The 56,547-nt window shown below is 60.5% G+C and carries 49 protein-coding genes and 1 riboswitch (1 of these 50 only partly in view); of the genes, 26 read left to right on the top strand and 23 right to left on the bottom strand.

Annotation, left to right across the window (positions count from 1 at the left end):
* Window positions 1-542: the 5' portion of an adenine phosphoribosyltransferase gene (locus F7P80_RS09105; protein ID WP_054065437.1), read on the bottom strand. It extends 16 nt beyond the left edge of the window; 542 of the gene's 558 nt are visible here — the first part of the coding sequence; it begins with the start codon at window positions 540-542; its stop codon lies beyond the left edge, outside the window.
* A gap of 321 nt (window positions 543-863) precedes the next feature.
* Here F7P80_RS09105 and F7P80_RS09100 point away from each other — a divergent pair, with 321 nt between their 5' ends.
* The 3 genes from F7P80_RS09100 to lptC are packed head-to-tail and all read left to right on the top strand — an operon-like array spanning window position 864 to window position 3,024.
* A complete protein-coding gene (locus F7P80_RS09100) occupies window positions 864-1,865 on the top strand; it encodes a KpsF/GutQ family sugar-phosphate isomerase (RefSeq protein ID WP_151044215.1) in 1,002 nt (333 codons plus the stop codon).
* Window positions 1,865-2,425 carry a KdsC family phosphatase gene (locus F7P80_RS09095; protein WP_151044212.1) on the top strand — a complete coding sequence of 187 codons (561 nt, stop codon included), beginning with the start codon at window positions 1,865-1,867 and terminating at the stop codon, window positions 2,423-2,425. Before F7P80_RS09100 ends, F7P80_RS09095 begins: the two co-directional genes overlap by 1 nt.
* Complete coding sequence (lptC, locus tag F7P80_RS09090) at window positions 2,422-3,024, top strand: LPS export ABC transporter periplasmic protein LptC (RefSeq protein WP_151044209.1); 603 nt, start codon at window positions 2,422-2,424, stop codon at window positions 3,022-3,024. Before F7P80_RS09095 ends, lptC begins: the two co-directional genes overlap by 4 nt.
* 77 nt (window positions 3,025-3,101) lie before the next feature.
* Here the strand turns inward: lptC and F7P80_RS09085 are convergent, their stop codons facing one another.
* Window positions 3,102-3,509, bottom strand: a complete 408-nt coding sequence (locus F7P80_RS09085; protein WP_151044205.1) for an RNA recognition motif domain-containing protein — start codon at window positions 3,507-3,509, stop codon at window positions 3,102-3,104.
* 210 nt (window positions 3,510-3,719) lie between these two features.
* Window positions 3,720-4,058, bottom strand: a complete 339-nt coding sequence (locus tag F7P80_RS09080) for an RNA-binding regulator (protein ID WP_054065394.1) — start codon at window positions 4,056-4,058, stop codon at window positions 3,720-3,722.
* 272 nt (window positions 4,059-4,330) lie between these two features.
* Window positions 4,331-4,505: riboswitch (yybP-ykoY riboswitch) on the top strand.
* Between the two features lie 21 nt (window positions 4,506-4,526).
* Between F7P80_RS09080 and F7P80_RS09075 the strand changes: the two genes are divergently transcribed.
* The 5 genes from F7P80_RS09075 (at window position 4,527) to otnI (ending at window position 9,130) form a co-directional block, all read left to right on the top strand.
* Complete coding sequence (locus F7P80_RS09075) at window positions 4,527-5,105, top strand: TMEM165/GDT1 family protein (RefSeq protein ID WP_151044202.1); 579 nt, start codon at window positions 4,527-4,529, stop codon at window positions 5,103-5,105.
* Between the two features lie 112 nt (window positions 5,106-5,217).
* Window positions 5,218-6,348, top strand: coding sequence for a homoserine O-succinyltransferase MetX (gene metX / locus F7P80_RS09070; protein WP_151044199.1), 1,131 nt, complete (start codon window positions 5,218-5,220; stop codon window positions 6,346-6,348).
* A complete protein-coding gene (gene metW, locus F7P80_RS09065) occupies window positions 6,345-6,929 on the top strand; it encodes a methionine biosynthesis protein MetW (RefSeq protein WP_151044196.1) in 585 nt (194 codons plus the stop codon). Before metX ends, metW begins: the two co-directional genes overlap by 4 nt.
* 193 nt (window positions 6,930-7,122) lie before the next feature.
* A complete protein-coding gene (locus F7P80_RS09060; RefSeq protein WP_151044193.1) occupies window positions 7,123-8,283 on the top strand; it encodes a glycerophosphodiester phosphodiesterase in 1,161 nt (386 codons plus the stop codon).
* A gap of 19 nt (window positions 8,284-8,302) precedes the next feature.
* Window positions 8,303-9,130, top strand: a complete 828-nt coding sequence (gene otnI / locus F7P80_RS09055) for a 2-oxo-tetronate isomerase (protein WP_151044190.1) — start codon at window positions 8,303-8,305, stop codon at window positions 9,128-9,130.
* Window positions 9,131-9,257: 127 nt separating this feature from the next.
* On the opposite strand, the gene corA is transcribed toward otnI, so the two are convergent.
* From corA to tsaB, 4 genes are all read right to left on the bottom strand, one after another.
* Window positions 9,258-10,244, bottom strand: coding sequence for a magnesium/cobalt transporter CorA (corA, locus tag F7P80_RS09050; protein ID WP_054065398.1), 987 nt, complete (start codon window positions 10,242-10,244; stop codon window positions 9,258-9,260).
* 206 nt (window positions 10,245-10,450) lie between these two features.
* The gene (locus F7P80_RS09045; RefSeq protein WP_151044187.1) at window positions 10,451-11,299 is read right to left on the bottom strand and encodes a uracil-DNA glycosylase family protein; all 849 of its coding nucleotides are present in this window, start codon (window positions 11,297-11,299) and stop codon (window positions 10,451-10,453) included.
* Window positions 11,290-11,769 (bottom strand): ribosomal protein S18-alanine N-acetyltransferase, encoded by a 480-nt coding sequence (gene rimI / locus F7P80_RS09040; RefSeq protein ID WP_054065440.1) that lies wholly within the window; start codon window positions 11,767-11,769, stop codon window positions 11,290-11,292. Before rimI ends, F7P80_RS09045 begins: the two co-directional genes overlap by 10 nt.
* Window positions 11,769-12,452, bottom strand: a complete 684-nt coding sequence (tsaB, locus tag F7P80_RS09035; protein WP_054065400.1) for a tRNA (adenosine(37)-N6)-threonylcarbamoyltransferase complex dimerization subunit type 1 TsaB — start codon at window positions 12,450-12,452, stop codon at window positions 11,769-11,771. The genes rimI and tsaB overlap by 1 nt, the downstream gene beginning before the upstream one ends.
* Before the next feature lie 165 nt (window positions 12,453-12,617).
* On the opposite strand from tsaB, the gene dacB reads away from it, so the two are divergent.
* A complete protein-coding gene (gene dacB, locus F7P80_RS09030; RefSeq protein ID WP_249041433.1) occupies window positions 12,618-13,997 on the top strand; it encodes a D-alanyl-D-alanine carboxypeptidase/D-alanyl-D-alanine endopeptidase in 1,380 nt (459 codons plus the stop codon).
* 44 nt (window positions 13,998-14,041) lie between these two features.
* Here the strand turns inward: dacB and F7P80_RS09025 are convergent, their stop codons facing one another.
* The 3 genes from F7P80_RS09025 to purE form a co-directional block, all read right to left on the bottom strand.
* Complete coding sequence (locus F7P80_RS09025; protein WP_151044181.1) at window positions 14,042-15,040, bottom strand: L-threonylcarbamoyladenylate synthase; 999 nt, start codon at window positions 15,038-15,040, stop codon at window positions 14,042-14,044.
* Window positions 15,041-15,332: 292 nt separating this feature from the next.
* Window positions 15,333-16,502, bottom strand: coding sequence for a 5-(carboxyamino)imidazole ribonucleotide synthase (locus tag F7P80_RS09020; protein ID WP_054065403.1), 1,170 nt, complete (start codon window positions 16,500-16,502; stop codon window positions 15,333-15,335).
* Window positions 16,499-16,993 carry a 5-(carboxyamino)imidazole ribonucleotide mutase gene (gene purE, locus F7P80_RS09015; RefSeq protein ID WP_054065404.1) on the bottom strand — a complete coding sequence of 165 codons (495 nt, stop codon included), beginning with the start codon at window positions 16,991-16,993 and terminating at the stop codon, window positions 16,499-16,501. Before purE ends, F7P80_RS09020 begins: the two co-directional genes overlap by 4 nt.
* A 247-nt stretch (window positions 16,994-17,240) precedes the next feature.
* On the opposite strand from purE, the gene trxA reads away from it, so the two are divergent.
* Both trxA and F7P80_RS09005 read left to right on the top strand, forming a co-directional pair.
* On the top strand, window positions 17,241-18,197 hold the full coding sequence (gene trxA, locus F7P80_RS09010; protein ID WP_054065405.1) for a thioredoxin: 957 nt from the start codon (window positions 17,241-17,243) through the stop codon (window positions 18,195-18,197).
* Window positions 18,198-18,420: 223 nt separating this feature from the next.
* Entirely contained in the window at window positions 18,421-19,794 is a 1,374-nt protein-coding gene (locus tag F7P80_RS09005) for a GGDEF domain-containing protein (RefSeq protein WP_170265357.1), read from the top strand.
* An 85-nt stretch (window positions 19,795-19,879) separates the two neighbouring features.
* Here F7P80_RS09005 and dapB read toward each other — a convergent pair whose 3' ends face one another.
* Window positions 19,880-20,701, bottom strand: a complete 822-nt coding sequence (gene dapB, locus F7P80_RS09000; protein ID WP_151044175.1) for a 4-hydroxy-tetrahydrodipicolinate reductase — start codon at window positions 20,699-20,701, stop codon at window positions 19,880-19,882.
* A gap of 82 nt (window positions 20,702-20,783) precedes the next feature.
* The gene (locus F7P80_RS08995) at window positions 20,784-21,329 is read right to left on the bottom strand and encodes an outer membrane protein assembly factor BamE (protein WP_054065408.1); all 546 of its coding nucleotides are present in this window, start codon (window positions 21,327-21,329) and stop codon (window positions 20,784-20,786) included.
* A 148-nt stretch (window positions 21,330-21,477) separates the two neighbouring features.
* Between F7P80_RS08995 and fur the strand changes: the two genes are divergently transcribed.
* The gene (gene fur / locus F7P80_RS08990) at window positions 21,478-21,906 is read left to right on the top strand and encodes a ferric iron uptake transcriptional regulator (protein WP_054065409.1); all 429 of its coding nucleotides are present in this window, start codon (window positions 21,478-21,480) and stop codon (window positions 21,904-21,906) included.
* A gap of 85 nt (window positions 21,907-21,991) precedes the next feature.
* Here fur and hprK read toward each other — a convergent pair whose 3' ends face one another.
* From hprK to hpf, 3 genes are all read right to left on the bottom strand, one after another.
* A complete protein-coding gene (gene hprK / locus F7P80_RS08985; protein ID WP_054065410.1) occupies window positions 21,992-22,960 on the bottom strand; it encodes an HPr(Ser) kinase/phosphatase in 969 nt (322 codons plus the stop codon).
* A 52-nt stretch (window positions 22,961-23,012) separates the two neighbouring features.
* Entirely contained in the window at window positions 23,013-23,483 is a 471-nt protein-coding gene (gene ptsN / locus F7P80_RS08980; RefSeq protein ID WP_054065411.1) for a PTS IIA-like nitrogen regulatory protein PtsN, read from the bottom strand.
* Between the two features lie 129 nt (window positions 23,484-23,612).
* On the bottom strand, window positions 23,613-23,960 hold the full coding sequence (gene hpf, locus F7P80_RS08975) for a ribosome hibernation-promoting factor, HPF/YfiA family (protein ID WP_054065412.1): 348 nt from the start codon (window positions 23,958-23,960) through the stop codon (window positions 23,613-23,615).
* Window positions 23,961-24,341: 381 nt separating this feature from the next.
* Here hpf and F7P80_RS08970 point away from each other — a divergent pair, with 381 nt between their 5' ends.
* Entirely contained in the window at window positions 24,342-25,262 is a 921-nt protein-coding gene (locus F7P80_RS08970) for a phosphoribosylaminoimidazolesuccinocarboxamide synthase (protein ID WP_054065413.1), read from the top strand.
* Between the two features lie 152 nt (window positions 25,263-25,414).
* Here F7P80_RS08970 and holA read toward each other — a convergent pair whose 3' ends face one another.
* From holA to leuS, 3 genes are read right to left on the bottom strand one after another with little or no spacing between them, the layout of a single operon-like run.
* Window positions 25,415-26,479, bottom strand: a complete 1,065-nt coding sequence (gene holA, locus F7P80_RS08965; RefSeq protein ID WP_151044172.1) for a DNA polymerase III subunit delta — start codon at window positions 26,477-26,479, stop codon at window positions 25,415-25,417.
* Window positions 26,480-26,485: 6 nt separating this feature from the next.
* Window positions 26,486-26,998, bottom strand: a complete 513-nt coding sequence (locus tag F7P80_RS08960) for an LPS-assembly lipoprotein LptE (RefSeq protein WP_151044169.1) — start codon at window positions 26,996-26,998, stop codon at window positions 26,486-26,488.
* A gap of 23 nt (window positions 26,999-27,021) precedes the next feature.
* Window positions 27,022-29,727, bottom strand: a complete 2,706-nt coding sequence (gene leuS / locus F7P80_RS08955) for a leucine--tRNA ligase (protein ID WP_151044166.1) — start codon at window positions 29,725-29,727, stop codon at window positions 27,022-27,024.
* A 205-nt stretch (window positions 29,728-29,932) separates the two neighbouring features.
* On the opposite strand from leuS, the gene F7P80_RS08950 reads away from it, so the two are divergent.
* Both F7P80_RS08950 and mnmA read left to right on the top strand, forming a co-directional pair.
* Entirely contained in the window at window positions 29,933-31,174 is a 1,242-nt protein-coding gene (locus F7P80_RS08950) for a mechanosensitive ion channel family protein (RefSeq protein ID WP_210607667.1), read from the top strand.
* A 57-nt stretch (window positions 31,175-31,231) separates the two neighbouring features.
* A complete protein-coding gene (gene mnmA / locus F7P80_RS08945; RefSeq protein ID WP_151044163.1) occupies window positions 31,232-32,353 on the top strand; it encodes a tRNA 2-thiouridine(34) synthase MnmA in 1,122 nt (373 codons plus the stop codon).
* A 35-nt stretch (window positions 32,354-32,388) separates the two neighbouring features.
* On the opposite strand, the gene F7P80_RS08940 is transcribed toward mnmA, so the two are convergent.
* From F7P80_RS08940 to F7P80_RS08925, 4 genes are all read right to left on the bottom strand, one after another.
* Window positions 32,389-33,033, bottom strand: a complete 645-nt coding sequence (locus F7P80_RS08940; RefSeq protein WP_054065419.1) for a response regulator transcription factor — start codon at window positions 33,031-33,033, stop codon at window positions 32,389-32,391.
* Window positions 33,034-33,051: 18 nt separating this feature from the next.
* Window positions 33,052-34,989, bottom strand: coding sequence for a sensor histidine kinase (locus F7P80_RS08935; protein ID WP_151044526.1), 1,938 nt, complete (start codon window positions 34,987-34,989; stop codon window positions 33,052-33,054).
* Between the two features lie 89 nt (window positions 34,990-35,078).
* Window positions 35,079-35,897: a carbon-nitrogen hydrolase family protein gene (locus F7P80_RS08930; protein WP_151044160.1), complete on the bottom strand. Its 819-nt coding sequence runs from the start codon at window positions 35,895-35,897 to the stop codon at window positions 35,079-35,081.
* 3 nt (window positions 35,898-35,900) lie between these two features.
* A complete protein-coding gene (locus tag F7P80_RS08925) occupies window positions 35,901-39,881 on the bottom strand; it encodes a YhdP family protein (RefSeq protein ID WP_151044157.1) in 3,981 nt (1,326 codons plus the stop codon).
* 108 nt (window positions 39,882-39,989) lie between these two features.
* Between F7P80_RS08925 and glnE the strand changes: the two genes are divergently transcribed.
* From glnE to F7P80_RS08900, 5 genes are all read left to right on the top strand, one after another.
* The gene (glnE, locus tag F7P80_RS08920; protein ID WP_151044152.1) at window positions 39,990-42,743 is read left to right on the top strand and encodes a bifunctional [glutamate--ammonia ligase]-adenylyl-L-tyrosine phosphorylase/[glutamate--ammonia-ligase] adenylyltransferase; all 2,754 of its coding nucleotides are present in this window, start codon (window positions 39,990-39,992) and stop codon (window positions 42,741-42,743) included.
* A gap of 73 nt (window positions 42,744-42,816) precedes the next feature.
* Window positions 42,817-44,016, top strand: a complete 1,200-nt coding sequence (locus F7P80_RS08915) for an HD-GYP domain-containing protein (protein ID WP_151044148.1) — start codon at window positions 42,817-42,819, stop codon at window positions 44,014-44,016.
* Between the two features lie 301 nt (window positions 44,017-44,317).
* Entirely contained in the window at window positions 44,318-45,697 is a 1,380-nt protein-coding gene (gene purB, locus F7P80_RS08910; RefSeq protein ID WP_054065425.1) for an adenylosuccinate lyase, read from the top strand.
* Window positions 45,698-45,810: 113 nt separating this feature from the next.
* Entirely contained in the window at window positions 45,811-46,371 is a 561-nt protein-coding gene (locus F7P80_RS08905; RefSeq protein ID WP_054065426.1) for a YaeQ family protein, read from the top strand.
* A 74-nt stretch (window positions 46,372-46,445) separates the two neighbouring features.
* Window positions 46,446-47,639 (top strand): phosphoglycerate kinase, encoded by a 1,194-nt coding sequence (locus F7P80_RS08900; RefSeq protein ID WP_151044146.1) that lies wholly within the window; start codon window positions 46,446-46,448, stop codon window positions 47,637-47,639.
* A gap of 110 nt (window positions 47,640-47,749) precedes the next feature.
* On the opposite strand, the gene F7P80_RS08895 is transcribed toward F7P80_RS08900, so the two are convergent.
* The gene (locus F7P80_RS08895; RefSeq protein ID WP_151044143.1) at window positions 47,750-48,043 is read right to left on the bottom strand and encodes a hypothetical protein; all 294 of its coding nucleotides are present in this window, start codon (window positions 48,041-48,043) and stop codon (window positions 47,750-47,752) included.
* Window positions 48,044-48,140: 97 nt separating this feature from the next.
* Here F7P80_RS08895 and F7P80_RS08890 point away from each other — a divergent pair, with 97 nt between their 5' ends.
* The 6 genes from F7P80_RS08890 to gshB all read left to right on the top strand — a co-directional run bounded on the left by F7P80_RS08890 (window position 48,141) and on the right by gshB (window position 56,223).
* On the top strand, window positions 48,141-49,421 hold the full coding sequence (locus tag F7P80_RS08890; RefSeq protein WP_151044140.1) for a glutamate-5-semialdehyde dehydrogenase: 1,281 nt from the start codon (window positions 48,141-48,143) through the stop codon (window positions 49,419-49,421).
* Window positions 49,422-49,492: 71 nt separating this feature from the next.
* Window positions 49,493-50,950 carry a Trk system potassium transporter TrkA gene (gene trkA, locus F7P80_RS08885; protein ID WP_151044135.1) on the top strand — a complete coding sequence of 486 codons (1,458 nt, stop codon included), beginning with the start codon at window positions 49,493-49,495 and terminating at the stop codon, window positions 50,948-50,950.
* Window positions 50,951-50,969: 19 nt separating this feature from the next.
* Complete coding sequence (locus tag F7P80_RS08880) at window positions 50,970-52,436, top strand: TrkH family potassium uptake protein (protein WP_054065430.1); 1,467 nt, start codon at window positions 50,970-50,972, stop codon at window positions 52,434-52,436.
* Window positions 52,437-52,531: 95 nt separating this feature from the next.
* Window positions 52,532-53,833, top strand: a complete 1,302-nt coding sequence (gshA, locus tag F7P80_RS08875) for a glutamate--cysteine ligase (protein WP_151044132.1) — start codon at window positions 52,532-52,534, stop codon at window positions 53,831-53,833.
* A gap of 209 nt (window positions 53,834-54,042) precedes the next feature.
* A complete protein-coding gene (locus tag F7P80_RS08870) occupies window positions 54,043-55,230 on the top strand; it encodes a benzoate/H(+) symporter BenE family transporter (RefSeq protein WP_151044128.1) in 1,188 nt (395 codons plus the stop codon).
* Between the two features lie 42 nt (window positions 55,231-55,272).
* Entirely contained in the window at window positions 55,273-56,223 is a 951-nt protein-coding gene (gene gshB / locus F7P80_RS08865; RefSeq protein ID WP_151044125.1) for a glutathione synthase, read from the top strand.
* Window positions 56,224-56,547: the final 324 nt, after the last annotated feature.

The raw sequence follows: 56,547 nt of genomic DNA, 5'->3' as shown, positions 1-56,547 counted from the left end.
TCCACCAGTGTGAACAGCGGCAGCTTGCCGGTGTCACGCAGCAGCTTGGAGCCGCCCAGCTCTGGCAGGTCCACAATGGCAGCACCCTCCATGACGGTGGCGCCCAGCTTTTCGATCAGCTTCTTGCCAGCCATCATGGTGCCGCCGGTAGCGATCAGGTCGTCAATCAGCAGCACCTTGTCGCCGGGCTTGACGGCATCCGTGTGCAGCTCGACGGTGGCACTGCCGTATTCGAGTTCGTAGGTCTCTTCTACGGTGGTAAAGGGCAGCTTGCCTTTTTTGCGGATGGGCACAAAACCCACATTCAGCTCATAGGCGATGACGGAGCCCAGGATAAAGCCGCGCGCATCGAGGCCGGCCACCACGTCTGGGCGCATCTCGGGTGACATGTAGCGGTGCACAAAGGCATCGATCAGGATGCGGAATACCTGCGGATTCTGCAGCAGGGGGGTGATGTCGCGGAACTGCACGCCAGGGGCTGGCCAGTCGGGCACGGTGCGGATGTGCTGGCGAAGGTAGTCGTTGACGCTGGTGGTGTACATGGTGGGCTCAGAGCGCAGTCGCTCCGGAAAGGGGCAGAAAGTCATCGCACGTGTGTGCAATGACCGACAGATTAAAACAGGCCCAGGCCCTGCCGCACAGGGGGCAGGATCAAAGGCGGTGAACGGGCAAAAGTGTACTAAGTGCCTGCACCTTGCGCATACGGGGGGGCGCTTCACTGCGATGTAATCTGCTGTTATCTCCACACATGCTGCACTGCAGCAGCGCTTGCGCTAGGAAAAGTGCACCGCTTACCCTTGAGTGGTGCTGCAGGAGTCAGGTACGCAGGGCAGACAAAGCCCAGTGGTCGATAAAATTGCCGGATGAACACCCTTACGCATACTGCACCCGTTCTGGGCGCTTCGCAGGCGCTGGCCATCGCGCGCGAAACACTGTCTATTGAGATTCAGGCCCTGCAAGCGCTGGCACAGCGACTGGACGACAGCTTTGTACAGGTGGCGCAGGCCATTCTGAGCACCCCCGGCCGTGTGGTGGTCACAGGCATGGGCAAGAGCGGTCACGTTGGCCGCAAGATCGCCGCAACGCTGGCTTCCACCGGCACGCCTGCCTTTTTCATGCACCCTGCAGAAGCCAGCCACGGTGATCTGGGTATGGTGACGCGTCAGGATCTGGTGCTGGCGATCTCCAACAGCGGTGAGAGCAATGAGCTGACCGCCTTGCTGCCAGCGCTCAAGCGCCAGGGTGTGCGCATTGTGGGCATGACGGGTGGTGCGCACTCCAGCCTCGCCAAGCATTCGAACTGGGTGCTGGATACCAGCGTGGTGCGTGAGGCCTGTCCATTGAATCTGGCACCTACAGCCAGCACCACGGTGCAGCTGGCGCTGGGCGATGCCCTGGCCATGGCGCTGCTGGATGCACGTGGTTTCAAGGCCGAAGACTTTGCGCTGTCTCATCCCGGTGGTGCGCTGGGCCGCAAGCTGCTGACCCATGTGCGTGATGTGATGCGCAGCGGCGATGATGTGCCCAGTGTGCTGGCAGACGATGGCTTTGACCGTCTGATGCGTGAAATCAGTGCCAAGAGCCTGGGGGCCAGCGCGGTGGTCGATGCCGATAGCCGTGTGCTGGGCATTTTTACCGATGGCGATCTGCGTCGCCGCATTGAAGACGGTGCGGATCTGCGCAATGCCAAGGCAGGAGACCTCATGCACAAGCAGCCTCGCACCATTGCACCGGAGGCTCTGGCCGTAGATGCCGCGCACATGATGGAGCAGCACGGCATTACCTCGGTGCTGGTGGTCGATGCAGACCGCCGTCTGCTGGGCATGGTACATATCCGTGACCTGATGCTGGCCAAGGTGATCTGATGCCCAAGCGCCTCGCCACACCTGCCTTGCAGTTTGCGCCCGAGCTTTTGCTGCAGGCCCAGCCCGTGCGCATTGCCTTTTTTGATGTCGATGGTGTGCTGACCGATGGTGGTCTGCATTTCTCGGAGCAGGGCGAAACCACCAAGCGCTTCAACACCCTCGATGGCCACGGCATCAAGCTGCTGCAAAAAGCGGGCATCGCGCCTGCCGTGATTACGGGGCGTGATTCTGCTCCGCTGCGCCTGCGCCTGAAGCAGCTGGGTGTGCAGCATGCGGTCTATGGCACGGAAGATAAGCTGCCTGCAGCACAGGCTATTTTGGACAGCCTGGGGCTGGCCTGGAGCCAGGCTGCCATGATGGGCGATGACTGGCCTGACCTGCCCGTCATGCAGCGCTGTGCCCTGGCCTGCGCACCCTGCAACGCACACCCTGAGAATCTGGCGGTGGCAGACTTTGTGACACGTGCGCAAGGTGGTCAGGGTGCGGTGCGCGAACTGTGCGATCTGCTGCTGGTCGCCAGCGGCCATTACCGAACTTTGCTGGAGACGTACCTGGCATGAAAAAACCTTTGCAGCGTGCGTGGGAGCATGCCTCCATCTACCTGCCCGTCGTGCTCATGGCCATGCTGGCCATGGGGACCTGGTGGCTGGTGCGCCATGCGCCCAAGCCGCTGCAGGTTCAGACGGAAAGCGCGCTCACGGATGACCCGGACTATGTGATGGAGCGCTTTTCTGTGCACCAGTTCGACGGTAGTGGTCGCCTGACCAATGTGATGACGGGCACGCAGGCGCGACATCTGCCCAAGTCGGACGTTCTGGAGGTGGACGACGTCCGTACACGCAGCATTGCGCAGGATGGCGTGGTGACCGTGGCATCTGCTAAGCGCGGTATCAGCAACTCGGATTCCTCGGAAGTACAGCTGGTGGGCGATGCCGAAGTGCTGCGTACATCGCCGCAGAATCCCTCGCAGCCCATGCGTGTGAGGGGTGAATTTCTGCATGCCTGGACCAATGAGGAACGCGTGCAGTCGCATTTACCCGTGGTATTGAACCGCGGCAAAGACCAGTTCACGGGTGACTCCATGAACTACGACAATATTTCACAGACGACCGAGCTGAATGGCCGTGTGAAAGGGATTATTTATCCGAAGAATCAATAATCTCAGATTTATTCTGAATGTGTTGTAGGACATAACTTTCAAAAGGCCCTGTAGGGCCTTTTTGATTTTCTGTAGTTTCAGAAACCGTTACCGTCCTGATGACTGGATTTATTGCCGGCATTGTTGCGGTTGCGCATATTGGTGCCATAAGGGCTGCGGAAGCCGCCATCGTTGCGCCCTGCATGGCCTGGCGCCTGAAAGCCGCCGCCGTTGTTATTGCTGCGTGGCGGCCTTGGCTCCATGGGGCGGGCAATATTGACAATGAGACTGCGACTGCCCAGTGGCTGACCATTCATGCCTTCAATGGCAGCGCTGGCTTCTGCTTCAGCACTCATCTCGACAAAGCCAAAACCTTTGGAGCGACCGGTATCTCTTTCCATCATCACTCGGGCACTCACAACCGTTCCAAACTGGGTGAAGGCCTGATGTAAATCATGATCGCGAACGGCATAGGGTAAATTCCCTACATATAACTTGCTGCCCATTAAAGACTCCTGTGCCATTTAACCAATGGAGCTTTTGCTTCCACTACATATCATGAGGAGCGGTTAATGCATCAACCGCGGAAAACATTATTGGGGTAGTTGCAAAAATATGGCAACCGTTCAGAAGTAAAAGATGTCAATAAAACAAAAAAGGAACCCGAAGGTTCCTTTTTGCAACGCCAGTGCAACTAGTGCACTTGAGCGCTTGAATTAGTAGCTGTTGCGGCCACCAAAGCCACCGCCGTAGCCGCCACCGTTGCCACGGCCACCGCCGAAGCCACCGGAGCGGGGAGGACGAGGCTCCATGGGGCGAGCTTCGTTGACCACCAGGTCACGGCCGCCGTAGTTTTGGCCGTGCATGCCCTGGATAGCGGATTGGGCTTCAGCGTCGCTGCCCATTTCTACGAAGCCAAAGCCCTTGGAGCGGCCTGTGTCACGCTCCATCATGACCTTTGCGCTCTGCACGGAGCCGAACTGAGAGAAGGCTTGTTCGAGATCGTTGTCGCGGAAAGCGTAGGGCAGGTTGCCTACGTACAGTTTGTTGCCCATGTTTGGGACTCCTGGAAAAAAACTTGAAACGCGATGGAGCCCTAATCGAAAGCCAGCTAACCGTGACCCACCTTAGAGACGCAAACGCACTAGCTCCTGTGCCCGCGCACCTGGGAGCGAGGTCATTATGAGGCAAGGTGTTCGGCTGGCAATGGAATTTCTGCGCAATTTATACGCGGATACAACAGACCTTCGGGCTTTCCCCCAGTGTTGCTTTGCACTGCATGGAAAGTGGCGGCAGACAGCGCAAAGAATTTTTCAATCGCTACAATAGCCAAGTCCTTGGGGAGTAGTCCGTTTGGCGTGCAATGCGCCAAAGGCATGCATCAACAGACTTGGCGCCTTCGCGCTATGGTGCATGCGGCTTGGAAGAGCTGGGCAAGACCATTGACTGCAACCGTTCCAAAGGCTGGCGCGGTGGTAGTCAATGCGTGTTTAAGCCAGCCTGTAACTATTTACCCCGCATATATGGAAGCCTTCCTCGTCTCAACCGGCATTGTGGCCCTCGCAGAAATGGGCGACAAAACGCAGTTGCTGTCTCTGGTGCTGGCCGCACGTTTTCGCAAACCCTGGCCTATCGTTCTGGGCATTTTCGTGGCCACGATGATTAACCACGGCCTGGCAGGCGCGGTGGGCGCTTGGATCAATGCCTGGGTGGGGCCGGATGCCATGCGCTGGATTCTGGGTGTGTCCTTTATCGCGATGGCCATCTGGATGCTCATCCCTGACAAGCTCGATGACGAAGGCGTGGATAACCACTCACGCTGGGGCGTGTTTGGCACCACCGTGATGGCGTTCTTTCTGGCCGAGATGGGCGACAAGACGCAGATCGCTACCGTGATGCTGGCTGCGCAGTACAACGCCTATCTGTGGGTGGTGCTGGGCTCGACGCTGGGCATGATGCTGGCCAATGCGCCTGTGGTGTGGCTGGGGGACAAGCTGGTCAAGAAAGTGCCTATCCGCATGGTGCACATCATGTCAGCCGGCATCTTCCTGGTGCTGGGCGTGCTGGCGCTCTTGTCCAAGGATGTGCCAGCTTTGGCATAATGCGGACTTACGCGCCGATTTGCTTCTGCTTGCGGGCGCTTTATAAATCCTGCTAAAGACGAAACCGAATGTATTGAACCCGGCCTCGTTTTTAGCGATGCCGGGTTTTTTTATGTCCTTCATCGCCACACCACAATCCATGCATTTCGCCGATGCGCTGCCGCTGCAAAGCGGCAAGAGCATCCGCGACTACACCCTGGCGTACGAGACTTACGGCACACTCAATGCCGACAAGTCCAACGCCATCCTCGTCTGCCATGCCCTGAACGCCTCGCACCATGTCGCAGGCGTCTACGAAGGCCAGCCCAAGAGCGCGGGCTGGTGGGACAACATGATTGGTCCCGGCAAGTCGGTAGATACCAACAAGTTCTTTGTCATTGGGGTGAACAACCTGGGCTCGTGTTTTGGCTCTACAGGCCCCATGCACACCAACCCTGACACAGGCAAGGTGTATGGCTCCAGCTTTCCCGTGCTGACGGTGGAAGACTGGGTCCACGCGCAGGCGCGCCTGCTGGATCGGCTCGGCATCCAGCAGCTGGCGGCGGTGCTGGGCGGCAGTCTGGGCGGCATGCAGGCGCTGAGCTGGACGCTGCAGTACCCCGAGCGCATGCGCCACGCCGTGGTGGTGGCCAGCGCGCCCAACCTGAATGCAGAGAACATTGCCTTTAACGAAGTGGCGCGCCGCGCCATCGTGACGGACCCTGACTTTCACGGCGGTGACTTCTACGAGCACGGCGTGATTCCGCAGCGCGGCCTGCGCATTGCGCGCATGATTGGTCACATCACCTACCTGAGTGATGATGTGATGAACCAGAAATTTGGCCGTGAGCTGCGCGAAGGGCCGAACATCAAGTTCACCACGCAGGACATCGAGTTCCAGATTGAGAGCTATCTGCGCTACCAGGGCGACAAGTTCAGCGGCTACTTTGATGCGAACACTTATTTGCTGATCACACGTGCACTGGACTACTTTGACCCCGCCAAACAATACGGCGGCAGCCTCAAGGCCGCACTGGCGCAGAGCCTGGCCAAGTTCTTCCTCGTGAGCTTTACCACCGACTGGCGCTTTGCCCCCGGCCGCAGCCGCGAGATCGTGCAGGCCCTGCTGCAAAACGGCCGCGATGTGAGCTACGCCGAGATTGACGCCCCGCACGGCCATGACGCCTTCCTGCTGGACGACCCCCGTTACATGGCCGCCATGCGCGCCTACTTTGAAGGTATTGCCAAGGAGTTCACCGCATGAGCGCGACACCCACCATGCAAGCATTGGCCCAGCTTGTGCCCGAAGGCGCACGCGTGCTGGATCTGGGCTGCGGCGACGGCAGCTTTCTGGACTATCTGCAGCGCGAGCGCGGCTGCACCGGCTATGGCGTGGAGATTGACGACGCCAATGTGCTGGCCTGCGTCAAGCGCGGCATCAATGTGCTGCAGCTCAACCTGGACGATGGCCTGACCATTTTTGACGACAACAGCTTTGACATGGTGCTGCAGATCAACACGTTGCAGCACCTGCGCAATGCCGAGACCATGCTGCGTGAAACGGCCCGCGTAGGCCGCATGAGTGTGGTGAGCTTTCCCAACTTTGCGCACTGGCCCAACCGCTTTTCGGTGCTGCGCGGGCGCATGCCTGTGACGCGCCACCTGCCTTACCAGTGGTATGACACGCCGAACATTCGCGTGGGTACGTTCAAAGACTTTGAGGTGCTGGCCAACAAGAACCGCCTGAACGTGGTCGATGCCTTTGGCCTGAAGGAAGGCCAGATCATCCGCACCTTACCCAATCTGCGCGCCAGCACGGCAGTGTTCTGTCTGGAGCGCGGCTGACAGTGAGGTGACAGGCCAGGCAAGGCCTGCCTGCCCATAATGCGTCTTGCAAGTGCTGTGCGTACCACGCATGGCATTCAAAACAATAGCTGCTTGCGCTTGATATTCAAGGTTTTCAATGTCTTTTGTATTTGAAAACAAGCATTCATAAGCGCTAGCTGCTCCTGTTATTTTGAAGATCAAGGGCAGGAATATGAAAGCCAGTCATTCGCGCACATCGGCCTGCATGGGGGCTGTTCTGGCCGCCACCATCTGGCTCAGCGGCTGCGTCACCAGCCAGCCGTTGCAGCAACACAGCGCAGTACAAGCAGAGGTGGCCAGACCTTTGCTGATTGCGCACCGCGGCGCATCGGCTGTGCGTCCGGAGCACACGCTGGAAGCCTACCGTGAAGCCATGCGCGCAGGGGCGGACTTTATCGAGCCTGACCTGGTCATCACCAAGGATGGTGTGCTGGTGGCGCGCCACGAAAACGCGATGGCCATTTTGAATGCCGACGGCAGCGTCAAAGAGGCCACCACCAATGTGGCTGAGCGCCCGGAGTTCGCTGACCGCAAGACCACCAAGCGCATAGATGGCAAGGACATCACGGGCTGGTTTGCCGAAGATTTCACACTGGCAGAACTCAAGACCCTGCGAGCACGCGAGCGCATTCCTGCCGTGCGTCCTGCTAATGTGCGCTTTAACGACCAGTTTGAAGTGCCAACGCTGCAGGAAATCATTGACCTGGCCAAGGCAGAAAGCGCCAGGCTGGGCCGCACGATTGGCATTTATCCAGAAACCAAGCACCCTAGCTACTTTCAGTCCATCGGCCTGCCGCTGGAGCCTGCCCTGCTGAAGGTGCTGGAGGACAATGGCTGGAACCATGCCGATGCACCCGTGCTGGTGCAGTCTTTTGAGGTCAGCAATCTGCGCCAGCTTCGCAGCCAGAGCGCGGTGCGCCTGGTGCAGCTGGTCATGCCCAAAGGCAGTCCCTATGACGCCGTGGCTGCAGGCAAGGCCACCACGTACGCAGACATGCTCACACCGCAGGGCCTGGCCGACATTGCCAGCTATGCCTATGGGCTGGGCCTGAGCAAGAGCATGGTGATCCGCGTGGTGGACGGAAAGAACACACCGGCCTCTCCGCTGGTCGCGCAGGCCCAGAAGGCTGGTCTGAAAGTGCATGCTTGGACCCTGCGCCCGGAAAACCAGTTTCTGCCAGCCAGCCTCAAGGCTCAGCCCGCCAGCAATGCTGCCTTGCGTGGCAATGCGCAGGCCGATATGGAAGACTTTCTGAGCGCAGGCATTGATGGCGTGTTTACCGACGACCCCGCTGTGGGCATGCAGACCATGCAGCGCATGGGTCTGCGCTGATGGGTGTGAGGAGGGCGCCATGCCACGTTTTGCTGCCAATCTGTCACTGATGTACACCGAGCAGCCATTTCTGGAGCGCTTTGCTGCCGCTGCAGCCGATGGTTTTACCGCGGTGGAATACCTGTTTCCCTATGCCTATGCGCCTGAAGTGCTGGCCGATACGCTGGCGCAGGCTGGCCTGCAGCAGGTGCTGTTCAATGCGCCACCGGGCGGTGATACGCCCGAGGCCATGGTGGCAGCCTGGGAGGAGGGCATGCGTGGCACGCTGTGTCTGCCGGGGCAGGAGCAGGTGTTCCAGGCCGGTGTGCTCCAGGCCCTGCGCTATGCACAAGTGCTGCGCTGCCCGCGCATTCACCTGATGAGCGGCAGGATGCCCGAGGGCGCGCCGCGCAAGCTGCTGGAAGATACGGCGCTGCGCAATCTGCGCTGGGCGGCACAGGCTGCGGCCGATGCCGGGGTGGAGGTGCTGATCGAGCCCATCAACGGCCGGGACATGCCGGGCTACTTCTTGCAGACGCAGGCCCAGGCGCACCACCTGGTGCAGCTGGTGGCAGCGCCCAATCTCAAGGTGCAGATGGACCTGTACCACTGCCAGATTGTGGAAGGTGATGTGGCCATGAAGCTGCGCCAGTACCTGCCTACGGGGCGTGTGGGCCATATCCAGATTGCCGGTGTGCCCGAACGCCACGAGCCCGATGTGGGCGAGCTGAACTACGACTACCTGTTTGGCGTGCTGGATGCGCTGGGCTATGCGGGCTGGGTAGGCTGCGAGTACCGCCCCCGTGCCGGAACCAGTCAGGGGCTGGGCTGGCTGCGGCGCTTGCCGCAGGAGCTATCTAAAAAATAGCTGCTTGCGCTTGAAAATATTGGTTTTCAGATAGAAAAGTGTCTGAAACATAGAGAAATAGCGCACAAGGCGCTATTTCTTTTTTGATGGGTGTGCGAAAGCGACGCGCCCGTGCCGGGCGCAGGGCTTAGCGCAGCCAGCCGCGCTTGCGGAAGTACAGCATGGGCACGAGTGCACTGGCAATCATCAGCAAGATGGCGTAGACGTAGCCGTACTTCCACTCCAGCTCCGGCATCATCGCGAAGTTCATGCCGTAGACGCTGGCAATCAAGGTAGGCGGCAGCAGGGCCACGCTGGCCACTGAGAAGATCTTGATGATCTTGTTCTGGTTGATGTTCAGAAAACCGACGGTCGCGTCCATCAGGAAGTTGATCTTGTCGAACAGGAACTGCGTGTGGCTGTCCAGCGACTCAATGTCACGCAGGATCTGGCGTGCTTCCTCGAACTGCTCGGCGTTGAGCATCTTGCTGCGCATCATGAAGCTCACGGCGCGGCGTGTGTCCAGCATATTGCGGCGGATGCGGCCGTTCAGGTCTTCCTGGCGGGCAATATCGGCCAGCACTTCCTGGGCGTAGTCGTCGGTCACGTTGCCGTCCAGCACGCGGGAGCTGACGTGCTTGAGGTCGTCGTAAATGCCTTCCAGCGTGTCGGCGGAGTATTCAGCGTCTGCGTCAAACAGCTTGAGCAGCACGTCCTTGGCGTCTTCGATCAGGCCGGGCGCACGGCGTGCGCGCAGGCGCAGCAGGCGAAACACCGGAATGTCTTCTTCGTGGATGGAAAACAGCACGCCGCAGGATTTGAGCTCGGTGTTGTGCTGGTTCAGGATGTAGGCCACGCGCACGCTGCGGGGGTCTTCCTCGTCGTCGAGCAGAAAGTCACTGCGGATGTGCAGATCGCCGTTGTCTTCTTCGTAAAAGCGCGCGGACTCTTCGATGTCCAGGTCCATGGCGTCGTCAGGAATCGACAGGCCATAGTGCTGCTTGACCCAGCGTTTTTCTTCGAGGGTGGGGGACTCCAGGTCCACCCAGATGGGCTGGAAGCGCTTGAGGTCTTCCAGGGATTCGATTTCTTCCTGGACCAGACGGCCGTTGGACAGCGAAAAGATATTGAGCATGCAGCTCTCCCAAATGTTTTTGTGGCTTTAGCGGGGCGAAGATGGGTGCGCTTCCAGTCCTTCCTCATGCCTCGCACGGCCTTGGGAGAGGATGGAAGCTACCGACTGGGGTAGGTTTCCACGGTGGTATCTCAAAAATATGACAAGCCCACGATTATGCCGAGCCTGTTCAAAGCCTGCAGGTTTGGCCCTGCAGGTGCAGGGGGTCAAAGCACCGGCGGCGGGCGCAGCGCATGGGCGCGGCACAGATCGGCCCAAGCGGCGGGCTTGGCATGCGGCGCACGCAGCAGATAGGCAGGGTCGTAGCTGACCACGGTGGGCACATCGTGCACCTGGTGTACCTGGGCGCGTAGGCGGCCCAGTGCCTCCTGGCTGTGCAGCACAGCGCGTGCGGGCTGCATGCCCAGCAGCAGCATGCGTGCGGGGCGCGCCAGGCGCACATTCGCAGCCAGGCCCGCGGGCAGGTCTTGCCAGTCCACAGGGGTCTGGGGCAGGCTCAGTGCAGGCAGGGCCTCATGGCCGGGGCGCTGCATGCAGGCAATCCAGACATGGGGGCTGTGGTGCAGGCGCAGCGCACGCAGCATGTTGTTGAGCAGCTTGCCGGTGTCGCCTTCCAGTGGCGCGCCGGGGTTGGGGCTTTCGCAGATGACCAGCCAGGCGTCGTCCGCACTGCCGCCTGTGGCCGCCGGGTAGGCCTGCACCGCAGGGGTGATGCGCCAGGCGGTGTCCTGTACGGCATTTTCTGGGGCTTGTGCCACTGCAGGCGCCGGTGTGGGGGCTGGGCGTGCAGGTGCTGTCGCAGGCACTGGCTGTGGTGCGGCAGCAGGGGCCGTGATAGCGGCTGCGGCGGCTGTGGCGGCTGGAGCTGCGGTGGCAGGCGCATCCACCACCGCAGTGGCTGTGGCTTGAACCGGCGCTTGCGCTACGGCCATGGCAGCAGCCTGTGCAACAGGAACTGGTGCAGCGACTGCAGCTGCCGCAGGCTTGGGCCACCAGATGGTGATGCCCATTTCCTGCAGCATGGCACGTTGGCGGGCGTCGAGGTTCAAGGACATAAAGACATGTTCATCAAGATGGCGGTTTCGCGTTCGCCGTGATCTACCGGATAGTACTTCTTGCGCGCCCCGACCTGGGTAAAACCGTGGCGTTCGTACACCTGGCGTGCACGCAGATTGCTCTCACGCACTTCCAGCCAGAGCGTCAGGGCCTGGGCCTCGTGGCGGCTCCAGTGGGCCAGGCACTGCAGCAGCTCACGCGCAAAGCCCTGGCGCTGGTGTGCCGGTGCCACGGTGATGTTGAGCAGATGCACTTCGTCCAGCACCTGCATGGCGATGAAGTAGCCCAGCACCTCGTCACCGCGCACCAGTACGCGCGCTGCATAGCCGCTGCGCAGGGCGTCAGCAAAGTTGCCGCGCGTCCAGGGGTGAGGAAACGCTGCCTGCTCAATGGGCAGGATGGTGTCCAGCATGTCCTCGGTCATGGGCAGCAGCTGGTGGCCTGCGGCCAGGGGGTAGTCTGCCGCCATCATGCCTTGCGGGCTGCTTCGCGTTCTGCCGTGGTCTGTGCCACCTTGTCACGGATGTACAGCGGCAGCGCGTGGGAGGCATCCATCAAATGCCCGCTGGCAATCAGTGCGGGGGCCAGGCGCAGCAGGGCGGTGGCCGTGGGCAGGGCCGGCAGATGCCGGGCATCCGGTGCCAGGCGGTCGGGGTAGGCGGCATGGCCATTGCCTACCACCGCCAGACCTTCGGGCACTTGCAGCGCTTCGGGGGCGCACAGGCCCAGGGCGCTGGTGGCTTCCCACAGGCTGTTGCGTGCATTCCAGCGGTAGCCTGCGTGGTAGACCTCGGACATGCGTGCGTCGAGCACGGCCATGAGCTCGGTCATGCCATGCTGGGCGCGGGCATCTTCTGCCACGGCCAGTAAAGTGTCGATGGGCAGCAGTGGCAGATGGGCGCCCAAGGCCAGACCCTGGGCAATTGAGCACGAAGTGCGCAGGCCGGTGAAAGAGCCGGGGCCGCGGCCAAAGACAATGGCTTTGAGGTCGGACAGCTGCAGCTCCAGCGCCTTCAGGCCTTGCTGGATGGCGGGAATCAAGGTGGCCGAGGAGTTCGCCCCTCCGGCTGCCTGGTGTTGCCACAGCTGATCGCCACGCTGGATGGCGATAAACAAGGTGTCGGTGCTGGTGTCAAAAGCAAGCAGATTCATAGGGAGCGCGCCACAGAAAAAACGGACGCCCAGGTGGCGTCCAAGCCTGCAATTATCGGCGGCATGGCATTGTCATGCGCGTGGGCTCTGGCAAAACCGCGCAGGCCACCTCTACACTTTGTGCCCATGTGCAAATCCTTGTTGTGGCGCAGTGTGCGCCAGAGTATGGCCGTTGTGGCCCTGTGTGCAGCTGCCAGTGCGGCTGCGCAGTCCCTGCCTGCGTCCGTCGCGGCGGCACTGGGGCGAGCGCAGATTCCTGCCAGTGCGATGTCGATCTATGTGGCGCCGGTCGAGGCAGCGCAGCCACCGCGCCTGACCTGGCAGCCGCAAGCGTCCATGAACCCGGCTTCGGTCATGAAGCTGGTGACCACCTATGCCGCGCTGGAGCAGCTGGGCCCCACCTATGTGTGGCGCACACCGCTGTATCTGGATGGGGTGATCGACAACGGTGCTTTCCGGGGCATGGTCTATATCCAGGGCTCGGGCGACCCCAAGCTGGTGTCTGAGCGCCTGTGGCTGATGCTGGGCCGTCTGCAGGGAATGGGCGTGAAAGTCATTGTGGGTGACATCGTGCTGGACCGCAGCGCCTTTGATGTGCAGGGGCACGACCCTGCCGCCTTTGATGGTGAGCCTTTCAGGCCCTACAACGCCGGGTCTGATGCCCTGCTGGTGAACTACAAGACCCAGGTGCTGGGCTTTATTCCCGATCCTGCCGCTGGTGTGGCGCGCATTCACTACGAACTGCCGCTGGCGGGCATCCAGGCACCTGCCACGGTGCCGCTGGCCCCCAGAGGTACGGCCTGTGGTGACTGGCGCACGCAGTTACAGGCAGACTGGAGCGATCCCCAGCGCCTGCAGTTGCGCGGCAGCTACCCCGCCAGCTGTGGTGACAAGAACTGGCCCGTAGCCCTGCCTGAGCCAGAGCGTTTTGCCCTCAAGGCCGTGGAAGGCATGTGGCGCAGCATGGGTGGCCAGATCACGGGCAGCGTGCGCGAGGGGGTGGTGCCTGAGGGGCTCAAGCCCGTGTGGGTCAACCAGTCGCCCGCGCTGGCTGAGGTGGTACGTGACATCAACAAATACAGCAACAACGTCATGACCCAGCAGGTCTTACTGACGCTGGGCAAGGAGCGCCTGGGCATAGGCAGCTTTGATGCTGGGCGCACGGCACTGGCGCAGTGGTGGCAGCTGCGCTGGCCTGCGCAGGACATGCCTGTCGTGGAAAACGGCGCAGGCCTGAGCCGCCAGGCACGCATCAGCGCGCAGGCGCTGGGTCATATGCTGCAGGCAGCCTGGGGATCGTCCGTGATGCCGGAGTTTGTGGCGTCCATGCCGATTTCTGGCATGGACGGCACGCTGCGCCGCAGCAAGGCCAGCGCCAATGCCCATCTGAAGACAGGCTCGCTGCGCGATGCCAACACCCTGGCGGGCTATGTGCACGGTAATTCGGGCCAGCGCTATGTGCTGGTGGCCATGATCAACCACCCCAATGCCGGTGGCGCGCGGCCGGTGATGGATGCCCTGGTGGACTGGGTGGCGCAGGATTGAAAAAAAGAAACCAGCCTGAGGGCTGGTTGCTTTTTAGGCAGGGCTTAGCCCGCAGCGGCCGCGCGCTGCAGGCGGTCGCGCACGCCTTCCCAGTCGGCGGTGTCGGGCGGGGTTTCAATCCAGATCAGCTGGGCGCCAATGGCATCAAAGTCGCGCAGCGCACCAAACAGTTCGTGGGCTGCGCCCAGGGCCTGCTGGGGCATGGGGCGCAGGTGCACGCCCTGGGAGGCATTGCTCAGCGGACTGCGGTGGTAGACGGCAATGTTTTTGCCATCAGTACCCAGCATGTCGAGCGCGGCCTGCAGCTGCTTGGCATCCATGAGGCGCACTTTGGCGTTCGGTGCATAGTGGGCCAAAAGTGTGCCAGAGGCCCGTGGAGTATTGGCTTGCAGCTCTTCTTTGGAGAGTGGGCGCTGGCCGCAGGCGCGTTCGATGTCGTCGCGCGTGATCGCACCGGGGCGCAGCAGCACAGGCACGCCGCGTGTGCAGTCGACGATGGTGGATTCAATGCCTACCTCACAGGCGCCGCCGTCGAGCACCAGCAGCTCGTCGCCAAACTCGGCGGCCACGTGCTGGGCCGTGGTGGGGCTCACGCGCCCAAACTTGTTGGCGCTGGGGGCGGATACCCCCCACACGGGCGGGTTCAGCTGCTGGCAGGCCTTGAGCAGGGCATGGGCCACGGGGTGTGCGGGGCAGCGCAGGCCCACGCTGTCCTGACCGCCGGTCGATGCCTTGGCGGCATCCGGCAGGCGCGGCAGGATGAGGGTCAGCGGGCCGGGCCAGAAGGCGTCGATCAGCTGCTGGGCAAATACGGGCACTTCCTTGGCGTAGCGCGTGATGGCGTCGCTGTCTGCCACATGCACGATCAGCGGATGGTTGGCGGGGCGGCCCTTGGCCATGAAGATCTGGGCTACGGCGGCATCGTTGTCGCTGTCCGCGGCCAGGCCATAGACGGTTTCGGTGGGCAAGCCCAGCAACTCGCCGCGCTGCAGGGCGGCTGCTGCGGCTTGTACCGATGCTTGAAGCTGTCCATCCAAAATCATCTTGATGTCCTTTGTGTGTCAATGGCTCGCCAATGCAGACGCCCTTGCTTAAGTGTTTAAGCAAGGGCGTAGCCGGTGGAAAACCATATTTTCTGCGCAGCAGCCTTGGCCGCCAAACGCGCTGCGCGATGCCCCCGCTCCATGCGCGTTTACGCTGGGAAGCAGCGGCATGCGCAGAAGAAAAATTGATAGCTGCAAGCGATGAAATATCAAAGGATTAAGATAGAAAACTATCTGAATCCCTTGTTCTGTCAGCGCTAGCAGCTTCTTTTTTTGAAAGCAGCCTGGCCGCTCAGAAGGGCGCAATGCCCAGAATCTCTGCCGCCTTGAGGGCTGTGGCGCGTACCTGCTCAGGCGTGCTGCCGGTGATGTTCAGGTGGCCCATCTTGCGGGCGCGCTTGGCATCGACTTTGCCGTACAGGTGCAGGTGGCAGCCGGGTAGTGCCAGTACCTGGTCCCAGGCGGGCGTCTGGGCGGTGTCGCTGTCCTTGAACCACAGGTCACCCAGCAGGTTGAGCATGATGCTGGGGCTGTGCAGGCGGGGCTGCACCAATGGCAGGCCTGTCATGCAACGCACCTGCAGCTCAAACTGCGAGACATCACAGCCGTTCTGGCTGTAGTGGCCGCTGTTGTGGGGGCGGGGGGCGATTTCGTTGACCACCAGCGAGCCGTCCTGCAGCACAAAGAACTCTACGCACAGCACGCCGACGTAGTTCAGACCTTCTGCTACGGACTTTGCAGCTGCCAGCGCTTGTTCTACCTGGGCTGCAGGCAGATTTCCTTCATACACCTCGGTCACGGCCAGAATGCCGTCGCGGTGCAGATTGCACTGCACGGGCAGGTTGACGATGGCGCCATCACGGCCACGCGCCACGATGACGGAGCACTCGTGGGCCAGTGGCAGCATTTTTTCCAGCACGCAGGCCACGCGGCCCAGCTCGTCCCAGGCCTTGGCGAGCTCTTCCAGCGTCTTGACGCGCACCTGGCCCTTGCCGTCATAGCCCAGACGGGCGGTCTTCAGAATGCCAGGCAGCAGGTCGGCAGACACGGCGGCCAGCTGCTCAGGCGTTTCAATCACGGCATGTGGTGCGACAGGTACGCCACACTGCACAAAGTGGGCCTTTTCGCGGGCGCGGTCCTGGGCAATCGCCACCGCGCTGCCAGCAGGCGAGACGGGCAGGCTTTGGGCCAGCTGGTTCAGGCTGCCTGCGGGCACGTTTTCAAATTCGGTGGTGACCGCGGCGCACAGCTTGGCCAGCTCGGTCAGACCCTGTGGGTCTTCGTAGCCAGTGCGGATGTGGTGGTGGCTGACCCGACCGGCGGGGCTGGTGGGGTCCTGGTCCAGCACGGCGGTGAAGTAGCCCATGGCCTGCGCGGCATGGGCAAACATGCGACCCAGTTGGCCGCCGCCGAGCACGCCCAGCGTGGCGCCGGGCAAGATCACATTGCGTGCTTCGCTCATGCGTTCACCGGCAGGGTCATGTTGCGGGCGGCCTCGGTCTGCTCGGCGCGGAAGGCGTTGAGCTTTTCGCGCAGCGCAGGGTCTTCGTTGGCCAGCAGAGCCACGGCAAACAGGGCCGCGTTGGCAGCACCTGCATTGCCAATGGCAAAAGTGGCCACAGGTACGCCCTTGGGCATTTGTACGATGGAATGCAGCGAATCCACACCCTGCAGGTGGCGGCTGGCCACGGGCACGCCCAGCACGGGCACGGGGGTCTTGGCAGCAATCATGCCGGGCAGGTGGGCCGCGCCGCCCGCGCCAGCGATGATGGCCTTGAGGCCACGTTCAGCCGCAGCTTCTGCGTAGCGGAACATGTCATCAGGCATGCGGTGGGCCGAAACCACTTGCGCCTCAAAAGCGATACCGAATTGCTGGAGGATGGCAACTGCGTGCTGCATGGTGTCCCAGTCGCTGCTGGAACCCATGACCACACCGATCTGGATGGGGTTCATGTTCTCTCTCAAAGGGCGCTTGCGGCCCAGCCAAGTGGAACCCGGGATTTTACGGGCAAGCCTTGGGTTGGCGAGTGGACAGGGGGCTCGCCATATCCGCTGGCTTGAAATTGTGGGCGGCGTGCGCATCTGCAAGGCATTGCGTGCTTGGCACACTGCCAAATTGCTAGAGAATCAGCACCATACGCTTTTGTAGGCGCTTTTCATTATTTTTTGCGCAGCACTGCTGCGGCCCAGGGACAGCCCGATGATCGATATCACCATTCAGAATTTTGAGACCGAGGTGGTCGCCGCCTCTATGACCACCCCTGTGCTGGTGGATTTCTGGGCCACATGGTGCGGCCCCTGCAAGACGCTGGTGCCCACGCTGGAAAAGCTGGAGGTGGAGTACGCCGGCCGCTTCAAGCTGGCCAAGGTGGATGTGGATGCCAACCAGCAGATTGCCGGCATGTTCGGTATTCGCAGTGTGCCCACCTGCGTGCTGATGATTGGCGGCCGCCCTGTGGATGGCTTCATGGGAGCACAGACCGAAGGTCAGGTGCGTGAATTCCTGGACAAGCACCTGCCTTCTGAAGATGCGCTGGCTGCAGAAGCCGAGGTGGAGGAGGCCGAAGCCTTGCTGGAATCGGGCGACACCCAGGCGGCGCTGCAGAAGCTGGCCGATGCGCTGGCGGCAGACCCGGCCAACGATGATGCACGCTTTGACTATGTGCGCCTGCTGATAGCCACCGGCAACTACGAGGCAGCGGCCGAGCTGCTGCACGAGCCGCTCAAGCGCATTCCCCAGCCGCTGCGCTTTGAAGCCCTGCACCAGTGGCTGCAGTGCATGCTGTTTGTGCAAAACGACGACCGCGGCAACTGGCCCATTGAGCAGTTTGATGCTGCTATCGCTCAGAACAAGCGTGACTTTGACACGCGCTTTGCCAAGGCACAGGTGCTGGCAGCGGAAGGCCAGTGGACCGCTTCCATGGAGGAACTGCTGGAAATCATCATGCGCGACAAGACCTGGAATGAGCAGGCCGCCCGCAAGCTGTATGTGGCCATTCTGGAACTGCTCACGCCTGCCAAGCCCAAGCATCAGGACACAGCGCCCGGCCAGAGCGCTGGTGGTATCCAGATTCTGGGCAAGAGCAGCGCAGAGCAGGACGAAGCCACGGTGCTGGTCAACAGCTATCGCCGCAAGCTGAGCATGGCGCTCAATTGATGCAGCAGGAGCCATGCAGGCTCCTTTTCACAGGCCTGCAGGGCTACCTAACGAACTTGTTGAAGTGAGTTCTTGCTCTCGTTTAATGCCTGAAAAAATGATGAAAAAATAAAAGCGATTTCGCACGTGAGTGCTGAACTGCGGTGCACTTTTCGCTACGATGCGAGTCGCTGCAGCTTGTGTAGTGTGTGGCGTGTCATGCGCCGGGTTTTCTGGAGTTGGAATGTCTCCTGCGTATGCAGTGGAGTGGCGCAGCATCTTGCTGTGCTTTACTTCTCGGGTGCGGGCTGTGGTGCAGCAGCTGGTGCATGAACATAGTGCCTTGCTGGCTTCGCACTTTTATCAGGCCATGCTGGAAGATGAGGCGGCGCGCATCTTCCTCTCGCACGAGCAGGTGCAGACGCGACTGAAACCCTCCATGCAAATGTGGCTGCAGGAGGTCTATGCGCTGGACCCCGAGGCAGATCTGGAGGCGCAGGCGCAGCGGCAGGTCAAGATTGGCGAGGTGCATGCACGCCTCGATCTGCCGGTGTACCTGGTGTTGCGCGGTGCTTCCTGTATCAAGGACGGCATCTGCAGCCTGCTCATGGTGCATACACTGCTGACCGAGGCAGAGCGACTGGCTGCCATGCAGCTCATTGCACGGGTGATGGATCTGTCCATGGAAATCATGGCACAGGCCTATGCCACATCGCGCGAACGCAGCTCCCGCTCCAAGGAGGCATACCGCCTGTTTTCCTTGACGCACAACGTGGCTACGCTGCGTGAGCGTCGTCGTGCAGAGCTGCTGGACTGGCAGAACCAGTGCCTGTACAGCCACGCACTGGGACATTCCGTGATGGCCATGCCCAGGCTGGGCAGTTCTGACTTTGGCCTGTGGTTCCGTCACAAAGGTGCGCATATCTTTCAGGGTCTGGCAGAGGTCGGGCATATCCAGTCGGCAATCGAGCATATCGACAGCCATTTGCTGCCCGCGTTTGCGCAGGCATCGCAGCAGGACAGCCTGCAGTTTCTGAATGCGCTGCGAGAGCAGGCGCGCAACATCAGCCTGAATCTGGAAGCCTTGTTTGAGTACAACAGCCAGATGGATGCTGGGCGTGATGCGCTGACGCAGCTGCTCAACCGCAAGTTCTTGCCTGTGGTACTGAGCCAGGAAATCGTCATGGCGCGCGATAGCGGCACAGTGTTCAGCGTGCTGACCGTGGACATCGATTACTTCAAGCGCATCAATGACACCTGGGGTCATGAATGTGGTGACGCCGTGCTCCAGCAGATGGCGGTTCTGCTCAGCGACAACAGCCGCGGTGGCGACTATGTGTTCCGCCTGGGTGGGGAAGAGTTCTTGCTGCTGCTGGTAGACACCAGCCCGGCGGCCGCTTTGCATGTGGCGGAAAAATTGCGTGCCTGCGTGGAAAAGACGCCGTTCAGCATGCCCCAGAAGCCCCCGCTCTTTCTGACGGTCAGCATTGGTGTGTCCACATTTGACGGACACCCTGATTACCAGCAGCTGCTGCGACGCAGTGATGAGGCTTTGTATGCAGCCAAGGAAAAAGGCCGCAATTGCGTGGTCAGTGCTGCAGAAGTGTGTGCAGAGTGAGCTTTGGTTCAGTTTTTTCCAGTCAACAAAAAAGGCGCTGAACAGCGCCTTTTTTGTTGTGCAGTGCGCGAAGTGTGCAGTCGGCTTAGCGCAGATTCAGCACATCAAACATGTCGAACTGGCCGGTGCCCTTGCCTGCCAGAAAACGCACAGCGCGCAGGCTGCCATCGGCATAGCCAGCGCGGCTGCTGGACTTGTGCGAGATTTCCACGCGTTCGCCTGTGCCGGCAAACAGCACGGTGTGGTCGCCAATGATGTCACCGCCACGCACGGTGGCAAAACCAATGGTGTTTTCCTTGCGCTCGCCAGTGTGGCCAAAGCGCTCGTATACGGCGCGGTCTTCCAGCTTGGTGCCCTGGGCTTGGGCAATGACTTCGCCCATCTTGATGGCGGTGCCTGATGGGGCGTCCACCTTGTGCTTGTGGTGGGCTTCGACGATTTCAATGTCGTAGCCCGTGCTCAGTGCCTTGGCGGCCATTTCGAGCAGCTTCAGCGTCACGTTCACACCCACGCTCATGTTGGGCGCCAGCATGATGGCGGTTCGCTGGGCGTAAGCCGCAATCTGTTCCTTCTGCGCCTCGGTAAAACCGGTCGTGCCAATCACCACCTTCACGCCCAGCGCTGCGCACACAGCCAGGTGGGCCATGGTGCCTTCGGGGCGGGTGAAGTCGATCAGAAAATCGGCCTTGGACAGGGCAGACTTCAGATCACTTTCAATCAGCACGCCACTGGTCTGGCCCAGAAAGGCCGCTGCATCGGTGCCGATGGCTGGGCTGTGGGGCAGGTCCAGTGCTGCAGTCAGGGTGCAGTCCGCGCTGTTCTGGATGGCTTCCACCAGCATGCGGCCCATGCGGCCAGAAGCTCCGGCCACTGCCACGCGCAAAGGAGAAGAAGAGGGTGCGGTCATAACAAATCCATCAAGAGGTCAAACAGACACAGCCGCTCAAGCTGTCATGCGCTGAGCGGCTGGTACACAAGAAGCCGGTGCGTCAGTAATTGCGTTCCAGAGGCGGGTAGCTGCTGCGAGGCTGTGCAGTTTCCTGGGTGGCAGGTGCATCGGCCTTGGCTGCGGGCTTGTGCTTGGCCAGCTGTTCTTCGGTGGCCTGCAGCTGCGGTACTTTGATTTTCTTGTTGCTGCTGCCCAGCGATGCGACGAACTCGTCTTCGGAAGGCATTTCATCACCTTCGGCACGCACAAAGCGGTCGTTATCGAAGAACACGGTCAGCTTGCGGTTCTGTGCTTCTACGCCCTGGCGCTTGATGGTGAACACATATTCCCAGCGATCTCCATGGAACACGCTGGTCATCAGCGGTGTGCCCAGAATTTCGCGCACCTGCTGACGGCTCATGCCGGGCTGCAAAGCTTGCACCTGTTCGCGCGACACAAAGTTGCCTTGCACCACTTCCACTTTATAGGGGGTGACCGCACTCATGGCGTTGCGAGTGGTTTCGCTGATGCTGCTACAAGCAGCCAAAAAAGCGGCGAGAGACAGAGTCAGCCCCAACTGCAGGCGGTAACGAGCTTGTACATGCATGGGTAATAAGCAAGGGATATGATTTGCCCCATTGTAGCGGTAGGTTTTGCTCCGGCTCGCGCATGTTTTACAGCATGCGAAAACCATAGTTTTGTATTCGGTATGAGCTGTCGTAAGCTTGTGCCAACTGCCACTTTTCACGTACGACATGAAAAACATTGAAGAGCTCAAAAGCACAGGTCTGAAAGCGACATTGCCGCGCTTGAAGATTCTGGAAATTTTTCAGACTGGCAGGCAGCGTCACATGACCGCAGAAGATGTTTTTCGTGTGCTGCTCGATGAGCGCTCGGACATCGGTCTGGCAACGGTCTATCGCGTACTGACCCAGTTTGAGCAGGCAGGCATCTTGCTGCGCAGCAATTTTGAAAGTGGCAAGGCGGTGTATGAGCTCAATGAAGGCCAGCACCATGACCACTTTGTCTGCACGGCATGCGGCAAGGTCGAAGAGTTCTATGACCCTGAGATTGAAAAGCGTCAGATGATGATTGCTGAGCAGATGGGTTGGCAGATTCAGGATCACTCCATGTCGCTGTATGGCCAGTGCGCTGATTGCGTGGCACGTACAGCCAAGCGCTAAGACCAGAGTCAAGGTCCTGTGCCCATGTAAAAAAAGGCATCCATGCGGATGCCTTTTTTTGTTGTGAGCTCGTGAAGCTGCGTGCTCAGTAAGAACTTCTGCTGCCCATGTCGCGTTCCATGGCCTGGCGGTGGCGCTCGACGAACTCGGCATAGGTGTCGATGCCGCGCAGCTGCAAAATGCTGTTGCGCACGGCAGCTTCCACCAGCACCGCGATATTACGGCCTGCGGTGACGGGAATCACCACTTTGCGCACGGGAATGCCCAGCACATCCTGCGTGAGTGGCTCCTGCGGCAGGCGCTCGTATTCACGCTCCATGGTCTCTTTCTTGACCAGGTGCACGATGAGTTTGAGGCGCATCTTGCGGCGCACGGCTGTCTCGCCAAAGATGGCGCGAATGTCCAGCAGACCAATGCCGCGCACTTCCAGCAGGTTCTGCAGCAGCTCAGGGCATTTGCCTTCGATGGTGGTCTGGTTGATGCGGTACAGGTCTACGGCATCGTCTGCGACCAGGCCATTGCCGCGTGTGATCAGCTCCAGCCCCAGCTCACTTTTGCCCAGGCCAGATTCGCCGGTAATCATCACGCCCATGCCCAGAATGTCCATGAACACGCCGTGCATGGTGGTGCGGTCGGCAAAGTGCTTGGACAGGTAGGCGCGCAGCACGTCAATGACAAAGGCCGAGGCTTCCCTGGTCGCAAACATCGGAATGCCTGCGTTTTCGCACATGGAAAGCAGTGCAGCAGGTGCAGTCTGCCCGTCAGCGAGCACCAGCACGGGTGGCTCGAGCTTGACGATGCGACCGATGCGACGCGCGCAGTCCTCGTCGGTCGCGTTGGTCAGGTAGGCGATTTCGCGCTCGCCCAGTACCTGCAGGCGGTAAGGGTGGATGTAGTTGAGGTAGCCCACCAGGTCTGCGCCCGAACGCGCCGAGCGCACCGCCATTTCGTCAAAGCGGCGCTCGGAAGCCCCCATGCCAGCCAGCCATTCCCAGTTTAGGGATTCGCGAAATGCTTCAAACAGACGGTTGGCATTGATGGCTTTGTGGCGCATGGAACAGCAGGCAGAAAAGGCGTGGCGGTGGGATGCTGACCAGCAAAGGTGCTCAGGATGCGGCGGTGGCCGACTTCCAGTCGACGATCAGCTGGTACAGCGCTTCGGCATTGTTCGCCGTTTTCAGAGATTCGCGCAGATGGTTGTCGCTGAGCAGTTCGGCAATCTCAGACAGGATTTCCAGGTGCTGCTGTGTGGCAGCTTCGGGAACCAGCAGGAAGATGAGCAACTGCACAGCCTGTTCATCAGGTGCGTCAAAGCCGATGGGCCGTGCCAGCTGGAAAACCGCTGCCATGGGTGTCTTGAGGCCCTTGATGCGCCCGTGAGGGATGGCTACACCGTGCCCCAGGCCTGTGGAGCCCAGACGTTCGCGTGCGAACAGACTGTCGGTGATCAATGCGCGGGGCAGGCCATGCAGCCCTTCGAACAAGAGGCCCGCTTCTTCAAAAGCGCGTTTTTTGCTGGTGGCATCAACGCTGACAAGCACTTGAGCAGGCGACAGGATGGAGGCAAGACGGTTCATGTGGAAACTATGGTGTATCGCCCGAACCGGACGTATCTGGCTGGTGCGGTGGAGCGAAAAGGCCGCCATCGGGCGGCCTGTTACTCCAGACTTTACCTAAATCTTCGCACAAGCAAAAGACATCTGGCGTCAACTCTGTATTGACAAGGCCAATTCATGCCTGCTTGCGACATTGCGTACAGCCAGTTTACGCGTTTTATAGCTGAGTACACGGCGATCGAGCTTGTCTGCCAGCTCATCAATGGCGGCATACAGGTCAAAGTGCTTGCTGGCAGCGTGCAGCGCATTGCCCTTGACCTGGATGCTGCATTCGGCACGCTGGCGGCGTTCTTTCTGTGATTCGTTCTGCGTGGACAGCAGTACCTTGATGTGGATGACCTGGTCAAAGTGGCGCAGCACGCGTTCAAGCTTGGAAACCACGTAGGCACGCAGTGCAGGGCTGACATCCAGATGGTGGCCGCTGATGGTCAAGTTCATAAATCAACCTCCTGTGCTTTCAGGTTCACGAAAAAGCTTGCTGCTTCTGTGTCGAAGCAGTGGTGGCGGTTGAATGCGCATTCGTCGCTTGTGAGTCACTATGCGTCTGTTGCCTGATGTGCGCAATGGCATTTCGCCATGTTCTGCTGGGATATGACGGGCAGGCAGACGCAGGCGGTAAAACAGCGCACAATGAATCGTTTGTGGATAGCGCCTGCTTGGCGGGGCTGTCCGTGATGGTCGGGATAGAGATTGAAGCAGTCGCAATTGTCCATGTCTGGCGCGCCTGTCCGGCTCTAAAATCCCGGATCGGAGTTGCGCCTGCCAGCCAGAAGCTGCAGGCGTTGACGTGTTCCGAACCCCATTTTGTCTGCTTCTCTCATGACACAGCCCACGATTTCCGCTTTGCACACTTCCAATATCACTTCGCTGCCGCTGCTGGCGCGCGGCAAAGTGCGCGACAACTATGCGGTGGGCGATGACCGCATCCTGATGGTGGCCTCTGACCGCCTCTCGGCCTTCGACGTGATCATGGGTGAACCCATCCCCGGCAAGGGTGAGCTGCTGACGCAGATGGCGCTGTTCTGGTTTGACAAGCTGGGCCACATCTGCCCCAACCACCTGACGGGCGAAGCCCCTGAATCCGTGGTGACGCCCGAGGAAGTGCCTCAGGTCAAGGGCCGCTCCATGCTGGTCAAGCGCCTCAAGCCCGTGCTGATCGAGGCCGTGGTGCGTGGCTATCTGGCAGGCAGTGGCTGGAAGGAATACCAGGAAAGCCAGGCCGTGTGCGGTGTGAAGCTGCCTGCTGGGCTGGTCAATTCCGCCAAGCTGCCCGAGCCCATCTACACGCCGGCCGCCAAGGCAGAAATGGGCGACCACGACGAAAACATCACCTACGAGCGCACTGTGGAGATGGTGGGAGAGGAGCTGGCCTCCAAGATCCGCGACACCGCCATCCGCATCTACAAGGAAGCGGCAGAAATTGCACTGACCAAGGGCATGATCATTGCCGACACCAAGTTCGAATTCGGCCTGACCGAAGACGGCGAGCTGGTGCTGATGGACGAAGTGCTGACCCCCGACAGCTCGCGCTACTGGCCTGTGGAAGGCTATGAAGAAGCGCTCAAGGCGGGCGTCAACCCTCCCAGCTACGACAAGCAGTTTGTGCGTGACTGGCTGGAGCAGGCCAAGGTTAATGGCAAGCCCTGGAACAAGGCAGCACCTGCACCCCGTCTGCCTCAGGAAGTGATTGAAAAGACCGCGGCCAAGTACCGTGAAGCGCTGGAGCGTCTGACCGCTTAAACGCGCTCGATACCCCAAAAAACAAAAGCAGCCATTGGCTGCTTTTTTGTTGCTGTTTTGAAAAATAAGAGCGTTTTGCGCTTGATATACCTATGTTTCAGGCTCAAATGTTTCTGAAATCATTACAAATCAAGCGCTGGCAGCTCCTGTTTTTATAGACGTCTGGCGGGGCCCTGCAGGGCGGTGACCATGTCTACCGCCAGCTTGCGCAGGGCTTGCCAGCTGTCGCTGGGCCAGTTGTCTGCGGGCAGACCTTTGACGATGCCGTCCACCACGTGGGCCGAGTGCAGCAGGCGCACGGCCGCATTGGCCGTGAGGCGTGGCACCACGCGCTCAAACAGTTTTTCCTTGTTGCCCCAGATGCGCAGACTGCGCAGCACCATGGGCAGGGGCTGGCCGCTGGCCAGTGCATCCTTGGCGCGTTTGAGGTTGCGGATGTCTTCCGACAGCGTCCAGTGCACCAGCACCTCGGCCGTGCCTTCAGCCTGCAGGCCATCCATCATGCGCATGGCGCGTGGCAGATTGCCGGAGAGAACAGCTTCCGAGAGCTTGAACACGTCATAGCGCGCCACATTGAGCACGGCTTGTTCGACTACTTCAAAGCTCAGTTCGCCCTCGGGCTGTAGCAGCCCCAGCTTCTGGATTTCCTGGTGGGCGGCCAGCAGATTGCCTTCTACGCGGTCGGCAAAGAACTGTAGCGTGCGCTGTCCCGCTTCGCCCGAGGCCACGCGCTGGTTCTGCCGTGCCAGGCGCTGCGCAATCCACTGCGGCAGCGCTGCGCGCTCGATGGGGTCAATCTGGATGGTGACGCCGTTGGCGTCCAGCGCGCCAAACCATGCGCCTTTTTTGGTGGCTGCATCCAGGCGCGGCAGGGTGATGATGGTCAGCGTGCTGTCGTCCTGTGCCGCGTTTTCGGCCAGCTGCTGGATGGCAGCACTGCCATCCTTGCCGGGTTTGCCCGAAGGAATGCGGATTTCGACCAGCTTCTTGTCGGCAAACAGGCTGAAAGAGCCGCCTGCGGCCAGCACGCTGCTCCAGTCAAAGTGAGCGCCCTGCACGGTGTGGACGCTGCGTTCGCTGTGCCCGGCGGCGCGTGCTGCCGCGCGGATGGCGTCAGCTGCTTCCTGCAGCTGCAGTGGCTCGTCGCCATGCAGGGTATACAAAGGCCGCAGACCTTTTTGCAGGTGTGCGGCCAGTTGGTTCAATGCCAGTTGCATGAGGGCTTATTCGCCAGCTGGCGGATGGGCTGCCTGCAGGCGCCGCAGGATTTGCTGCGCCAGGTCGGCATACATGTTGCGGTAGAGCGTGGCTTCTTCCTCGTCCTTGGCCAGGGCCAGGGTTTCGCTGTAGCTCATGTCACGCTTCTGGGACAGTTCGGCATCTTCAATCCAGATGCGGCCTTCGTTGTCGACCAGGCTAAAGCGCGTGGTCAGGCGCAGCTCCACTTCGCGGACCTGGCCGGACACGGTCTTGGCCAGCACGATGCGCTCGCGGCGTTCACCCAGCAGGCGCAGGGTGACCTGGGCCGAGCTGGAAGCTGCCGGAGGCAGCACGATCTGCAGCGCGCTGCCTGCCGTGGCCAGATGGCGCAGCACTTCACGCGTCAGTGGTGAGCCTTCGGGTGCCTGCAGGTACAGCGAGCTGAATGGAAAGGTCGGCACGCCACGCAGGCGAAAGCCGCAGGCACTGACCACAGGGGCCAGCGCCATCAGGGATAAAAGCGTGCGTTTGCGCATGGTGGCGGCCTCCTTGGCGTGGCTTAGACGACGATGTTGACCAGACGGCCAGGAACGACCACGACCTTCTTGGGTGTCGCGCCGTTGATGAACTTCTGGGCATCTTCGTTGGCCAGGGCGGCTGCTTCAATCTGGGCCTTGTCGGCACCGGCAGGCACGCGGATGGAACCACGCAGCTTGCCGTTGACCTGCAGCACCAGCTCCAGCTCGTCCTGCACCAGGGCCTTGGGATCCACCTGGGGCCATGCGGCATCCAGAATGTCGCCCTGCTTGTTGGCGTAGCCCAGCTCCTTCCACAGCACATGGGTGATGTGGGGGGTGGCCGGGTAGAGCACGCGCAGCAAAATGCCAAAGCCTTCGATCATGGCGATCTGGCCATCGGCAGTCTCACCACCCTTGAAGCCTTCCAGCGCGTTGATGATCTTCATCGCGCCAGAGACCACGGTGTTGTACTGCATGCGCTGGTAGTCGTAGTCGATCTGCTTGAGCACGGTGTGGATTTCCAGGCGCAGGGCCTTGGCGTCCTTGCCGAACTCCACATCATCGAGGCTGTCCAGGCCCAGTGCCAGCATGATGGCGGGCGTGTAGTTGATGCCCAGCAGCTTGTGACCGAAGTTGTAGACGCGGCGCAGGAAGCGGTAGCTGCCTTCCACGGCGGCTTCGTTCCACTCCAGCGTCAACTCGGGCGGCGCGGTGAACATGGTGTACAGGCGTGCGGTGTCGGCGCCGTACTTTTCGATCAGGTCCTGAGGGTCTACGCCATTGTTCTTGGACTTGGACATGGTGCCCACGCCCTCGTAGTCAATGGCTGTACCTACGGGCAGCAGGCCATCAGCGCTTTCCACTTCCACCTTCAGCTTGGCGCCGATGATCTTGCCGGCCTCGTCATGGACGTGCTCTACATCCTTCGGCCAGAAGTATTCCTTGCCACCCTTGGCAGTGCGGCGGCTGTAGATGTGGTTGAGCACCATGCCTTGTGTGAGCAGCTTGGTGAAAGGCTCGTCCACCTGCAGCAGGCCCAGGTCGCGCATGACCTTGGTCCAGAAGCGTGCGTACAGCAGGTGCAGGATGGCGTGCTCCACGCCGCCGATGTACTGGTCCATGGGCATCCAGTACTTGGCACCGTCGGCCACCATCTGCTCGCTGTTCTTGGCGTCGCAATAGCGCATGAAGTACCAGGACGAGTCCACAAAAGTGTCCATGGTGTCGGTTTCGCGGCGCGCAGGTTTTCCGCAGCAAGGGCACACCACGCCGGCGTGGAATGCTTCACTTTTTACCAGTGGGTTGCCCGATCCATCAGGTACCAGGTCCTGCGGCAGCACCACGGGAAGGTCCTTTTCAGGCACGGGCTGAGGGCCGCAGTCTGCGCAGTGGATGATAGGGATGGGGGTGCCCCAGTAGCGCTGGCGGCTGATGCCCCAGTCGCGCAGGCGCCAGGTGGTCTTTTTCTCGCCCAGGCCCTTGGCAGACAGCAGCTCGGCCACCTTGTCCACCGCCTGGCTGTGGGTCAGACCGTCGAGCTCGCCCGAGTTGACGCACATGCACTTTTGCTTGTCGCCATACCACTCCTGCCATGCATCGGTGGAGAAGGAAGCTCCTTCCACGGCCACGACTTGCTCGATGGGCAGGTTGTACTTCTTGGCAAAGGCAAAGTCGCGTTCGTCGTGGGCTGGCACGCCCATCACAGCGCCGTCGCCATAGCTCATCAGCACGTAGTTGCCCACCCAGACTTCGACCTGCTTGCCGGTCAGGGGGTGGGTGACGAACAGGCCCGTAGGCATGCCCTCTTTTTCCTTGAGGGCCAGTTCGGCTTCGGTCGTGCCGCCCTTCTTGCACTCTTCAATGAAGGCTGCCAGCTTGGGGTTGGAGGCCGCAGCGTGCTGGGCCAGGGGGTGCTCGGCAGCCACGGCGCAGAAGGTCACGCCCATGATGGTGTCGGCACGGGTGGTGAACACGTACATCTTGCCGTCGCCGATCAGGTCGCCTTGGGCATTCTTGATGGCGTGGGTGAACGCAAAGCGCACGCCGGCGGACTTGCCGATCCAGTTTTCCTGCATCAGGCGCACTTTTTCAGGCCAGCCGTTCAGCGTGGCCTTGTCGTTACCCACCTGTACGTGGTCCAGCAGCTCCTGGGCGTAGTCGGTGATCTTCAGGTAGTAGCCGGGGATTTCGCGCTTTTCCACCAGTGCGCCGGTGCGCCAGCCGCGGCCGTCAATCACCTGCTCATTGGCCAGCACGGTCTGGTCCACAGGGTCCCAGTTCACGACCTGGGTCTTGCGGTAGGCAATGCCCTTTTCCAGCATCTTCAGGAACAGCCACTGGTTCCACTTGTAGTAGTCAGGGTCACAGGTGGCCACTTCACGGCTCCAGTCAATGGCCAGACCCATCGCCTGCATCTGCTTTTTCATGTAGGCGATGTTTTCATACGTCCACTTGGCTGGCGGCACCTTGTTCTTGAGCGCGGCGTTTTCAGCAGGCAGGCCGAAGGCATCCCAGCCCATGGGCATCAAGACGTTGTAGCCCTTCATGCGCAGCTGGCGCGTGAGCATGTCATTGATGGTGTAGTTGCGCACGTGGCCCATGTGCAGCTTGCCGGAAGGGTAGGGCAGCATGGAGCAGGCGTAGAACTTGGGCTTGCTGGCGTCTTCGACCACGCGATAGGCATCGGCGGCAGACCAGTGGTCTTGCGCGGCGCGCTCGACCTCAATGTGGTTGTATTTGTCTTGCATGGAGCTGGTAGATCGGTTGTGCAGTCAAAATACTGCTTCGACTGGATTTTAGGCGCTTGCGCGCTTTCCCATGTGCGTACACGGACGCCCCGGTGTTTGCGGCCTGTCTGTGCGCTTCTCTCTCCTGATACTTGTCATTCGTGGGGCCGCAAACCCACGGAGGTGGATTGCTGTGGATTTAACTGCGATTGCTTTTTACGCCGATATGGCCCCCTGGGCCAAGGCTACGACAGGCCTGCTGCTGCTGGCTTTGCTGGCCTTGGTGCTGCGTTTTGCTGTGCACCTGACGCTGATGCATTTTGTGCGCGTATGGCGCAGCGCCATGCCTGCTTCTGGCTGGGCACCGATTCTGATGCACGACCATGTGCTCTCGCGCATGGCAAAGATTGTGCCGTCGCTGGTCTTTCAGCTCGGGACGCGCTGGGTGCAGGAGCTGCCGCAGGATGTGTCTGTAGGCATTGTGAATGTGGCGACTGCACTGACCGTATTCCACGTGGTCCGTGTGCTGGCCACGCTGCTTGAGGAAATCAATGAGGCCCATGACCGCCATGATGGCCCCAAAATTACGCAGACCAACTCCATCAAAAGCTATGTGCAGCTGGGCAAACTGATTGCCTATATCGTGGGTGCGCTGCTGATTACGGCATCGCTGCTCAACCGCTCGCCCTTACTGCTGCTCTCGGGCTTGGGTGCCATGTCGGCCGTGCTGATGCTGGTGTTCAAGGACACCATTCTGTCTTTTGTGGCAGGGGTGCAGATTGCATCTAACGACATGCTGCGTGTGGGCGACTGGATTGAAATGCCACAGGTCGGTGCTGATGGTTTTGTGGTGGATATTGCGCTCAACACCGTGAAGGTGCAGAACTGGGACAAGACCATCACCACCATCCCGACCTGGAAGCTGATGAGCGACAGCTTCAAGAACTGGCGTGGCATGTTCAATTCTGGCGGCCGCCGCATTCTGCGTGCAATTCATATTGACGCTGCGACCGTACACCTGCTGACAGCGCAGGAGCGTCAGACGCTCTCCGGCATTGCCTTGCTCAAGGACTACTGGACCGAGCGCGATGGGCTGCTGGCGCAGCCTGATGCTGCCGCTAACGCCATGCCCACACAGGCGATTGCGCCTGACATGGTGACCAATCTGGCTGCCTTCAAGGCCTACGCCTATGCCTATCTGATGGCACACCCCCGTATCTCCAAGGCGCCAGGCATGTTCCTGCTGGCGCGGACGCTGGAGCCCTCCCCCACGGGTATTCCGCTGCAGCTGCACTGCTATACCGCCACGACGGTCTGGGTGGAATACGAAGGTATTCAGGGCGAGATTTTTGACCACCTGATTGGCGTGATGCCGCTGTTTGGTCTGTCGCTGTACCAGCGCTCCTCAGACTACAGCAATCGCCAGATCGTGCAGGCACTGAGCGACGACGACGAAGCTCACGCCTGATACTGCCGCCAAAACCGCGCCCGCACGCCGCTGCGGGCGCACAGCCATAATTTCGCTATGACCAAGCACCGTGTAGTCGTTGGCCTGTCCGGCGGCGTAGATTCCGCAGTTACTGCGTATTTGCTCAAAAAGCAGGGCCATGATGTGGTCGGCATCTTCATGAAGAACTGGGAAGATGATGACGACAGCGAGTTCTGCTCCAGCCGCCAGGACTTTCTGGATGCCGTCAGCGTGGCCGATGTGATCGGTATTGAAATCGAGCATGTGAACTTTGCTGCGGACTACAAAGACCGCGTGTTTGCCGAGTTTCTGCGCGAATACCAGGCAGGCCGCACGCCCAACCCGGACGTGCTGTGCAATGCCGAGATCAAGTTCAAGGCCTTTCTGGACCACGCCATGCGCCTGGGGGCAGAGAAGATTGCCACGGGCCATTACGCGCGCGTGCGCCAGAACGAAAGCACCGGTCTGTTCGAGCTGCTTAAGGGCGTGGACAACACCAAGGACCAGAGCTACTTTCTGCACCGCCTGAATCAGGCACAGCTGTCCAAGGCCATGTTCCCCGTGGGCGAGTTGTGCAAGACCGAGGTGCGCCGCATTGCCGAAGAAATCGGCCTGCCCAACGCCAAGAAAAAAGACTCAACAGGCATCTGCTTCATCGGTGAGCGCCCTTTCCGCGAGTTTCTGAACCGCTATATCAGCAAGGAACCCGGCTGGATTCTGGACGACCGTGGTCGCCGTCTGGGCAAGCACGTGGGCCTGAGCTTCTACACCCTGGGCCAGCGTTCTGGTCTGGGTATTGGCGGGGTCAAGGAAAAGGGCGCTGCACGTGGCGCGGGCGATCACCAGCCCTGGTTTGTGGCAGCCAAGGAAATGGACAAGAACGTGCTGCGCGTGGTGCAGGGCCATGACCACCCCATGTTGCTGTCGCACCGCCTGGATGCTGATAGCGCCAGCTGGGTGGCGGGTCATCCACCAGCGCCTGGTACCTATGGTTCCAAGACACGCTATCGCCAGCCCGATTCACCCGCCATCATCGGCAGCGAGGCCAGCAACACCCACTTCCGTCTGGACTTTCCGGAAGCCCAATGGGCGGTGACGCCAGGGCAGTCTGCTGTGCTGTATGACGGAGAAGTGTGTCTGGGCGGCGGCATCATTGCCGCTGTGGATCCCAAGGACTGAGGCAGACAACAAAAAAGGCAGCGAAGCTGCCTTTTTTACTGGGGGAGCTGGCCGTGAGCTCGAAGCACGTTGGCCAGTTCGACGGCGGATTTGACCTGCATCTTGTCAAACACCCGTGCACGGTGCACTTCCACAGTGCGCACGCTGATGTCCAGCTGGTCGGCAATCAGCTTGTTGGGCACGCCTTCCACTACCAGCTTCATCACGCCTTTTTCGCGCTCGGTCAGATCGGCCAGGCGGCTGAGCAAGGCATGGCGGTGGGCGGTTTCTTCCAGGTAGACCGCAGATTGCTGCAGAGCCTGCTCGATGCGGTCTACCAGCACATTGTCGGAAAACGGTTTTTCACAGAAGTCGAAAGCGCCCTGTTTAACGGTCTGCACGGCCGTGGGCACATCGGCATGGCCGGTCAGGAAAATCACAGGCACCGTCTGGATGAAGCCGTCACGCTGTTTGAGCAGGTCAAACAGCGCCAGACCTGTCATGCCGGTCATGCGCACGTCCAGCAGCAGACATTGCGGCTGTCTGGGCAGGGCGCGCTCTTCCACCATCTTCAGAAAGTCTTCGGCCGAAGCAAAGCTTTCACTGTACAGACGGCGTGAGCGCAGTAGCCACGCCAGGGCGTCGCGTACATCTGCATCGTCATCCACGACATATACCGTGGCATTGGTCACTGGTTCCATAAGCTCAGCTCAAATCTCTCAGTCGTTTTGCACGGGAAGGCTGAAGGTAAATACCGTCCCGTGCGGAATATTGCTGCGATAGCGCAATTCTCCACCATGCTGCTCCAGCACCGTGCGGCACATGCTCAAACCCAGACCCATGCCTTCGTGTTTGGTGGTGAAAAATGGCGTGAACAACTGCTCTGCCACTTCCGGAGGAATACCGCTGCCCTGGTCCATGACAGAAAAGGCCACGCGTGAAGCGCTCTCATCCCACTGTGCGGAGATGGACAGCTTGCGCAGGCCAGGGGCCATATTTTCCATGGCCTGCATGGCATTACGCGCCAGATTGAGTAGCACTTGCTCGATCATGGTGACATCGCACAGCACCGGAGGCAGGCGTGGCTCGATGGAAATATCCAGCAGCACCCCGGATTTACTGGCCTGCAGGCGCACCAGCGGCAGCACGGCATCCAGCAGCTCCTGTGCCGTAATGCTTTCGTGGGCACGGCTGCGACGGCGCACAAAATCACGCACGCTCTTGATGACCTTGCCCGCGCGGTCTGCCTGAAACGCTATGCGCTGCATGGCCGATTGCAGGTCCTGCAGGCGCTGGCGCAGGGTGTCGGCATCCAGCAGGCGGAGGTCACCATCGTTCTGGAGCATGTTGAGTGAGCCATTGGCATAGCTCGACATGGCCATCAGTGGCTGCGTCAGCTCGTGGCTGAGCAGGGAGGCCATTTCGCCGACGGTGGCCAGACGTGCCGTGGCCTGCAGGCGTTCCTGTGAGGCGCGGGACAGCTCTTCCATGCGGCGCTGCTCGGTGATGTCCACAAAGGCACTCATCCAGCCTGTCTGCTGGCCCTGGGCATTGATCAGCGGTGCTTCAAAGATCAGCACAGGAAAGCGCGTACCGTCCTTGCGCATGAAGACCGACTCATGGCCTTCGCGGGCGGCAGGAATCGCACCTGCCAGGCGCTTGGCCTGGCGCTTCACATATTCTTCCGCCAGCTCAGGGGGCCAGTAGGGGGCAAAGCTCTGGCCCAGCAGCTCTTCGGCGCTGAAGCCCACCATGGCACAGAAGGCGGGGTTCACATAGCTGATGCGGCCTTGCAGGTCGCGTGCGCGCAGGCCGGTGATGAGGGAGTCTTCCATGGCCTTGCGAAAGGCCAGGGCATCGCCCAGGTCACGCTCTGCACGCAGACGGCGGCGGTTGTCACGCACCAGCACGATGAGCACGGACACCAGTGCAATCGCCATGCCGGTCACCAAGGCCGTCAGCACATTCGGAAAGACGCTGGGGGCGCGGTGCCAGCTGTCCATGCGCAGCACCATGGTGTTGCCGGGCAGGTCCAGCAGCTGTTGGGAGGTGAATACGCGGGAGCCACGCCATGCGGCACCCACCAGAGCCAGGCGTGTGCCATCAGGCTCGGTGAAGGAGACTTCCTGGCTTTGCGTAAGGCTCTTGCTCAGCTGGGTCTGCAGGATGTTGTGCAGCGAATATGTGCCCACCATGAAGCCTTTGAGCTGCCCAGCTTCGAGCTGGGGCAGACAGACCTCCATGAGCTCGGCGCCGGTGGAGTCATTGAGCAGCTGGAAGTAGCTGGGGGAATAGGCAGGGCTGCTGGTGCGCTTGGCGTTGGAGCAGGCGGCGATCGCATTGCTGAAGGACTCTTCGCGCGTGGCGTCTTCCCAGTCCACCGAGCGGTAAGGGCTCTGGGCGGCGCGCAGGATGCGCATGTGTGCGTCACGCCATTCAATGCGCAGCAGCTCACGGCGTACCTGCAGCATCTCGGCCACGCGTACGCTCCATTCTTCCGGGGTGGCGTGCAGCGCGTTGACGGCCTGCATGTCCTGCAGGTTGCGATTCAGCCCCGCGCGGATTTCGACCACGGCCTGTGCGGTGTCGCGGTCGAGCTTGTCCTGCACCTGCGACGCTTCATAGCGCCCAGCCAGCCATACCATGATGATGAGCATGGCAACGACCAGGACGACCAGCAGCGTCCACAAAGACCACCTGCGCCAGGCGCTGTGCCAGCGCTGCCAGGGCCAAGGTTGAAGCGGATTTACAAACAACGGTGTTCCAGCGCAGGCAGGCGCTGGCGCACCTGCTGCAAGAGTGCAGTGTCCAGCACTGCATAACGAATGCCCATCCCAGCAGCTGTCTGCTCTGCGACCACTTGTCCCCAGGGATCAACCACCATGCTGTGTCCCCAGGTCTGGCGGCCATTGACGTGCTGGCCGCCTTGTGCAGCTGCCAGCATCCAGCACTGGTTTTCTACGGCGCGTGCACGCAGCAGCAGCTCCCAGTGGGCCTGTCCTGTGGTGTAGGTAAAGGCTGCTGGAGCTATCAGAATATGAGCTCCTAGCGCAGTGTACATGCGGTATAGCTCGGGAAATCTCAGGTCATAGCATATGCTCAGTCCCACAGTCCAGGTGTGTCCGCTGCGGTCCTGCACCTGTGCCACCACAGGCTGCGCGCCTGGCGCAATGACCACGGATTCATCGTAATGTTCTTTCGGCGTGCTGAAGCGAAACAGGTGGATCTTGTCGTACTGCGCCGTGCATGCACCTTCGGGGCTGAACAGCATGCAGGTGTTGTGTACGCGATGCGGAGTGTCCGTTTGAATCGGGACGGTGCCCCCTGCCAGCCAGACACCATGGGTCTTGGCCCAGCACGACAGCGCGGCCTGAATGGGCCCATCGCCACGCGCTTCTGCCCAGGCCAGCTTGTCCTTATCCTGCATGCCCATGCCGCAGAAATATTCGGGCAGTACCAGCAGTTCTGCGCCCTGTGCCGCAGCCTCTGTGACCAGTGCTTCGGCACTGGCCAGGTTGTCCTGAACATCAGGGGTTGAGACCATTTGCAAGACAGCAACTTTCATGACTCACTCCTTGGCGGGCAGGGTGGGTGCCGCTGCCTGGTTGCGTACAGGTTCCACCACGGGCTCAGCCCATGTACCGGTGACTTGGAATGTGCGGGTGGCGGCTTCCATCAGCGGGCCACGCAGGAACATCTGGGCCAGAAAACTGCCTACGCCCACCACAGGGTTGATGGCCGTGGCGGCCAGCGAGGCGGTCATGGCATTGATCTCTGGAACAACGACGACCTGCAGATTCTGCGTCTCATCCACCAGGCTGGCAGTGCCTGCCATGAACACGGCGGCATTCAGACCTGTCATTTCCAGGTTGCTGGTGCGTGCCACGCCGTCCGCAATGTGTACATCGCCGCGCACGTAATCAAAAGCAAAGCCCTGGCTGAACACATCGCGGAAATCCAGAGTGATGCGGCGGCTCAGCGACTGCAGGCTCAGCACGCTCAGCAGCTTGCCCATGCCAGGTTCTACCTTGAGAAACTGCCCCTTGTCGACTTGCATGTGCACATTGCCATCCATGCTGTCCCATTGCGGAGTCAGCGGTGAACCCTGCCAGCTGATCTGACCATTGAGACGACCTTGGCCATTGCGCACCACCCCTGGCATGTCAAAGCGCTCCAGCAGCTGTCCGGCGTTGTGCAGCTCCAGCATAAAGCCCAGCTGTGTCGTTGGCGCGGCCTGTTGTGAGGCTATGCCCCACATGCCATGGGCGCGCCACAGTGCTTCGGGTGTGTTCAGATCAAATTGCTCGAGTGTCCAGTCCCGGCCAAAAGGGCCGGCGTGATTGCGCGCCTTGAGCTGGAGTGTGCCCAGCTGTTTGCCTGCAATTTCCAGTTGCTCGACTTTGATATCCAGTGCGGGCAAAGACTCAGGCTCTGCTTCCGCGGTGGTTTGCGCCAGCGTGTCAAGCTGACTGGCTTCAGACTGCGGGATAGCCAGGCGCGAAAACCGTGCAAACAGATGGCCCGCGGTGTCCTCTGCATCAGGCTCGCGATATTCGACCGTGCCCGCAAAGTGCTTGCCGCTGAGCTTGCCGCGCCAGCGCTGCTCCGCATGGGTGAGTTCTGCATGCACGTCCTGCAGCTCTCTGCCGCGCAGGATCAGACGGCCCACATCGATGTGCAGTTGCCGGGGCAGCCACATCTGCACATCTGCAGGTGTGTGGCTGTCTGCATGGCCCGTCGCTGGTTCGGTTTGCAGCACCTGCTGCCAGGCATCGAGGTCCAGCTCAGGCAGGCGTATATCTGCCAGCACGGAGTTTTGTTCCGGAGGAGCTGGTGGCACCTGACCCACCGCGATATAGCCATTTACGACTTGGCTGGTGGCGCTGGAAGTGTCCAGCGTGTAGCGCACTTCACCACGTCCTGCTACATCCACCTGCAGGCTGTGCATGTGTGCCGGGCTCAGTGTCTGGGTGACGCGCAGATCCAGTGTTTCGTCGCTGTCTTTCTGCAAGGGGGCGGGCAGCTTCAGTGCCATGCCCTGCAGATCGGAGTGCACGGCAATGCGCTGACCCTGTGCATCGGCGGTGATGTCCAGCTGGTACCTGCTTTGGCCGCTGGCATGGCGGGCAATCTGTGCAACCAGCGGCACGGCACGGTCGTTTTGCAGTCCTTCTGCGGTGGCTACGCCTTCGGCCTTCAGCTGCACCCCGGCCTGCAGGTCAGGCATGCCGCCATGCATGCGAAAGCTTCCGCCTAGGGTCTGGCCTTTCACCTCATGCAGGCTGAAGCCCTGTTCGTGAAATTGCACGCTGCCTTGGAGCTGCTGGACCAGAGGTGCTTCCGGGCGAAATTGCAGTGCATTGTGCGCAAAGCCCACATGGCCGCGCACCTTGCTGTGCTCCAGCTGTTCGATAGGGAGCTCCAGGTCAAACGCCAGTTGCACACTCCCCTTGGCCTGTGCAGCATCCAGCGCATGTTCGGTCAGTGCAGTCAGCGGAGAGTGACGCACGAACTGCAAGGCAGCCCCCAGATCCGGGCGGCCAGCTGCCTTGACCGTGAGGCGTGGATGCTGCAGATCGGGAATATGGGCTGACACCGTCTCCATGCGCAGGCCCTGGTGCCCGGCAAAGCCTGTGCTGGCCTGCTGGACCTGCATGGAGGCACCTTCAAAGACCAGGGTGCCGCTGAGGTCGGTCAGCATGGGCCAGGCAGGTGCTGTGCCCGTGTCCACCAGTGTCGCAGGTGCGAAGTCATAGACCACATGGCTCACAGGCGCCTTGATGTAGAAGCGCCCGGTGCCCGGCTGATCAAAAGGCATGTCGCGCAGCAGCCCCTTGACTTCAAACTCCACCTGGCGTCCTTCACCCTGCCTGATGCTGTCACGCACATAGTGACGCGCCATTTCCGGAATTTCGAGAGGCAGGTAACGGTAGACCCGTGCGCCATTGGCGCGAGCAAGCTGACCATTGAGCTGGAGATAGCCGGGAAAGCGCTCAGATGCCGTATCGCCGGTGTGCCAGAAGCCCTGCATCACGCCCTGTGCATCCGCATTGGCAAAGCTGGCCTTGGGAACTTCTACCTTGACGTGGTCGCCCTGGATCTGCCACTGCAGCTGTGCCTGCAGCTGCTGGAAGGGGATGGCGGGTTCTTCAAAAACACCGGGAAAGTGCAGCACACCATCGCGCATACCCAGGGCCGCTTTTCCCCCAGTGTTGCTGAACTCGAAGGCCGTATCCAGGCCTTCGAAGCCAGGAATCCCTGGGCCTTCTGCGGCAGTTTGTGGCTGCAGCGCCAGTGCTGCCACCTGTCCGTTGACCTGATATGTGCCGGATGCCAGCCATTTGAGCTGCAGCTTGTGCAGGGTGCCGTGTGGTTGCCAGCGCGCGGCAGCCTCGCGGATAAAGGTCGGGACAGGCAGGGACTGCACCACATCACTGGCCACAGAAAGATCGGCCTGCTGCAGTTCAAGCTGGGTGCTGTCGGGCGCAGAGACGCTGCCCACCGCGCTGACCGACCAGCTGCTGCGTGGCCAGGGCCGACCGTTGGCAGCGCGAAAGCCCAAGTCCTGGGCTTGCACACTCCAGCTGTGTGGCTGCCAGCGGCCTTCCAGGCGCCCTTGCAGCTGCTGCAGTTCCAAGGGAGGAATGTCTGGATCCAGCCAGTCCACGCGTGCATGGCCCAGCGCCAGGTCGGTGGTGATGCCTATGGGCTGCCCATCTTCCACATCCAGCCAGGCACGCACGTGGCCCATGCCATCCAGTGTCTGTATGCCCCAGGCCTGGGGCCAGGGCAGGGTGGGGACTTGCTGCAGCTGCAGGCTGGCATACCACTGGCCACTCCATCGTTCCCAGGGGGCTAGTGAAGAGGGTAGCAAGGGCTGGCGGAAGGCGCCGATCAGCTGTATGCGCTCGCTGTCTCCTGCGGCCGGCGTAGCATCGATGCGCAGCACATGGCTCCAGTGGCGGTTGCGCAGCACGATATCGACATCGCGCAACTGCACGGCATCAGGGGCGCGCAGCTCATCCGTGAAATGCACATGGCCTTGACGTATCACCAGCTCTGGCAACTCCAGCAGCCATGCCAGTGCAGAGCTGTCTGAGGAACTGCCTTGCATGAGGTCTATGCCAGCAACTTGCCAGTGGCCATTGCGCAAGCGTCGGATGTCAAGGGTGGGGGCATCAATGTAGAGTTGCTCCAGACCGCGGCGCAGCAAGGAACGTGCAGAAACTGTAGCAATCACGCTTTGCAGCTGCAGTGCTGGCCTGCCCTGCGCATCCAGAATGCTGACACCAGAGAGGTGTATGGTGGGGAAAATGCCGTCAGACTGTGCCGAGATGGCGTCAATGCGAACGGGAGTCCCCAGCGCCTGCGTCGCCAAGCCTTCGATTTCTGCGCGCCACTCTGTAATTCGCGGCACAATGAATCCATGGAGAGTCCCCCAGGCTGTGGCAAGCAAGATCCAGAAAGCCAGCACCAGCCCCAGTGACCAGCGGGCCACATGGGAAAAAACGTGCAACAGGCGGGATGGCAGGGGACTCGGATCGATCATTCAAAGGTTCACAGGCGATGGGATTATCCCCTGTCGGCTTTTTGCGGTGCAGGACACAAGGTGTAACGGCGCGGAGAACCTGTGAACTTGTACCCCAAAGTGCCAAGCATGCAGATCGCAGACCATCTTCCAGCGCCCACGGCTTCTCTTGCCGCATCGCATTCGCGTTTCTGGCAGCGCCTCCATCGTCGTTATGCCGATGTCATGGACGTTTTGCCTCCCGGCGCTCCTGTGCGTGCCACCATGGAGCAGGCGCTGCAGCGATTGCAGCAGGAGCAGGGCTGGGATCTGTCTGCCGCGTTGCGGGTGGTGCGTCAGCTGGTCATGGAGCGCCTGATGACGCTCGATTGTGCCCGCCAGGCCGATTTGCACACGGTCACGCGTGGCGTGACGGAACTGGCAGAGCTTGCGCTGGATCGCGCCTGTGCCCAGGTGCGCCAGGAGCTGGACGCCCGTCACGGCAGACCTGCCGGCCCTGAAGGCCAGGAAGTGCCGCTGTGGATCATTGGCATGGGCAAGCTGGGAGCGCGGGAGCTCAATGTTTCCAGCGATATTGACCTCATCTATGTCTATGAGCACGAAGGCGAGACGCTGGGGCTGCCCGATGGTCGCGGCAAGATCAGCAACCATGAATACTTTTCCAAGGCGGTCAAGGCCATCTACAACCTGATTGGCGACACCACGGAGCATGGCTTTGTCTTCCGTGTGGATCTGGCGTTGCGCCCACACGGCAACTCTGGGCCAGCGGCCATCAGCCTGTCTTCGCTGGAAGACTATCTGCAGATCCACGGCCGCGAATGGGAGCGTTTTGCCTGGCTGAAGAGCCGAGTGGTGGCGCCGCTGGATGCCGTACGTGCACCCAATGTGCAGGCGCTGCGCAATGTGGTTTTGCCCTTTGTGTTTCGCAAATACCTGGACTACAGCGTATTTGAGTCACTGCGCAGCCTGCACCGGCAGATCCGCGAACATGCCATGCGTCGCAGTGCGGGCCACCCCGAGCGCGCCAATGATGTGAAGCTCTCGCGCGGTGGTATTCGCGAAATCGAATTCACCGTGCAGCTGCTGCAGGTAGTGCGTGGCGGCCAGTTCCCAGAACTGCGCTGCCGCCCCACACTGGAAGCGCTGCAGCGCCTGACACGCTCCAGCCTGATGCCTGCGGAAACCGCCGAGCAGCTGGCGCAGGCCTATGTCTTCTTGCGCAATGTGGAGCACCGCATCCAGTACCTGGACGATCAGCAGACCCATGTGCTGCCCACGCGTGACGATGACCTGGAGTGGATCGCCAGCACCATGGGCTTTAGTGATGCCAGTGGCTTTTTGCTGCAGCTGGACGCACACCGCGAATTGGTGGCGCAGGAGTTTGACACCCTGCTGGGTGGCAGCCAGTCCGGCCAGTGCCCTAGCGGTAACTGCAATGGGCCACGTGCCACCCAGACTGCCAGCGCACCGGATCTGGAGACACTGATTGAGGATTTGCCACCGCTGATGGCCGAACGCCTCATGGGCTGGCGTGACAACATCAAGGTACGAGGTCTGCGCGACGAAGCGCGTGCCCGACTGTTCCGGCTGGTGCAGCGCACCGCGCAGCGCGTGGGCCAGGAGCAAGATGGCCTGCAAGCCACGGCTGCCCTGCGCTTTATTGACTGGCTGGAGCCACTGCTGCGCCGCGAAAGCTATCTGGCACTGCTGCTGGAACGCCCTGCCGTGCATGAGCGCCTGCTGGATCTGCTTGGCGCCGCCAAGTGGCCTGCACGCTATCTGCAGCAGCACCCTGGTGTGATTGATGAGCTGGCCAGCGACCAGCTGTTTAGCGAGCGGTTTGACGCGGCCGCGTTTGAGCAGGAAATGGCGCTGCGCTTGGCTGCACTGGAAAGCACGGGTGAGGACGACGACGAAAACCTGCTGAATCTGCTGCGCCGTGCACAGCACGCGGAAATCTTCCGTACCCTGGCGCGTGACATTGAAGGCGCGATCACGGTCGAGCAAGTGGCGGATGATCTCAGTGCGCTGGCTGACAGCGTGCTGCGTGTCACAGCGCAGTGGTGCTGGCAGCGCCTGAAACAGCGCCACCGCGAAGATCCGCAGTTCGGCATCATTGGCTACGGCAAGCTGGGCGGCAAGGAGCTGGGCTACGGCAGCGACCTGGACATAGTGTTCATCTTTGACGATGAGGATGACAACGCCCCTGAGATCTACACCGCCTGGGTGCGCAAGCTCATCAACTGGCTCACGGTGAAGACGGGCGAGGGTGATCTCTATGAAATCGATACAGCCCTGCGACCGAACGGCAACTCTGGCCTGCTGGTGACCAGCTTCAAGTCCTATGCGAACTACCAGCAGCAGCGGGGCAGTAATACCGCATGGACCTGGGAGCACCAGGCCATGACGCGCGCCCGCTTCGTGCTGGGCAGCGACAGCCTGCGCCAGCGCTTTGATACCGTGCGCGAGGCGGTGATTACCGCGCCACGTGATGCGCAGGCGCTCAAGCAGGAAATTGTCAGCATGCGTGAGCGCGTGCGCAGTGCACACCCCGTGCGAGGAGACTGGTTTGACGTCAAGCACAGCCGCGGTGGCATGCTCGATGCCGAGTTTGTCGTGCAGTACCTGGTGCTCTCGCAGTCTGCGCAGCATCCGGAGCTGGTGGCCAATCTGGGCAATATTGCGCTGCTGCAGCGTGCTGAAAAAGCGGGTCTGCTGCCAGTGGGCGTGGGCCAGGCGGCAGCATCGGCGTATCGGGAACTGCGCCGCATGCAGCACACATCGCGTCTGGATGAGGGCAGCGGCCTGGTCCCTGAAGCCCTGGTCACGACCCACCGGGATGCGGTGCTGGCCTTGTGGCAGGCGGTTTTTGCAGACCAATGAAGGGTCGTCCCACGCCCGGCACAGGCACTTGTGCTTCAGAATGTAAAAATACGTTCAACTGTGTTGGATTTGTATGAATCTCGTTGAACTCAATGTCTCCACCATCCCTTTTGGCAAGCCCCTGCCTTTTGCCTTGCGCGGGGTGGGTGGCGCGCTGCTGGCCAATAAGGGCTATGTCATTCGCTCTGCCGACGATCTGCGCGTGCTGATCGCGCGCGGGCAGACGCTGTATGTGGACACGGATGAGTCCGGAGATAGCTACCGCGCCTTTCTGGCGCAGCTGCAGTCCCTGCTGCTGTCAGATACGCCGCTGAAAAAAATTGCCAACTTGACGCTGGAGCAGCGTGCGGCCAAAGCCAGTGAGACTCAGGACAACAGCCCTCCACCCTGGCGTGAGTGGCAGCTCGGTCTGACGCAGCTGCTGCGCAACCCCGAGGCATCGGATTTTCTGTCGCGCTTTGAGGATCTCTTCGCTGGTCTGCGCCGCTATCTGCTCAAGCAGCCCGATGCCACCTTGCTTGCGCTGATGCAGATGTCTGCAGAAGAGACGAAGTACTACTGCGCGACCCATGCCATGCTGGTGTCTGCCATCTGCATGACGGTGGCGGGTGAGACCCTGCGCTGGCCGGAAAACCGCGTCCTGCCCCTGGGGCGTGCAGCGCTGAGCATGAACATCGGCATGGCGAGGCTGCAGGACGAGCTGGCCCAGCAGACCACACCGCTGACAGCGCAGCAGGCACAGGAGGTGGACATGCATTCAGATGTATCGGTCTGCATCCTGCGCGCCATGGGGGTGACCGATCCTCTGTGGCTGGATGCGGTCAGGACCCACCACCACCGTGCTCCCGGGAAACTGGCGGAAAAAACACTGGGTCAGCAGATGGCGCGGCTGATTCAGCGGGCCGATATCTTTGGTGCACGCATTGCACCACGTGTCACACGTGAGCCCATGTCCGTAACATCTGCCATGCAGGCCAGCTATTACGATGAAACCAAGTCCATGGACGAGGCAGGTGCCGCGCTGGTCAAGGCGCTGGGCATTTACCCGCCTGGTGCATGGGTGAAGCTGGCCAGTGGCGAAATCGGCGTAGTGGTGCGCCGCGGTGCATCGGCTGCCACGCCGCGTGTGGCAGTGCTGCTCAACCGCTCAGGCATGGCAACTGGTGAGCCGCTGCCGCGCGATACCGCGCAGCCGGCCTGGAAGATTGTCAGTCCTGTCGCACACAAAGATGTGATGGTTCGCCTACCCCTGGAAAAACTGCTGGCCCTATGATCGATTCATGACATCACGAAATGTGTGAAGTTTTTTTGGAACTAATCTAAAAAGCCGCGCTCATATCGTTATGTCCGGGCTCTGATCCCGCCAGTTTCGTGTTGCGAAGCCTGTCTTTTTCGAAAGATTGTCAGTCTTGGGGTGCATCTCCTCCCTCCCTCTCTTAATTCACACCAAGACGCTTCGCAGCCTTTTTCTTCCCCTCTCTTGGCACCCTTGGGTGCCTTTCTTTTTTGGCTGATTGGCATGTGTGGGTTCTGCGCACTGTGGACAGGAACGCAGGCACCTACAATCACGGTCCATGAGCCTGTCTTCCATCTCCGCACTCTCCCCGCTGGACGGCCGTTACGCCTCCAAGCTTTCCGCCTTGCGCCCCATCATGAGCGAACAAGGCTATATGCACCGTCGTGTCCAGGTTGAAATTACCTGGTTCATCGCGCTGTCGGATGCCGGTTTTGCCGAATTTCCGCCACTGTCCGAAGGTGCGCGTACTTACTTGCATGGCCTGGTTGCCAACTTCTCCGAGGCCGATGCTGCGGCGATCAAGGAGATCGAGAAGACCACCAACCACGACGTGAAAGCCGTGGAGTACTGGATCAAGGCCAAGTTTGACGGCCGTCCCGAGCTGCAAAAAGCTGCTGAGTTCGTGCACTTTGCCTGCACCAGCGAAGACATCAACAACACCAGCCATGCCTTGCAAATCCGTGTGGGCCGCGACATGGTGCTGATGCCAGCGCTGGACCGCATCGTGCTGAAGCTGCGCGAAATGGCACACCAGTTTGCCGACGTGCCCATGCTCAGCCGCACCCACGGCCAGACAGCATCCCCTACCACCGTGGGCAAGGAAATTGCCAACGTGCTGGTGCGCCTGCAAAAGGCGGTGGACAACATCGCCAACGTCAAGATTCTGGGCAAGATGAACGGCGCTGTGGGCAACTACAACGCCCACCTGTCGGCCTGGCCTGAATTCGACTGGGAAGCGTTCTCCAAGAACGTGATCGAGTCGCCCGAGCCCAAGGGCCTGGGCCTGACCTTCCAGCCCTACTCGATCCAGATCGAGCCGCACGACTACATGGCCGAGTTCTTTGACGCCGTGGCCCGTGCCAACACCATTCTGGTCGACTTCTCGCGTGACGTCTGGGGCTATGTGTCTCTGGGCTACTTCAAGCAAAAGCTCAAGGCCGGTGAGATTGGTTCTTCGACCATGCCCCACAAGGTCAACCCCATTGACTTCGAAAACGCCGAAGGCAATCTGGGCTTGGCCAATGCGCTGCTCAAGCACCTGTCCGAGAAGCTGCCCGTCTCCCGCTGGCAGCGTGACCTGACAGACTCCACCGTGCTGCGCAACATCGGTGTGGCGCTGGGTTACGCCACATTGGCCTACACCTCGCTCATGACCGGCCTGAACAAGCTGGAGCTGAACGAAGAGCGCCTGCAGCAAGACCTGGACAACGCCTGGGAAGTGCTGGCAGAGCCCATCCAGACTGTGATGCGCCGCTACGGTGTGGCCGGTGCTTACGAAAAGCTCAAGGAGGTCACACGCGGCAAGACCGTGCAGGCGGCTGACTTGCACAACCTGATCAATGGCTTGGAAATTCCCCAGGCCGACAAGGACCGTCTGCTGGCCATGACGCCTGCGTCTTACATTGGTAAGGCTGCAGAATTGGCCCGCCGCGTCTAATTAAAAACCATAGCTGCTAGCGCTTGATATTCAAGCGTTTCAGATACAAAGAGCTGTCAAAGCGTTTGTTTTCAAGCGCTGGCAGCTCTTCTTTTATTTAAAGGATTGCCGCAATGGCCCTCAAATCCACGGTCTACAAGGCCAACCTCTCGATTGCCGATATTGACCACAACTACTACGCTGACCATAACCTGACACTGGCCCGCCACCCCAGCGAGACCGACGACCGCATGATGATTCGCCTCGTCGCGCTGGCGCTCAATGCCTGGCAGCTGCAGGAACTGTGCAATGGCGATGGCACGCTCAGCTTTGGCGTGGGCCTGTGCGACCCCGACGACCCCGATGTGCACATCACCGACTACACCGGCCAGAAGCGCCTGTGGATTGAAGTGGGCCAGCCTGACGAAAAGCCCATTACCAAGGCCTGTAACAAGTCGGACCACGTCATCGTCTACCCCTTCAACCACGCCGCCAACGTCTGGTGGAAGGGCCTGGAAGGCAAGGTCAACCGCCAGAGCAAGCTGGAAGTGCAGTACATCGATTCTGAAGTGGCGCAGCAGCTGGGCAGCCTGGCCGAGCGCAGCATGCAGCTGCAGGCCACGATTCAGGAAGGGCAGCTCACACTGTCGAGCAATCTGGGCACGGTGTATGTCGAGCCCGAGCGCTGGAAATAAGCCGTCCCAAACAGCACGCCGCCTACAATGCGTCCCAGTTTTTCACACTTCTATAAGACTTGAAGGCTGACGCCATGAACATCATCCGCTTCTCCGACCTGTGTGCCCAGGGCAAAGTCCAGGGCCAGCGCGTTTTTATTCGTGCCGACCTGAACGTGCCGCTGAATGACGCCGGTGAAATCACCGAAGACACCCGCGTGCGCGCCTCCGTGCCTGCCATTGAGATGGCGCTCAAGGCCGGAGCCGCCGTCATGGTGACCAGCCACCTGGGCCGCCCCACGGAAGGCGAGTTCAAGCCTGCCGACTCGCTGGCTCCTGTGGCCAAGCGCCTGGGTGAACTGCTGGGCCGCGAAGTGCCGCTGGTCGCCAACTGGGTGGACGGTGTCGATGTGGCCCCCGGCCAGGTCGTGCTGCTGGAAAACTGCCGCGTGAACGTGGGCGAGAAGAAGAACAAGGAAGAGCTGGCCAAAAAGCTGGCGGCCCTGTGCGACATCTTTGTGCACGACGCCTTTGGCACCGCCCACCGCGCCGAAGGCACGACCTATGGCATCGCCCAGTTCGCGCCCATCGCCTGCGCGGGTCCGCTGCTGTCGGCCGAGATCGATGCCATCACCAAGGCCCTGGCTGCGCCTGCGCGCCCCTTGGCAGCCATCGTGGCCGGCTCCAAGGTCTCGACCAAGCTGACCATCCTGCAAGCCCTGTCCAAGAACGTGGACCAGCTGATCGTGGGTGGCGGCATTGCCAACACCTTCATGCTGGCTGCGGGTCTGAAGATCGGCAAGTCGCTGGCTGAACCTGATCTGGTGGGCGAAGCCAAGGCCGTGATCGACGCCATGGCCGCACGCGGCGCGGATGTGCCCGTGCCCACCGATGTGGTCTGCGCCAAGGCTTTCGCGCCCGATGCAGTGGCTACTGTGAAGAAGGCGACGGAAGTCGAAGACGACGACATGATTCTGGACATCGGCCCCGAGACTGCCACCAAGCTGGCTGAGCAGCTCAAGAAGGCGGGCACCATCGTCTGGAATGGCCCTGTGGGCGTGTTTGAGTTTGACCAGTTCGCCAACGGGACCAAGACCATTGCTGCCGCGATTGCCGAGTCCCCCGCCTTCAGTATTGCGGGTGGTGGCGATACCCTGGCCGCGATTGCCAAGTACGGCATTGAAGACAAGGTGGGCTATATCTCCACCGGCGGTGGTGCTTTCCTGGAAGTGCTGGAAGGAAAGACCCTGCCCGCCTTTGAAATCCTGCAAAAGCGCGCCAACGGCTAAAACTGTTGACCACCCTCACGCCGTGCAGACCGTCTTGGTGTCTGCAAGGTGTGATGTCTGAGGTTTGAACCAAAAATAGCTGCCAGCGCCCGTCAAATGTGCGTTGGCAGCTATTGTTTTTGTTCCTGCACTTCGCGTGCCTTGTCCAGCCAGGTCTGTAGATGCTGCTTCAGGTCGGTCTGGCTGAAGGAGCAGCTTTCTTCCGTAAACAGCGCGCTGGACTCGAGGCGGTCGAGCAATTGCAGCAAGGCCGGGCCATAGCGTTCGGGCAGGGCCGTCAACAGCGCCTGCGAGGCACGTGCCTGTTCGTTCAGGGCTGAGGCGGAGAGGGTGCCGTCCTCCAGCCGCAGTACAGCGTCCTGCAGCGCTTGCCATTGCAGCAGTGCCTGGGCGTGAGCAGTCATATCCAACCTCCAAATTCCAATGCATGTAGGCGCAGTGTAGAAGGTGGCGCTGCGAAGAGCCATAGCACGCGCCCTGCTTCTCGGTCAAAATCGCAGCATGAATGCGCTGAACATTGCCGAATACATGCAAACCTTGGGTTTGCAAGCAAAAGTGGCCGCAGCCCAGATGGCGCGTGCCAATGCTGCTACCAAAAGCAAAGCCCTGCTGGCGCTGGCACGCCTGCTGCGTGAAAGCACCGAAGCTTTGCAAGTCGACAACGCCAAGGACCTGGAGCGTGCCGTGGCCAATGGCCTGGCTGCGCCCATGGTTGACCGCCTGCGTCTGACGCCCAAGGTGCTGGAAACCTGTGCCCAGGGCTGCGAGCAGCTGGCGCATATGCCGGATGTGATTGGCGAAATCATGGGCATGAAGCAGCAGCCCAGCGGCATCCGCGTAGGCCAGATGCGCGTGCCCATCGGCGTGTTCGGCATGATTTTTGAAAGCCGCCCCAATGTGACGATTGAAGCGGCCAGCCTGTCCATCAAGAGTGGCAATGCCTGCATCTTGCGCGGCGGTTCGGAAGCGATTGAATCCAACAAGGCTCTGGCCAGACTGGTGGAGCAGGCAATGGAAGAAGCCGGACTGCCTGCCCATGGCGTGCAGCTGGTGCAGACCATCGACCGTGAGGCTGTGGGCCAGCTGATTGCCATGCCTGCCTATGTGGATGTGATCATCCCCCGTGGCGGCAAGAGCCTGATCGAGCGCATCAGCCGCGAAGCCAAGGTGCCCGTGATCAAGCACCTGGACGGCAACTGCCACACCTATGTGGATGATCCCTGTGATATCGCGCTGGCCGTGAAGGTGACGGACAACGCCAAGACCAACAAGTACAGCCCCTGCAATGCCACCGAAAGCCTGCTGGTGGCGCGCGGTGTGGCGCAGGCCTTCCTGCCCGAGATCGGCAAGGTGTTTGCCGCCAAGGGCGTGGAAATGCGCGGCTGCCCTGAATCGCTGCGGATTCTGCAAGCCGTGGAAGGCCTGAAGCTGGCCCAGGCCACGGAAGCTGACTGGAGTGAAGAGTACCTGGCCCCCATCCTCAGCGTGAAGGTGGTGGCTGGTGTGGACGAAGCCATTGCCCACATCAACCAGTACTCGAGCGGCCACACCGAGGCCATTCTCACGCGCGACCATGTCCACGCACAGCGTTTCCTGCGCGAAGTAGACTCTTCCAGCGTCATGGTCAATGCCAGCACGCGTTTTGCCGATGGTTTTGAATACGGGCTGGGTGCAGAAATCGGCATCAGCACCGACAAGTTCCATGCGCGTGGTCCTGTGGGCATTGAAGGCCTGACCTCGCTCAAATACGTGGTGCTGGGCGAAGGCGATGTACGCAGCTAGGCGTTAGCAAAGAACGGGCAGCTTGGGCTGCCTTTTCTTTTTGGCGTGCGCGGCAATAGCAAGGACAGTGCATGAAGATCATTATTTTGGGTGCAGGCCGTGTGGGCTACAGCGTGGCCGAGAGCCTGGTTTCGGAGCGCAACGACATCACGGTCATCGATACGGACGCTGAGCGTCTGGAGGATTTGCAAAATCGCTTCGATCTGCGCGGCGTAGTGGGCAATGGCACGGATGTGCGCGTGCTGGCCGAAGCAGGCGCGGCGGATACTGACTTGCTGATCGCCTGTGCGGCGCTGGACGAAACCAATCTGGTGTGCTGCAAGCTGGCACACATGGCATTTGGCATTCCGACCCGTGTGGCCCGCGTGCGCTCCACGGCCTTCGAGCATGACCCGCGCCTGCTCAGTGCCGAAGGCTTTGCGGTGGATGCCGTGGTGTGTCCGGAAATTTCCATGACACGCTATATCCGCAAGCTCATCGAGTACCCCGACTCGCTGCAGGTGCGTGAATTTGCCGGTGGCCGCGCCTGCCTGTCTTCCGTGCGGGCGCGTCCTGGAGCAGCCGCTGTGGGCATGCGCATTGGTGATCTGCGTGTGCATAACCCTGAGCTGGGGCTGCGCATCGTCGCCATTTACCGCCGCTTTGCCGATGAGCCCGACCGCTTTGTGCGCTGTGATGGCGCCACGCGCATCGAGCCGGGTGACGAAGTCTTTGTACTGGCCGCACGCGAGCATCTGCGCCAGGTGCTGGAGGCGTTCCACCTGCGCATGGGCCAGGTGGCGCGCCAGGTGCGGCGCATTCTGATCTCTGGGGGCAGCCGTGTCAGCCTGCAGCTGGCGCAGTCGCTGGTGGCAGAGCCCGGGCGCTTTCACGTCAAGATCATTGAAAGCGATGCCCGCCGCTGCGAAGAGCTGGCTGCCGCCTTGCCGTCCGAGGTGCTGGTGCTGCACGGCAGCCCTACGGACGAAGACCTGTTTGCCGACGAAAACGTGGACGAGACGGACCTCTTCCTCGCACTCACGGACGACGACGAGAACAACATCATGGCCAGCCTGCTGGCCAAGCGCATGGGGGCCAGCCGCGTGCTGGCGCTGATCAACCGCCGCAGCTATGCGGACCTGATGCACGGCACGCAGATCGATATTGCGCTCTCGCCTGCGCAGGCCATGCTGGGGGAGTTTCTGGCCTATGTGCGCAAGGGCGATGTGCAGGCCGTGCACAGCCTGCGCCGTGGCGTGGCCGAGGCGCTGGAGATTGTGGCGCGTGGCGACCGGCGCAGCTCCAAAGTGGTGGGGCGCAAGGTCAGTGAGCTCAAGCTGCCACCTGAAGTACACATCGGTTTGATCGTGCGTGGTCTGCCCGATACCGAGGACATTCGCGCGCAAAGCGAAGGTGTGGAGCCGGAGGTCATCATCCCGCGCTCACACACCGTGATTGAGAGCAATGACCACGTGGTGTTCTTCCTGCCCAACAAACGTCTGGTGCAGGAAGTGGAGCGCCTCTTCCGCGTGAGTGCAACTTTCTTCTGAGTTGCGGAGGCTGTCATCCATGCGTGATCTGTTTCCGGTTCTGCGAGTGCTGGGTGTGCTGCTGGTGTTTTTTGCCTGCAGCATGGCGGTGCCGCTGGCCGTGTCCTGGTTTGTGCAGGACGGTGTCTGGCAGGCATGGCCTGCAGCCATGCTGACCACCATGGTGGTAGGGCTGCTGCTTTGGCTGCTGATGCGTCAGCACAAGCAGGAGCTGCACCCCCGTCACGGTGTGATTCTGGTCACGCTGGTCTGGGTCTGCCTGCCGCTGAGTGCTGCACTGCCCATGATGCTGATCTACCACCAGCAGGGCGAGCATCTGTCCTTCACCCATGCATACTTTGAAGCTGTCTCCGGGCTGACGACTTCGGGTGCTTCCGTGCTGCGTAATCTCGATGGTTTGCCCATTTCGCTGCACATCTGGCGCACCTTTTTGCAGTGGCTGGGCGGCATGGGCATCCTGATTCTGGCGGTGGCCATCATGCCGCTGCTGGGGGTGGGCGGCAGCCAGCTGTTCCGTGCCGAGGCGGCAGGCCCTGTCAAGGACACCAAGCTCACGCCGCGCATTACCAGTACGGCCAAGGGCCTGTGGGGTGTGTATGCCGTGTTCTCCGTGAGCTGCTTTGCGGCTTTCTGGCTGGCGGGCATGCCACCGCTGGAAGCCATGATGCACATGTTCACCACGGTGAGCCTGGGCGGTCTGTCACCCCATGACGCCAGTTTTGGCTACTTTCGGTCGCCTTTACTGGAAGGTATTGCTTTTATCTTCATGGTGGCGGCCAGCTGCAACTTCGCGCTGTACTTTGTGGCCATGCGAAAAGGGCACTGGCGAGGCTTCTGGCGTGACCCGGAAATGCGTGCCACCGTGGGCGTTCTGCTCTGCGGCGGGCTGCTGGTGTCGGCGCTGCTGTGGTTCAAGGGGGTCTATGACCTGCTGGATGCACTGCGCTACGGCATGTTCAATGCTGTCTCCGTCGCGACCACGACGGGGTTCGCTACGACGGACTATCTGACCTGGCCGGTGTTTGCCCCGGTGTTCATGCTGATTCTCTCGGGCATGGCTACCAGTGCAGGCTCGACCGGTGGCGGCATCAAGATGATGCGTATGCTGATTTTGTTCAGTCAGGCGCGGCGTGAACTGACACGGCTTGTGCACCCACGCGCGGTACAACCCGTTGTATTGGGAGCGCGCGTCGTGGATAACCGCATGATTTTTGCGGTTTTGGCCTATATGCTCGTGTATGGCGGCACGATCGTGCTGCTCAGCATGGTGCTGATGCTCACGGACTTGGACCCCATTACCGCAGTTTCTGCGGTGATTGCGAGTGTGCACTGCGTGGGGCCGGGGCTTGGCGCTGTCGGGCCGGCCTCCACGTATGCGGTGCTCACGGACTTTCAAATCTGGGTATGCACGCTAGGCATGCTGCTAGGGCGACTGGAGATTTTGAGCTTTCTTGCTCTGCTTACACCGGCATTCTGGAGGCGCTAAATAAGCGTATGCGTATGATTCGAGGGATAAGGGTAAGTACTTAATTCGGCTGCAACTCCCTACAATTACACAACCACCGTCGTTTGAGGACATAAATGGTTCCACATCTCATCACTGCTTTGACTGGCCCGATCAATGAGCTAGAGCAGCGCATCATCGACTCCATGCCAGCCATTGAGCGCTGGTTCCGTCTGGAGTGGATGGAGCACACGCCGCCTTTTTATAGCTCGGTAGACATTCGCAACTCGGGTTTCAAGCTGGCGCCAGTGGATACCAACCTGTTTCCCGGTAACTGGAACAACCTGACCGACCAGATGTTGCCCCTGGCCGTGCAGGCCACCATGGCGGCCATTGAAAAAATCTGCCCTGAGGCGCGCAATCTCCTGATCATTCCGGAGAACCACAACCGCAACCCCTCGTACCTGAGCAATCTGGCCCAGCTGCAGCGCATCTTCAAGATGGCGGGCCTGAATGCGCGTCTGGGCTCTATCAGCCCTGACATCAAAAAGCCTACAGAGCTGAAGCTGCCCAATGGGGAGGCTGTGCTGCTGGAGCCCGTGCTGCGCACCAAGCGCCGCATTGGCCTGAAGCACTTTGACCCCTGCACCATCTTGCTCAACAACGACCTGTCTGCAGGCGTGCCCGGCATTCTCGAAGAGCTGTACGAGCAATACCTGCTGCCTCCTGTGCATGCAGGCTGGTGCACGCGCCGCAAGAGCCGCCACTTCCAGTGCTATGAAGAAGTGGCCAAGCGTTTTGGCAAGCTGCTGGGCATTGACCACTGGCTGATTCACCCCCTGTTCGCCAAGGCGGAAGGTCTGGACTTCTCCGAAGGCTCCACCACTGGCATGGGCGCTCTGGCCGCGCAGGTCGATGCCCTGCTGACCAAGGTGCGCCGCAAGTACAAGGAATACGGCATCAAGGACAAGCCCTTTGCCATCGTCAAGGCCGACAACGGCACCTATGGCATGGGCGTGATGACGGTGCGCGATGCCAAGGAGCTGGAAGACCTGACCAAGAAAGCGCGCAACAAGATGAGCGTCATCAAGGATGGCCAGATGGTGCACGACGTCATTATCCAGGAAGGCGTGCTGACTTCTGAGCGCATGCACGACGCCGTGGCCGAGCCCGTGGTCTATACGCTGGACCGCTACGTGGTCGACGGCTTCTACCGCATGCACCCCGAGCGTGGCACAGACGAAAACCTGAATGCGCCGGGCTCCAGCTATGTGCCTCTGGCGTTTGCGCACAGCACCCACATGCCTCAGCCCGGCATGAACCCCGGTGCCAGTGCGCCCAACCGCTTCTATATGTACGGCGTGATTGCACGCCTAGCCATGCTGGCCGCCAGCTATGAGCTGGAAGCCACCAACCCAGAGGCAGAGGTCTACGAGTAAATCATTTGCTCTTAAAAATAGAGCTGACAGCGCTTATCAGTATTGGGTTTCAAATAGAAAACTATCTGAAATCCAATAAATACCAGCGCAAGCAGCTCTTATTTTTAATGAAGCGCGTGGTGCAAGCCCCGCGCTTTTTTTGTGGTGCTGAAGATGCAGACCAATTCTGCAGTGGCGCTGACTGGCTGTGGTCCGCACAATGTGCAGCTATGCAGTTTTTCAAAGACTTCAGCCTGTCCGCACTCAGCGCTGGTTTTGTGGCGATGCTGGTCGGCGTGACCAGCTCGGTGGCGCTGGTCTTTCAGGCAGCACAGGCCTTTGGTGCCAGCGCCGCGCAGATCAGCTCCTGGATGTGGGCACTGGGCTGGGGTATTGGCTTGTGCTGTGCGCTGCCTTCGCTGCTGCTGCGCAAGCCGGTGATGGTGGCCTGGTCCACGCCCGGGGCTGCAGTTCTGGCTGCAGCTGGGCTGGCAGGCGGCTTTTCCATGGCGGAGGCCGTGGGGGCTTTCATCATCAGCGCTGCGCTGATTGCGCTGCTGGGTTTCAGTGGCTGGTTTGAAAAGCTCATGGACCGCATTCCCGCCTCCATTGCTGCGGCCTTGCTGGCCGGTGTGCTGGCCCGCTTTGGCCTGCAGGTGTTTGAATCGGCCCAGACCGCGCAGCCGCTGGTGTTGGTCATGCTGCTGGCATATCTGCTCACGCGCCGCCTCTCGCCCCGCTACGCCGTCATGGTGACGCTGCTGGCCGGTGTTGCCTATGCTGCGTTGCAAGGGCAGATGCGCTGGGAGCAAGTGCAGTGGTCCATGGCCATGCCTGCATGGACGACGCCCAGCTTTTCCTGGCAGGCTTGCGTGAGCCTGGCTCTGCCGCTGTTTGTGGTGACCATGGCTTCGCAGAACCTGCCCGGGGTGGCCGTCATTCGCGCAACAGGCTATCAGCTGCCAGTCTCTAGGCTGGTCGGCATGACAGGCGTCGCCACGCTGCTGCTAGCCCCCTTTGGTGCTTTCTCGCTGAATCTTGCGGCCATCACTGCCGCCATGTGCATGGGCCCTGAAGCACACCACGACATGAACAAGCGCTACACCGCTGCCGTGTGGTGTGGTCTGCTCTATATCTTGATGGGCATCTTCGGCGCTGTGGTTGCTAGCCTGCTGGCTGCTTTCCCCAAAGAGCTGGTAATGGCCATTGCAGGTCTGGCACTGCTCAGTGCGATAGGTAGTGGCCTGGTCGCTGCTTTGCAGCAGGAAAGCAGCCGCGAGGCTGCACTCATCACCTTTCTGGTCACGCTCAGCGGCGTCGTCATTGCGGGGGTGGGGTCTGCTTTCTGGGGTGTGGTTGCCGGCAGTTTGGCCCTGTTTGTGCAACAGTACCGACCTTGGCGTACAACACAGCGCTAAACCTTTTGTCATTCATTGAACGGGGCCAGGCCCCAGCAAGCCATGCAATTTCTTTTTGTTGCCGATCCTCTGCACACCTTCAATACCAAGAAAGACACGACCTTTGTCATGATGCGTGAAGCGCAGCGCCGTGGGCACACGGTGTTCGCCACTGAGCCCAAGGACATCAGCTGGGAAGTGGGTGGCCGTGTCATGGCCAGCGTGCGCAAGCTGCGCCTGACGGGTGACCTGAAAGACTGGTACGAAGAAATTTCCGTAGAGCAGGAAGCATTGGCCGGCTTTGACGCCGTGCTCATGCGCAAGGATCCGCCGTTTGACAGCGAGTTCTTCTACGCTACCCATATGCTCAGCCAGGCTGAGCGTGAAGGTGCCAAGGTATTCAACAAGCCTGCAGCTCTGCGTGACCATCCTGAAAAAATGGCGGTCATGGAGTTCCCCGAACTGCTCGGCCCCACACTGATTACACGCAACCCGCAAGACATCCGCGCCTTCCACGCCCAGCACCAGGACATCATCCTCAAGCCGCTGGACGGCATGGGGGGCATGGGCATCTTCCGCGTGGGCGCTGATGGTATGAACCTGGGCTCCATCATCGAGACGTTGAACCAGAATGGCGCCACCAGCGTCATGGTGCAGAAATTCCTGCCCGCCATCGCACAGGGTGACAAGCGGGTGCTCATCATCGGCGGCAAGCCCGTGCCTTTCTGCCTGGCACGTATCCCGCAGGGCAATGAAGTTCGTGGCAACCTCGCCGCCGGCGGTAAAGGTGTGGCGCAGCCGTTGAACGATGCCGACCGTGCCATGGCCGAAAAGCTGGGTCCAGTCTTGCTGCAGCGTGGCCTGCTGCTGGTAGGTCTGGATGTGATTGGCGACAAGATCACCGAGATCAATGTCACCAGCCCCACCTGTTTTCAGGAGATCCAGCAGCAGACGGGCTGTGATGTGCCTGCCCTGTTTATCGATGCGCTGGAGCAGGCGGTTCAGCAAGCCTGAGTCACCCAGGCCTGCAACCGCCCGCAGGGCGGTTGCAAAAAATGCAGGGCTTCCTGAGGCGCTACAAAAATAGGTATACAATGCAGTTCTTCGCTGATTGCAAAACGCAGTCAGCGACGCAAAGAGAAAATTTCAAATTCTTTTTGCAAGCATCGAAAAACGGTGCTACAATACAAGGCTTCGCTGATCGCAGCGAACGAAACTTGAAGAAATTGATCTTCAAGGCATCTTTAACAAGATACAGCCGATAAGCGTGGGCGTTTGAAGGCGAATTGCCAAATCAAACGCTCATGAGAATAGAAGTGAAGTTCACTTCAATTCCGT

The organism is Comamonas kerstersii (assembly GCF_008801935.1).
In the GTDB taxonomy this organism is placed as follows: domain Bacteria; phylum Pseudomonadota; class Gammaproteobacteria; order Burkholderiales; family Burkholderiaceae_C; genus Comamonas; species Comamonas kerstersii.
This window is presented reverse-complemented; position numbering and strand designations above follow the sequence as displayed.

Excerpts from the sequence above, each read along its gene's own strand:
- lptC (WP_151044209.1), top strand. The coding sequence starts at position 2,422 with ATGAAAAAACCTTTGCAGCGTGCGTGGGAGCATGCCTCCATCTACCTG.
- F7P80_RS09075 (WP_151044202.1), top strand. The coding sequence starts at position 4,527 with ATGGAAGCCTTCCTCGTCTCAACCGGCATTGTGGCCCTCGCAGAAATG.
- F7P80_RS09060 (WP_151044193.1), top strand. The coding sequence starts at position 7,123 with ATGAAAGCCAGTCATTCGCGCACATCGGCCTGCATGGGGGCTGTTCTG.
- otnI (WP_151044190.1), top strand. The coding sequence starts at position 8,303 with ATGCCACGTTTTGCTGCCAATCTGTCACTGATGTACACCGAGCAGCCA.
- F7P80_RS08870 (WP_151044128.1), top strand. The coding sequence starts at position 54,043 with ATGCAGTTTTTCAAAGACTTCAGCCTGTCCGCACTCAGCGCTGGTTTT.
- glnE (WP_151044152.1), top strand. The coding sequence starts at position 39,990 with ATGCAGATCGCAGACCATCTTCCAGCGCCCACGGCTTCTCTTGCCGCA.
- F7P80_RS09005 (WP_170265357.1), top strand. The coding sequence starts at position 18,421 with ATGTCTCCTGCGTATGCAGTGGAGTGGCGCAGCATCTTGCTGTGCTTT.
- F7P80_RS08950 (WP_210607667.1), top strand. The coding sequence starts at position 29,933 with ATGGCCCCCTGGGCCAAGGCTACGACAGGCCTGCTGCTGCTGGCTTTG.
- F7P80_RS09020 (WP_054065403.1), bottom strand. The coding sequence starts at position 16,502 with ATGAGCGAAGCACGCAATGTGATCTTGCCCGGCGCCACGCTGGGCGTG.
- hpf (WP_054065412.1), bottom strand. The coding sequence starts at position 23,960 with ATGAACTTGACCATCAGCGGCCACCATCTGGATGTCAGCCCTGCACTG.
- F7P80_RS08915 (WP_151044148.1), top strand. The coding sequence starts at position 42,817 with ATGAATCTCGTTGAACTCAATGTCTCCACCATCCCTTTTGGCAAGCCC.
- trkA (WP_151044135.1), top strand. The coding sequence starts at position 49,493 with ATGAAGATCATTATTTTGGGTGCAGGCCGTGTGGGCTACAGCGTGGCC.
- F7P80_RS08940 (WP_054065419.1), bottom strand. The coding sequence starts at position 33,033 with ATGGAACCAGTGACCAATGCCACGGTATATGTCGTGGATGACGATGCA.
- F7P80_RS08905 (WP_054065426.1), top strand. The coding sequence starts at position 45,811 with ATGGCCCTCAAATCCACGGTCTACAAGGCCAACCTCTCGATTGCCGAT.
- F7P80_RS08930 (WP_151044160.1), bottom strand. The coding sequence starts at position 35,897 with ATGAAAGTTGCTGTCTTGCAAATGGTCTCAACCCCTGATGTTCAGGAC.
- mnmA (WP_151044163.1), top strand. The coding sequence starts at position 31,232 with ATGACCAAGCACCGTGTAGTCGTTGGCCTGTCCGGCGGCGTAGATTCC.
- F7P80_RS09045 (WP_151044187.1), bottom strand. The coding sequence starts at position 11,299 with ATGTCCTTGAACCTCGACGCCCGCCAACGTGCCATGCTGCAGGAAATG.
- gshB (WP_151044125.1), top strand. The coding sequence starts at position 55,273 with ATGCAATTTCTTTTTGTTGCCGATCCTCTGCACACCTTCAATACCAAG.
- gshA (WP_151044132.1), top strand. The coding sequence starts at position 52,532 with ATGGTTCCACATCTCATCACTGCTTTGACTGGCCCGATCAATGAGCTA.
- F7P80_RS08880 (WP_054065430.1), top strand. The coding sequence starts at position 50,970 with ATGCGTGATCTGTTTCCGGTTCTGCGAGTGCTGGGTGTGCTGCTGGTG.
- F7P80_RS09100 (WP_151044215.1), top strand. The coding sequence starts at position 864 with ATGAACACCCTTACGCATACTGCACCCGTTCTGGGCGCTTCGCAGGCG.
- fur (WP_054065409.1), top strand. The coding sequence starts at position 21,478 with ATGAAAAACATTGAAGAGCTCAAAAGCACAGGTCTGAAAGCGACATTG.
- trxA (WP_054065405.1), top strand. The coding sequence starts at position 17,241 with ATGATCGATATCACCATTCAGAATTTTGAGACCGAGGTGGTCGCCGCC.
- F7P80_RS08935 (WP_151044526.1), bottom strand. The coding sequence starts at position 34,989 with ATGCTCATCATCATGGTATGGCTGGCTGGGCGCTATGAAGCGTCGCAG.
- F7P80_RS09085 (WP_151044205.1), bottom strand. The coding sequence starts at position 3,509 with ATGGGCAGCAAGTTATATGTAGGGAATTTACCCTATGCCGTTCGCGAT.
- tsaB (WP_054065400.1), bottom strand. The coding sequence starts at position 12,452 with ATGAATCTGCTTGCTTTTGACACCAGCACCGACACCTTGTTTATCGCC.
- F7P80_RS08890 (WP_151044140.1), top strand. The coding sequence starts at position 48,141 with ATGAATGCGCTGAACATTGCCGAATACATGCAAACCTTGGGTTTGCAA.
- F7P80_RS08960 (WP_151044169.1), bottom strand. The coding sequence starts at position 26,998 with ATGCGCAAACGCACGCTTTTATCCCTGATGGCGCTGGCCCCTGTGGTC.
- F7P80_RS08895 (WP_151044143.1), bottom strand. The coding sequence starts at position 48,043 with ATGACTGCTCACGCCCAGGCACTGCTGCAATGGCAAGCGCTGCAGGAC.
- dapB (WP_151044175.1), bottom strand. The coding sequence starts at position 20,701 with ATGACCGCACCCTCTTCTTCTCCTTTGCGCGTGGCAGTGGCCGGAGCT.
- F7P80_RS09095 (WP_151044212.1), top strand. The coding sequence starts at position 1,865 with ATGCCCAAGCGCCTCGCCACACCTGCCTTGCAGTTTGCGCCCGAGCTT.
- F7P80_RS08925 (WP_151044157.1), bottom strand. The coding sequence starts at position 39,881 with ATGATCGATCCGAGTCCCCTGCCATCCCGCCTGTTGCACGTTTTTTCC.
- purB (WP_054065425.1), top strand. The coding sequence starts at position 44,318 with ATGAGCCTGTCTTCCATCTCCGCACTCTCCCCGCTGGACGGCCGTTAC.
- corA (WP_054065398.1), bottom strand. The coding sequence starts at position 10,244 with ATGCTCAATATCTTTTCGCTGTCCAACGGCCGTCTGGTCCAGGAAGAA.
- metX (WP_151044199.1), top strand. The coding sequence starts at position 5,218 with ATGTCCTTCATCGCCACACCACAATCCATGCATTTCGCCGATGCGCTG.
- F7P80_RS08970 (WP_054065413.1), top strand. The coding sequence starts at position 24,342 with ATGACACAGCCCACGATTTCCGCTTTGCACACTTCCAATATCACTTCG.
- rimI (WP_054065440.1), bottom strand. The coding sequence starts at position 11,769 with ATGGCGGCAGACTACCCCCTGGCCGCAGGCCACCAGCTGCTGCCCATG.
- holA (WP_151044172.1), bottom strand. The coding sequence starts at position 26,479 with ATGCAACTGGCATTGAACCAACTGGCCGCACACCTGCAAAAAGGTCTG.
- ptsN (WP_054065411.1), bottom strand. The coding sequence starts at position 23,483 with ATGAACCGTCTTGCCTCCATCCTGTCGCCTGCTCAAGTGCTTGTCAGC.
- purE (WP_054065404.1), bottom strand. The coding sequence starts at position 16,993 with ATGAACCCCATCCAGATCGGTGTGGTCATGGGTTCCAGCAGCGACTGG.
- F7P80_RS08995 (WP_054065408.1), bottom strand. The coding sequence starts at position 21,329 with ATGCATGTACAAGCTCGTTACCGCCTGCAGTTGGGGCTGACTCTGTCT.
- dacB (WP_249041433.1), top strand. The coding sequence starts at position 12,618 with ATGGCCGTTGTGGCCCTGTGTGCAGCTGCCAGTGCGGCTGCGCAGTCC.
- hprK (WP_054065410.1), bottom strand. The coding sequence starts at position 22,960 with ATGCGCCACAAAGCCATCAATGCCAACCGTCTGTTTGAAGCATTTCGC.
- F7P80_RS08900 (WP_151044146.1), top strand. The coding sequence starts at position 46,446 with ATGAACATCATCCGCTTCTCCGACCTGTGTGCCCAGGGCAAAGTCCAG.
- F7P80_RS09080 (WP_054065394.1), bottom strand. The coding sequence starts at position 4,058 with ATGGGCAACAAACTGTACGTAGGCAACCTGCCCTACGCTTTCCGCGAC.
- F7P80_RS09025 (WP_151044181.1), bottom strand. The coding sequence starts at position 15,040 with ATGATTTTGGATGGACAGCTTCAAGCATCGGTACAAGCCGCAGCAGCC.
- leuS (WP_151044166.1), bottom strand. The coding sequence starts at position 29,727 with ATGCAAGACAAATACAACCACATTGAGGTCGAGCGCGCCGCGCAAGAC.
- metW (WP_151044196.1), top strand. The coding sequence starts at position 6,345 with ATGAGCGCGACACCCACCATGCAAGCATTGGCCCAGCTTGTGCCCGAA.